The organism is uncultured Porphyromonas sp., assembly GCF_938023125.1.
Classification (GTDB): domain Bacteria; phylum Bacteroidota; class Bacteroidia; order Bacteroidales; family Porphyromonadaceae; genus Porphyromonas.
The window spans coordinates 287,127-344,797 of record NZ_CALHDW010000017.1 but is presented as its reverse complement, the minus strand read 5'-3'; the positions used below and the strand labels follow the sequence as shown (position 1 = coordinate 344,797).

Annotated in this window: 44 protein-coding genes and 1 tRNA gene (2 of these 45 cut by a window edge); 25 read left to right on the top strand and 20 right to left on the bottom strand. The window is 50.9% G+C overall.

Annotation, left to right across the window (positions count from 1 at the left end; all coding sequences use genetic code 11):
• From rpoC to Q0090_RS06160, 4 genes are all read left to right on the top strand, one after another.
• Positions 1-980, top strand: partial view of a DNA-directed RNA polymerase subunit beta' gene (rpoC, locus tag Q0090_RS06175; protein ID WP_297948763.1) — the 3' portion only. The gene continues 3,472 nt to the left of window position 1, outside the view; 980 of the gene's 4,452 nt are visible here — the last part of the coding sequence; its start codon lies off the left edge, out of view; it ends in the stop codon at positions 978-980.
• Between the two features lie 553 nt (positions 981-1,533).
• A complete protein-coding gene (locus Q0090_RS06170) occupies positions 1,534-4,281 on the top strand; it encodes a hypothetical protein (RefSeq protein WP_297948761.1) in 2,748 nt (915 codons plus the stop codon).
• Between the two features lie 1,055 nt (positions 4,282-5,336).
• Positions 5,337-7,670, top strand: a complete 2,334-nt coding sequence (locus Q0090_RS06165) for a hypothetical protein (protein ID WP_297948759.1) — start codon at positions 5,337-5,339, stop codon at positions 7,668-7,670.
• Positions 7,671-7,975: 305 nt separating this feature from the next.
• Positions 7,976-10,522: a hypothetical protein gene (locus Q0090_RS06160; RefSeq protein ID WP_297948757.1), complete on the top strand. Its 2,547-nt coding sequence runs from the start codon at positions 7,976-7,978 to the stop codon at positions 10,520-10,522.
• Between the two features lie 356 nt (positions 10,523-10,878).
• Here the strand turns inward: Q0090_RS06160 and Q0090_RS06155 are convergent, their stop codons facing one another.
• The 3 genes from Q0090_RS06155 to Q0090_RS06145 are packed head-to-tail and all read right to left on the bottom strand — an operon-like array spanning position 10,879 to position 14,100.
• Complete coding sequence (locus tag Q0090_RS06155) at positions 10,879-11,454, bottom strand: hypothetical protein (RefSeq protein WP_297948755.1); 576 nt, start codon at positions 11,452-11,454, stop codon at positions 10,879-10,881.
• A 5-nt stretch (positions 11,455-11,459) separates the two neighbouring features.
• The gene (locus Q0090_RS06150) at positions 11,460-13,268 is read right to left on the bottom strand and encodes an Ig-like domain-containing protein (protein ID WP_297948753.1); all 1,809 of its coding nucleotides are present in this window, start codon (positions 13,266-13,268) and stop codon (positions 11,460-11,462) included.
• 31 nt (positions 13,269-13,299) lie between these two features.
• On the bottom strand, positions 13,300-14,100 hold the full coding sequence (locus Q0090_RS06145; RefSeq protein ID WP_297948751.1) for an Ig-like domain-containing protein: 801 nt from the start codon (positions 14,098-14,100) through the stop codon (positions 13,300-13,302).
• A gap of 484 nt (positions 14,101-14,584) precedes the next feature.
• Here Q0090_RS06145 and Q0090_RS06140 point away from each other — a divergent pair, with 484 nt between their 5' ends.
• The 5 genes from Q0090_RS06140 (at position 14,585) to Q0090_RS06120 (ending at position 21,439) form a co-directional block, all read left to right on the top strand.
• Positions 14,585-16,336: an ABC transporter ATP-binding protein gene (locus tag Q0090_RS06140; RefSeq protein ID WP_297948749.1), complete on the top strand. Its 1,752-nt coding sequence runs from the start codon at positions 14,585-14,587 to the stop codon at positions 16,334-16,336.
• Between the two features lie 22 nt (positions 16,337-16,358).
• Complete coding sequence (locus tag Q0090_RS06135) at positions 16,359-18,086, top strand: ABC transporter ATP-binding protein (protein ID WP_297948747.1); 1,728 nt, start codon at positions 16,359-16,361, stop codon at positions 18,084-18,086.
• Between the two features lie 95 nt (positions 18,087-18,181).
• Complete coding sequence (locus Q0090_RS06130; RefSeq protein WP_297948745.1) at positions 18,182-19,003, top strand: class I SAM-dependent methyltransferase; 822 nt, start codon at positions 18,182-18,184, stop codon at positions 19,001-19,003.
• 43 nt (positions 19,004-19,046) lie between these two features.
• Positions 19,047-20,342: a tyrosine--tRNA ligase gene (gene tyrS / locus Q0090_RS06125; RefSeq protein ID WP_297948743.1), complete on the top strand. Its 1,296-nt coding sequence runs from the start codon at positions 19,047-19,049 to the stop codon at positions 20,340-20,342.
• Between the two features lie 23 nt (positions 20,343-20,365).
• Entirely contained in the window at positions 20,366-21,439 is a 1,074-nt protein-coding gene (locus Q0090_RS06120; RefSeq protein WP_297948741.1) for a glycosyltransferase family 2 protein, read from the top strand.
• A 68-nt stretch (positions 21,440-21,507) separates the two neighbouring features.
• Here the strand turns inward: Q0090_RS06120 and Q0090_RS06115 are convergent, their stop codons facing one another.
• Both Q0090_RS06115 and Q0090_RS06110 read right to left on the bottom strand, forming a co-directional pair.
• Complete coding sequence (locus Q0090_RS06115; protein ID WP_297948739.1) at positions 21,508-24,186, bottom strand: transglutaminase-like domain-containing protein; 2,679 nt, start codon at positions 24,184-24,186, stop codon at positions 21,508-21,510.
• Between the two features lie 29 nt (positions 24,187-24,215).
• Positions 24,216-25,085, bottom strand: a complete 870-nt coding sequence (locus Q0090_RS06110; RefSeq protein ID WP_297948737.1) for an NAD(+)/NADH kinase — start codon at positions 25,083-25,085, stop codon at positions 24,216-24,218.
• Positions 25,086-25,393: 308 nt separating this feature from the next.
• Between Q0090_RS06110 and Q0090_RS06105 the strand changes: the two genes are divergently transcribed.
• The 13 genes from Q0090_RS06105 (at position 25,394) to Q0090_RS06045 (ending at position 35,544) form a co-directional block, all read left to right on the top strand.
• A complete protein-coding gene (locus Q0090_RS06105) occupies positions 25,394-26,113 on the top strand; it encodes a pyridoxine 5'-phosphate synthase (protein ID WP_297948735.1) in 720 nt (239 codons plus the stop codon).
• A 166-nt stretch (positions 26,114-26,279) separates the two neighbouring features.
• Positions 26,280-26,879, top strand: coding sequence for a MotA/TolQ/ExbB proton channel family protein (locus Q0090_RS06100; protein ID WP_297948786.1), 600 nt, complete (start codon positions 26,280-26,282; stop codon positions 26,877-26,879).
• An 18-nt stretch (positions 26,880-26,897) separates the two neighbouring features.
• Positions 26,898-27,335: a biopolymer transporter ExbD gene (locus Q0090_RS06095; protein WP_297948733.1), complete on the top strand. Its 438-nt coding sequence runs from the start codon at positions 26,898-26,900 to the stop codon at positions 27,333-27,335.
• A gap of 11 nt (positions 27,336-27,346) precedes the next feature.
• On the top strand, positions 27,347-28,159 hold the full coding sequence (locus Q0090_RS06090; RefSeq protein ID WP_297948729.1) for a TonB family protein: 813 nt from the start codon (positions 27,347-27,349) through the stop codon (positions 28,157-28,159).
• 28 nt (positions 28,160-28,187) lie between these two features.
• Positions 28,188-28,742, top strand: a complete 555-nt coding sequence (locus tag Q0090_RS06085) for a DJ-1 family glyoxalase III (RefSeq protein WP_297948725.1) — start codon at positions 28,188-28,190, stop codon at positions 28,740-28,742.
• A 62-nt stretch (positions 28,743-28,804) separates the two neighbouring features.
• Positions 28,805-29,770 carry a biotin synthase BioB gene (bioB, locus tag Q0090_RS06080; RefSeq protein ID WP_297948720.1) on the top strand — a complete coding sequence of 322 codons (966 nt, stop codon included), beginning with the start codon at positions 28,805-28,807 and terminating at the stop codon, positions 29,768-29,770.
• Positions 29,771-29,912: 142 nt separating this feature from the next.
• Positions 29,913-30,245 (top strand): preprotein translocase subunit YajC, encoded by a 333-nt coding sequence (gene yajC, locus Q0090_RS06075; RefSeq protein ID WP_297948716.1) that lies wholly within the window; start codon positions 29,913-29,915, stop codon positions 30,243-30,245.
• 142 nt (positions 30,246-30,387) lie between these two features.
• Positions 30,388-31,446, top strand: a complete 1,059-nt coding sequence (locus Q0090_RS06070; protein WP_297948714.1) for a hypothetical protein — start codon at positions 30,388-30,390, stop codon at positions 31,444-31,446.
• Positions 31,443-32,036 (top strand): dephospho-CoA kinase, encoded by a 594-nt coding sequence (coaE, locus tag Q0090_RS06065; protein WP_297948712.1) that lies wholly within the window; start codon positions 31,443-31,445, stop codon positions 32,034-32,036. The genes Q0090_RS06070 and coaE overlap by 4 nt, the downstream gene beginning before the upstream one ends.
• A gap of 106 nt (positions 32,037-32,142) precedes the next feature.
• A complete protein-coding gene (locus Q0090_RS06060) occupies positions 32,143-33,228 on the top strand; it encodes a hypothetical protein (RefSeq protein WP_297948711.1) in 1,086 nt (361 codons plus the stop codon).
• Between the two features lie 14 nt (positions 33,229-33,242).
• On the top strand, positions 33,243-34,784 hold the full coding sequence (locus tag Q0090_RS06055) for a YifB family Mg chelatase-like AAA ATPase (protein WP_297948709.1): 1,542 nt from the start codon (positions 33,243-33,245) through the stop codon (positions 34,782-34,784).
• A 159-nt stretch (positions 34,785-34,943) separates the two neighbouring features.
• Positions 34,944-35,017: transfer RNA gene (locus Q0090_RS06050), tRNA-Asn, on the top strand.
• 173 nt (positions 35,018-35,190) lie between these two features.
• Positions 35,191-35,544: an NINE protein gene (locus tag Q0090_RS06045; protein WP_297948707.1), complete on the top strand. Its 354-nt coding sequence runs from the start codon at positions 35,191-35,193 to the stop codon at positions 35,542-35,544.
• Between the two features lie 202 nt (positions 35,545-35,746).
• Here Q0090_RS06045 and cbiB read toward each other — a convergent pair whose 3' ends face one another.
• From cbiB to dnaX, 15 genes are all read right to left on the bottom strand, one after another.
• Complete coding sequence (gene cbiB / locus Q0090_RS06040; protein ID WP_297948705.1) at positions 35,747-36,691, bottom strand: adenosylcobinamide-phosphate synthase CbiB; 945 nt, start codon at positions 36,689-36,691, stop codon at positions 35,747-35,749.
• A gap of 26 nt (positions 36,692-36,717) precedes the next feature.
• Positions 36,718-37,752, bottom strand: a complete 1,035-nt coding sequence (locus Q0090_RS06035) for an aminotransferase class I/II-fold pyridoxal phosphate-dependent enzyme (RefSeq protein ID WP_297948703.1) — start codon at positions 37,750-37,752, stop codon at positions 36,718-36,720.
• Positions 37,745-39,244 (bottom strand): cobyric acid synthase, encoded by a 1,500-nt coding sequence (locus tag Q0090_RS06030; protein WP_297948701.1) that lies wholly within the window; start codon positions 39,242-39,244, stop codon positions 37,745-37,747. The genes Q0090_RS06035 and Q0090_RS06030 overlap by 8 nt, the downstream gene beginning before the upstream one ends.
• Complete coding sequence (locus tag Q0090_RS06025) at positions 39,241-39,828, bottom strand: cob(I)yrinic acid a,c-diamide adenosyltransferase (RefSeq protein ID WP_297948699.1); 588 nt, start codon at positions 39,826-39,828, stop codon at positions 39,241-39,243. Before Q0090_RS06025 ends, Q0090_RS06030 begins: the two co-directional genes overlap by 4 nt.
• Positions 39,825-41,129: a cobyrinate a,c-diamide synthase gene (locus Q0090_RS06020; protein ID WP_297948697.1), complete on the bottom strand. Its 1,305-nt coding sequence runs from the start codon at positions 41,127-41,129 to the stop codon at positions 39,825-39,827. The genes Q0090_RS06025 and Q0090_RS06020 overlap by 4 nt, the downstream gene beginning before the upstream one ends.
• The gene (cbiE, locus tag Q0090_RS06015; RefSeq protein ID WP_297948695.1) at positions 41,126-42,313 is read right to left on the bottom strand and encodes a precorrin-6y C5,15-methyltransferase (decarboxylating) subunit CbiE; all 1,188 of its coding nucleotides are present in this window, start codon (positions 42,311-42,313) and stop codon (positions 41,126-41,128) included. The genes Q0090_RS06020 and cbiE overlap by 4 nt, the downstream gene beginning before the upstream one ends.
• A gap of 12 nt (positions 42,314-42,325) precedes the next feature.
• The gene (gene cobJ / locus Q0090_RS06010; protein WP_297948693.1) at positions 42,326-43,732 is read right to left on the bottom strand and encodes a precorrin-3B C(17)-methyltransferase; all 1,407 of its coding nucleotides are present in this window, start codon (positions 43,730-43,732) and stop codon (positions 42,326-42,328) included.
• A 15-nt stretch (positions 43,733-43,747) separates the two neighbouring features.
• Complete coding sequence (locus tag Q0090_RS06005; RefSeq protein ID WP_297948691.1) at positions 43,748-44,974, bottom strand: DUF1343 domain-containing protein; 1,227 nt, start codon at positions 44,972-44,974, stop codon at positions 43,748-43,750.
• Positions 44,971-45,636: a fructose-6-phosphate aldolase gene (gene fsa, locus Q0090_RS06000; protein ID WP_297948689.1), complete on the bottom strand. Its 666-nt coding sequence runs from the start codon at positions 45,634-45,636 to the stop codon at positions 44,971-44,973. The genes Q0090_RS06005 and fsa overlap by 4 nt, the downstream gene beginning before the upstream one ends.
• Positions 45,637-45,669: 33 nt before the next feature.
• Positions 45,670-46,224 (bottom strand): gamma carbonic anhydrase family protein, encoded by a 555-nt coding sequence (locus Q0090_RS05995; protein ID WP_297948687.1) that lies wholly within the window; start codon positions 46,222-46,224, stop codon positions 45,670-45,672.
• Positions 46,225-46,230: 6 nt separating this feature from the next.
• The gene (locus Q0090_RS05990) at positions 46,231-48,024 is read right to left on the bottom strand and encodes an aminopeptidase P family protein (RefSeq protein WP_297948685.1); all 1,794 of its coding nucleotides are present in this window, start codon (positions 48,022-48,024) and stop codon (positions 46,231-46,233) included.
• 30 nt (positions 48,025-48,054) lie between these two features.
• Positions 48,055-49,623, bottom strand: a complete 1,569-nt coding sequence (locus tag Q0090_RS05985; protein WP_297948683.1) for a DUF4301 family protein — start codon at positions 49,621-49,623, stop codon at positions 48,055-48,057.
• A gap of 538 nt (positions 49,624-50,161) precedes the next feature.
• The gene (locus Q0090_RS05980; protein ID WP_297948681.1) at positions 50,162-50,983 is read right to left on the bottom strand and encodes a VanW family protein; all 822 of its coding nucleotides are present in this window, start codon (positions 50,981-50,983) and stop codon (positions 50,162-50,164) included.
• A 95-nt stretch (positions 50,984-51,078) separates the two neighbouring features.
• A complete protein-coding gene (locus Q0090_RS05975; RefSeq protein WP_297948679.1) occupies positions 51,079-52,275 on the bottom strand; it encodes a C1 family peptidase in 1,197 nt (398 codons plus the stop codon).
• Positions 52,276-52,326: 51 nt separating this feature from the next.
• Complete coding sequence (gene dnaX, locus Q0090_RS05970) at positions 52,327-54,111, bottom strand: DNA polymerase III subunit gamma/tau (RefSeq protein ID WP_297948677.1); 1,785 nt, start codon at positions 54,109-54,111, stop codon at positions 52,327-52,329.
• A gap of 530 nt (positions 54,112-54,641) precedes the next feature.
• Here dnaX and Q0090_RS05965 point away from each other — a divergent pair.
• From Q0090_RS05965 to Q0090_RS05955, 3 genes are all read left to right on the top strand, one after another.
• Entirely contained in the window at positions 54,642-56,024 is a 1,383-nt protein-coding gene (locus Q0090_RS05965; RefSeq protein WP_297948675.1) for a tyrosine phenol-lyase, read from the top strand.
• 215 nt (positions 56,025-56,239) lie between these two features.
• A complete protein-coding gene (locus Q0090_RS05960; RefSeq protein WP_297948673.1) occupies positions 56,240-57,385 on the top strand; it encodes a DUF2027 domain-containing protein in 1,146 nt (381 codons plus the stop codon).
• Between the two features lie 21 nt (positions 57,386-57,406).
• Positions 57,407-57,671, top strand: the 5' portion of a protein-coding gene (locus Q0090_RS05955; RefSeq protein ID WP_297948671.1) for a CYTH domain-containing protein. The gene runs 245 nt beyond the window's last position; only the first 265 of its 510 coding nucleotides appear in the window; it begins with the start codon at positions 57,407-57,409; the stop codon falls past the right edge of the window.

Sequence of the window (57,671 nt, the reverse complement as noted above, 5' to 3'; positions counted from 1 at the left end):
ACAAGATCCCTCGTGTGCTGGCAAGTGCTGGCGACATCACGGGCGGTCTTCCCCGAGTAACGGAGCTATTCGAGGCCCGCAATCCGTCTAACCCTGCTATCCTTTCCGAAATTGATGGGGTAGTAGAGATCGGTAAGATCAAGCGTAATAATCGCGAAGTCTCAGTTACGAGCCGTTTGGGAGAAGTCCGTAAATATCTTATCCCTACAGCAAAGCATATCTTGGTACAGAATGGCGACGTAGTACGTGCCGGTACCCCTCTCTCCGATGGGGCGGTAACTCCGAGCGACATTCTAGCGATCAAGGGGCCGACGGCTCTCCAAGAGTATATTGTAAACGAGATCCAAGGCGTATATCGTAAGCAGAACGTAGGCATTAACGATAAGCACTTCGAAGTAATCGTGCGCCAGATGATGCGTAAGGTCGAAATCATGGAGCCGGGCGACTCTCTCTTCCTCGAGAAGCAGATGGTCGACAAGCAGGACGTCCAGGAAGAGAACGACCGCCTCTGGGGTATGAATGTGGTAGAAGATGCCGGCGATTCAGAAAAATATCGTGCAGGAGCTCTTATCCCCGCCTCTGCTGTTCGAGACGAAAATAGTTCGCTCCAACGCCGCGATTTGACGCCGATGAAGGTGCGTGAGGCTGTGCCTGCGACTAGTCGCCAAGTACTCCAAGGTATCACGCGTGCTGCCTTGCAGACTAAGAGCTTTATGTCCGCGGCTTCGTTCCAGGAGACCACAAAGGTGCTCAACGAGGCTGCCATCAATGCCAAGGTAGACGATTTGCTCGGTCTCAAAGAAAACGTAATCTGCGGTCATCTTATCCCTGCAGGTACCGGCTTACGGGCGTTTAATGGCATGGTGGTAATGCGCCGCGAAGACTATGAACGCGCTAAGGCTGCCCGAGAAGAAACCGGGCATGACCCAGAGTTCGTAGAAGAGGTAGCTGCTGAGGCTGCTACTGAGACGGCTGAGTAATCCGCTTTATCACTTCTTCTTGCCAGACCTTCTCTCATAAGCGAGAGGGGCCTACGGGAGAAGAAGATATATTTCCCCAGTAAAAAGAGGGGCATGGTTATACACTCCATACGAAGGAGGGTTGGCCGTGCCTCTTTTTCTGTTTCTCTCGATTAGAACGGGAGTCGGTAGGGAAATATCTGTATCAAGTCTCTTGTAAATAGGGGGTTGTAAGAGTACTTTGATCACCATCGCAAGGGCAAAGTGAACGATGGGTGCATAGTCTTGAGAGCCTTTCGACGGAATTTGCAAGACCTTATTCGGCAAAGTTCTCTATTTTTGTTGCGAAAAGGAAAGATAGGAGCTCTCACAGAGCTATCAGGGCTGAGACAGAAGAGAAAAAGCCCTCTTTCAGCTTATAACGGGATAAGGCGCCAAGGGGATCGAAAAAGAGAAGATATCCCCGATGTCGCCGGGTCGAGGGCTTTAGAGTCTATCTTGCGCACCCCTCTTTTTGGGGTTGGGGCGTATAACAAAAGAAAAACGGGAGATCAAGATAGGAAACCGAAATGGTATGAAGAGAACAATACACAGAGGATGGTTATATATAGTCTCTATTGCTCTATCCCTACTCGGGGTGTTAGGGGGAGGCTACACGTCATCGGCACAGGTACTTTGGGTGTTGGGTGTGAGGGTTGATAATCCTCTCCATAAGAATGCCTCGAATAGCCAGAGAGACAACGACCTCAGTGCGGTGGAGAGTTGGAATGGAGAATGGACTTGGGATTGTACCACCCATACGCTACTGATCAAGGATCTCAAAAGCAATAAACCGATACAAGGGATCCAGGTTAGAAGCATCCCCAATTTTACGATTCGGGTAGAGGGGGAGTGTTCGTTCGAGAATACCATACCGGGTAAGAGTGTGATAGAGGCCTCTGGCTGTCCTATCTCTATCGAAGGCGTAGGGGCCAAAGCCGCTTTATTTATTAAGACACCTCGAGACTACAGCTCCGGTATCCGTATTGCAAGAAAGCATTATCTCATGGTGAGCAATTGCTATGTCAATGTCTCTTCTCGCTTCACCTTTGGGATTGTAGGAGAAGGGAATGGAGATGGAGTAGGTATCCGATTAAGCAATGACGGTAGTATAGAGGCTAAGGGTAGACTGGGTGCTATTGAGGGAGTAAAAGAGTATATTCAGGTAAACGAAGGGGGCAATTGGGTAAATATTAACGAGAGCCAGACCTATGCTCGTACTACCGAAGGCGATGTCGATGTTGCGTATTTGTCCGGTCAGCTCGTTGATAAAGCTACCGGAGAGCCCCTCAGGGAGCAAAGGGTGCTGCTGGCACCCTATTTCCCTATCTCTATTGGGGAACTCAAGTTGCATAAGTACAGAACGAAATTAACCCCCGAAAGATACGGCTCCGTTGTCAAGTCCGGGGAGGTACTATATAATCCGGAGGCGCATGTACTCAGGCTCAATGCTGCTACCATTGCCTCTGAGGGGGAGGAGGGGATTGTCTCTCATCATTCTGATAAGCTTCTCAGGCTCGTATGTGCCGGATCGAATAAAATAACAACGAATCAGGGGCCCTGTATCAAAATAGAGGATGCCGGAGGTCTAGGTATTGAGGCATCTGGTAATGGAGCTGCCCTTGAGTTAGTACCCGCTGCAAGTGGTCGTTATCCCGGTATTTGGGATGATAGCCACGAGGGTGAGCTAAAGATCCGAGATATTGACCTTACGATAGCGAGTACAACCTCTTGTATCGGCACTTCGCAACAGAGTAAACGGCTAAGTCTTTCCAACTTGAATGCTTCGCTTACGACCACTTCCAACGATGCCCTGATTGATGGTTTTTCCCAACTAACCCTAGAGAAAGCCTACGTAAAGCAGCCTTTGGGGGCCGTGGTGGCCGGTGGAACTATCCGGCAGAGTGATGCAACGCTCCGGAAGGCTACGTGTGTGATCCAGAGAGGGAGTGCTCCAGCCTTCCATATTACGTTTGCTTCGAATATACGCCATGGTAGGGTAGAGGTTACGAACTATAGTGGCTCGCTCACGTCCGTACCTTTTGCTACCCATCTAAAGATTAAGGCCACCGCCGATGCAGGCTATCACCTAACGAAGATCTTTGCGGGCAGCGAAAATATTACCAATACCAAAGAGTTTGTCGTAACCCGCAATACCGAGATCTCTGCTCAGTTTGAGGCGAATAAGTATAACGTCTCCTCGGCTCCGAGTGAGGGTGGGAGCATCTCGCTCTCTCGGTCGGGTATCCTACCCTATGGTACGGAGGTGATGGTAACAGTTACTCCGAATCCCGGTTATAGGCTACTCAAGCTCTGGGCCAATGGGGTAGATATCACGGAGGCGAAGAGGTTTGTGGTGCAGGGGGCTACTACGGTAGAGGCGAGCTTCCAACCGGAGTCTTATGCCGTAAGTGCCAAGGTACCTCAGCATGGAGAGATCCTTCTCTCCCATAGTGGCCTGGTCTCTTATGGTACGGAAGTATCGGTGACGGTGCGTGCTAACGAAGGGTATAGCCTTGTCAAACTTATGGCCAATGGGGTAGATATTACGGCTACCAAAAAGTTTGTGGTAAAGGAAGCCACCATGGTAGAAGCCCTCTTTGATACCGAAGGCTTTACGGTAAGGGCCAAGGAGTCTAAGCATGGTAAGATCACGCTCTCGTATAGTGGACAGGTACCTCGTGGCACGGAGGTATTGGTAACGGCTTTCCCAGATCAAGGCTACGAGCTAGTACGCCTTACGGCCAATGGAGAGGTCATCACAGAGACGAAGTCGTTTATCGTTAAGACGAACACGGTAGTAGAGGCTACCTTCAGGGCAAGATCTTATATGGTAACAGTGGTCTCTCCTCAGCATGGGCATATCTATCTCTCGCATAATGGACTTCTCCCTTATGGTACGGAGGTGACGGTAACGGATCGACCGAATGCTAATTATGAGCTTGCTAAGCTTACCGCCAACGGCGTAGACATTACCAAAACGAAAAAGTTTCTGGTCTTGAGAGCTACTATGGTAGAGGCCTACTTTAAGAAGACCTCCGCTATCGAAGAGGTCGCCTCTTCAGAAGGCCGCCTTTACCCCAATCCTGCATCAAAAGCAACTACCCTCACGGGTGTAGAGCCCGGGACTATGGTACAGCTGCTCTCGATCGATGGCATAGAGCTGCTCCGCATGCTAGCCGATGAGGCCGGTGTAGCTCGTCTCGATCTTACAGGCCTGGCTGCCGGTAAGTACCTTGTAAGAAGTGGTAAGACAACGACCGTTCTACTGGTTGCGAAATAAGATAACGGCACGGGGGTGGGGCTGAGGGGCTCCTCTTCCTGCGTGGGAATACTTCTCTTAGCGTTTTCCCTCTCCTAGAGAGAGTCGGGGTTGTGGGTTCGCCTACAGCCCCTATTTTATTTTTTTTCTCCCCTCGGAGGGGAGAGATGCCTTCTTTGAAGGGGTCCCATAGAGGGGATTGAGCCCTCCTCGAATACACCCTCTTTTTCTCAAAAGGGGAGCCTTCGTGAAATGCTTGCCTGGATTCTTACTTTTTCTTGCCTAGAAAGTACTCCGCCCACTGCCCGAAACTTTTTTATTTTTCAGGTGAAAATGGGGTGCGATTCCGGGCAAGAAGGGAAATTTTTTTACCCGGAATACTTTTTCCTTTTTGTCAAGCCCTTCAAAGAAGGGACCCTCTCTCAGAGGTCCCCAGTGGGTCTCTTTGTGTCACTACTAAATTGCTGTATCTCATCTTGTTGCAGGGTTGTTGTGACCGATTTTGCAAGATTGGGCAAGATGAAGAATGCATGATTTTGCAAGAATTTTGACCGATTTTGCAAGATTTATTTTGTGAGGAGAGGGTACTTTTGCCCATAGAAAATAAAGCCCATGAGGGGCCTTGAGAGAGAAAGTTTAGTTGAAGTAGAAAAACAGGTCTTCTGCTTTTCCGGGAGAGGAGAGAGGAGACCACATGATAGCGAAAAACGAAAAACACAAATCGTTCCGGAGAGCGTCTGGCAACCATCCTTAGAATCCATGAAGTCCGCATAGATCTTCTCAGAATACTGTAAAGTAGAGAAGAGGGTTGCGGAGAGTTCGCCCCAGACGCAAGGAGGGGTAATGGGAGGCAAGCCACAAGTGAGAGTAGGACTCTTGGTGGCTTGCTCCCGATCCTCTCTCTTTTGGCCTCCCCCACCTCTCGAGTAGAGACTCGTTTTGAGGTCAACTTATTAAAAAGAAAAGCACGTTAGAATAATAGAATAATAACAGAAAAATAAGAATCCGTCCGGCTCGCTCCTCTTCTTGGCAAGCGCTAGGGAGAAGAGAGGGCAAGACACAAAAAGACAACAGGTATGAAAAACATGGTACACAAAGGATGGCTCTATGTAGCCTCCATGGCTCTAGCATTACTAGGGTTGGTAGGTGTTTCCTACACGGCGTCGGCACAAGTTCTTTGGGTGCTGGGCGAGAAGATCGAAGACCCCCTGAACAACGACTCCTCTAAGTCCCAATCTGGAAATGATTTGGAGCAAGGGGAAAACTGGAACGGCTATTGGTCTTGGAATCACAGTACGCAAACACTTACGATCAAAAAACTCGAAAGCAATATGCCGGTACAGGGCATCTATGCAAAGGATATTCCCGATTTTACCATAAAAGTAGAGGGAGCATGCACCTTCGGAACTAGTGCAAAAAACAAGAGTGTAGTAGAGAGTTCAGGAAATTCCATCAGAATCGAAGGCGTGGGAGAGAACGCTGAACTTTTCATTCGAACGAGGCGGGGAAGTAGCCACGGAATTCGCATTGCTAAAAAACGCGACCTCTATGTAACCAACTGCCTAGTAGATGTTTCATCGGAAAATTATGGGATTACGGGAGAAGGCGATGGTACCGGAGTAGGTATCAGAATAGGAGAAGGTGGTAGAATAGAGGCTAAAGGGACCTCAGGAGCTATCACAGATATTAGAGACTATATTCAGGTTTTTGAAAATGGAAATTGGGTAAGTCTCAATGATAGTTATTATGCTCGAGTGACTGCCAATGACGAACAAGTGAAGTACGATGGTAGTCGTATCGCATATGAGGACTCCGGGAACATTGTTAAGGGAGAGTGGGTTATGCTTGCACCTTATTATCCCATCAAGGTGGCAGGTGTTAAATTGCACAGATATAGGTGGAAATTGACTCCCGACCGATTCCCTTCTATCATTTCGACTGGGAGTGTGGAATATGATTCCAAAGACCATAGAATTACCCTCACAGATGCGACAATTGTGTCTGATGATTATTACGCAGCAATTAGATCAGATCATCCCTCTAAGTTCCTTCTGATTGGGTGCAAAGGCGCAAATAAAATCACTACTGTATCGACGGGTTCTGCGATTCGTGTCTCAGACAAAAGTAGTCCAACTATCTATGGAGTAGGAGATAATGCATCTCTTGAACTCTATCCCTCCACGGATGATCATTACCCCGGTATTTGGGATGAGACCGAAGAAAGTTATCTGGTGGTCAAAGACATCGATCTCAAGATAAGGAGTAAGGCAGCTTGTATCTATACCAAAAAGGACAATAAAGTTGTGTCCTTAGTGAATCTTAGTGCTATGCTTACCACCACAGTTCCTGAGTGGCCGTTGATCTCAGGATTTAAAACGCTGACGATTAAGGATGCCTATATTGCTTCACCCCTTGGTGCTGTTGTGGATGAGGGGACTATCAAACTCAATGGAACATTTCTCGGCAACACTACGTGTGAGATCAAGCGAGGTAATGCTCCTACCTACAACGTTACGATCGACTCCGGTATTAAGAATGGTCGTGTACGTGTGACCAACTACAGTGGATCGCTTTCTTCCGTACCTCTAGGAACCAAACTACAAGTAGAGGCTACCCCTGCTGAGGGCTATCACCTTGTAAAGATCCTTGCCGGTGGCGAAAATATCACCGAGTCTAAATCGTTTGTGGTCACCCGCAATGCCGAGATCTCAGCTCAGTTTGAAGCTAATACGTATGCGGTAACGGCTAACGTACCTCAGAATGGTAAGATTATGCTCTCTCACAGCGGCTCGGTAGCGTATGGTACAGAGGTTACGGTAACAGTTGAGCCGGACGAAGGTTATGAACTTGCCAAGCTGACGGCCAATGGCACAGACATCACAGCGACGAAGAAGTTCGTGGTGAAGAAGGCGACTACGGTAGAAGCTACCTTTGCAAAGCAAACCTTTGCGGTAACGGCTAAGGCTGCACAGAATGGTAAGATTACGATCAAGGGCTATAGTGACCTCAAGAAGGTACCCTATGGTACGGAACTCATGGTAGAGGTGACACCGAATGCCGGCTACAAGCTTTCGAAGCTGACGGCCAACGGCACCGATATTACGGCGACAAAGAAGTTTGTCGTGAAGGGCGCTACTACGGTAGAAGCCACCTTTGTGAAGGATACCGCTATCGAAGAGGTATCTGCCTCAGAGGTAGTTCTCTACCCCAATCCTGCGGTAGACGTAGCTACCCTCTCAGGCATTGAGGCCGGGGCTATGGTACAGCTCTTCTCACTTGATGGAGCAGAAGTACTTCGCACCATGGCTAATGAGGCAGGCATAGCTCGCCTCGACCTTACAGGCGTAGCTGCCGGTAAGTACCTTGTGAAGAGTGGTGAGACAATGGTAGCTCTACTTGTTACAAAATAAATTCTATTGACAAGGGTAGAGGGTGAGGGTAGACCTCCTTTGGGAAGTTGCCCTCACTGCTCTCTCCCCTCTCTCTCTAATGTAGAGTCGGGGTTGTGGGTTCGCCTGCAACCCCGACTCCTGTTTTTCTATACTTTCTTAGAGTACACTCAATATTCTTAACCGATTTTGCAAGACCTTTCTCGCAAGGTTTAGGTACTTTTGTTCGTGGAATATAAAGTCCATGAGGGCTTAGAATAGAGCGTTTAGAATAAAATAGACGTCCGCTGCTCAAGATAGTGGACGGAAGACACGAAACGATAGGAATGAGTAAGAGATACAAAGGATGGCTCTACATAGCCTCCGTGGCTCTAGCGTTACTAGGGCTGCTGGGAACCTCCTACACATCATGGGCCCAAGAGCTTTGGGTACTGGGCAAGAAAGTTGAAGACCCCCTGAGGGAGAATGCCTCGGGCTCCAGTAGCGGGCGTAATCTCCAGAATGAGAAGAGTTGGAATGGCGAGTGGTCTTGGGAGCACCAAACGAGAACGCTTCGGATCAACAACCTCACAAGCAATATGCCGGTACGGGGTATCTCTGTGGCCGATATTCCGAATTTTCGGATAGAAGTAGTGGGCACTTGCAGGTTCTTGAGTAGCGAAAGTGGCTATGCTGTAGTGCAATCTAAAGGATGCCCCATCCGTATTGAAGGGGAGGATGAGAATGCCACGCTTTACCTCCGAGACACCCGAATGAATGGCGTAGGTATCCTGGTTGAGGGGAATCATCCCCTCCTTATACAAGAGTGCTATCTGGATATTGAAGCCGGGAAGCACGGACTCAGAGGCGGAGGTAGTGGAGCAGGCGCTACGCTTTCTCTCTCAATGGGGGCTCGGCTAGAGGTCCGGGGTGGAACCGGTTCTATTGTGGACTTCAACGGCGGAATTGATGTGTTAGAAGATGAGAGTAGACGAGTAGATCTTAATGCCTCCTCTCTCGCTAGGGTCACTATAGAGAGCAATAAGTCTGTAAAGCACAGCAATGGAGCCATCGTCTATGAGGCGGATGGAGCGATCGTAAAAGAGTGGGTTATGCTTGCGCCCTACTACCCTGTAGAAGTAGGGGGGCTAAAACTCCGTAAGTACTTGACGCGATTGACCCACAACGACTTCCCCTCAGTGATTGCGACGGGGAGCGTGGAGTATGACGCAAACGAGAAGTCTCTGACGCTTGATGACGCCACAATTACCCCTCCGGGCAATGAGGATGGGATCGTCTCTAGCCACCCGGTTGGTTATCTTACCATTAAGTGTAAGGGTGCCAATAAGATCACGACCAAAATGGGGGCGGCAATCCATGCAAAAGACCAATATGCCCCAACCATTACAGGAGAGGGAGATCAGACATTGCTGGAGCTATACCCTTCTACAACGGATGATGCCCCGGGGATTTGGGAAGGATCGGCAGAAGGCGGCTTTACATGGATCGGGCATCTGGACCTCAAGATCAAGAGCAAGTCTTCTTGCTTCTATAGCGCCAAGAATGATAGTGAGCTTAGGCTGAAGAGCCTTAATGCGACCCTCTCCACCAAAGGGGATATGATCACGGGTTTTAAGACGTTGGTCATAGAGGATACTTATATTGTCTCGCCTAAGGGGGCCTATGTAGAGGGTGGGGCGATCTACCACAATGGCTCCCCTCTTTACAACACAACGTGCCAGATCAAGCGAGATACTACACCTACGTACAATATTACGATCGATCCCAACATAAAGTATGGTACACTACGGGTCGCCAACTATAGAGGTTCTCTCTCGTCTGTACCTATGGGTACTAATTTAATTGTAGAGGCTATCCCCGATGAGGGTTACCAAGCAGCGAGGGTCTTTGCCGGTGGCGAAGATATTACCGAGTCTAAATCCTTTGTGGTGAGACACGATGCCGTGATCACAGCTCAGTTTGCGCCGAGCTCGTATGAGGTAACCGCCAAGGAGTCTCCGAATGGAAGGGTCCTGGTTAAGGGATATGGCGACCTCAAGAGGGTGCCTTATGGCAAGGAACTGATCGTGGTGGTGAATCCCTATTTTGGCTACACATTCGCTAAGCTCACTGCCAATGGGGTAGACATTACGGCGACAAAGAGGTTTGTAGTAAGAGGGGCCACCACGGTAGAGGCCACCTTTGATGCTAAACCCTTTACCGTAAGGACCAAGACTCCCCAGCATGGTAAGCTCGAACTCTCGCACAGCGGTTCGGTAGCGTATGGTACGGAGGTGACGGTAACGGTGACGCCAGACGTCGGTTATAGGCTCTCCAGGCTCATAGCCAATGGGGTACAGATTACGGATACGAAGAAGTTTGTCGTGAAGGGGAACACCATGGTAGAGGCATTCTTTGTGTCAGCTACCTATCAGGTAACGGCCATGGCCGCTCAGCATGGTAAAATCGTGCTCAGGGGGTACGGCGACCTCAGGAATGTGCCCCAGGGTAAGGAGCTCTCCGTGTTGGTAATCCCCAACGTAGGCTACTCGCTTACGAAGCTTACGGCCAATGACGTAGACATTATGGCTACAAAGACGTTTGTAGTAGAGGGGCCCACGATTGTGGAGGCCACCTTTGCGAGGGGGACCGATATCGAAGAGGTTACCACCTCAGAAGTGCTTCTCTTTCCTAATCCTGCGGCAGACGCAGCTACCCTCTCAGGCCTTGCGGCCGGAGCTGTGGTGCAAGTCTTCTCGCTCGATGGTGTAGAGCTGCTCCGCACCCGAGCCGATGGGGATGGGGTGGCTCATCTCGACCTTGCAGGCCTGGCTGCCGGTAAGTACTTCGTAAGAAGTGCTAAGACAATGGCCGTTCTACTCGTCACGAAATAAGATTCGATTGACAATGCGGTGAGAGGCTGAGGGAGCGCATGATCAGCTCTCGCAGCCGCTTCTAGTTTCTTGTCCATTATGCTATCTTATAGTATGATACATAGTTCCTCGTAGCAAGGAGTACCCCCACCTAGCGCAGAACGTGTGCAAAGCTCCGACTTTTGCACCACTCAGAAAAAAGATCCCTCTAGAAGAATCTAGAGGGATCAAAAGAACGTACTGTGGATTTTTCGGCAACAGCCTCAAGCCACATTTTAGACAGTCAAGCAATTCATCTAGCGTACTTAGTCTAAGGTGGTGCTTTTATTCAATAGCCTTCAGTCGAGCTGTTGCCTTTATCGTCCTACTATGTAGTGTTAGGGCTTGCGGTGGTAAGTTACATAGGCTAACTGTTCCCCATCAAGCTCTACACGAGCTATACGGAGGACTTTACCCACTTTGGGGCTCGTATATTGAAAGAATCCCTCAGCAGCTAGTCCAGTGTACTCATAGCCGTTTTGTGTCAAGAGGTTATCTACGACAGGGTTAACTTTAGTTCCGTCATCACTAACCACGAGGGAGCAAGGCGCATAGTAGCCGATAGCCTGATCCATAGCCCCCTTGGCACGATTGACGTAATACCCTCTGACAGGGTTAGCTTTAGAGTCTACATCGTACCATAGGAATAGGTCTTGACTAGTTGAGTACTCCTCACTCTTCTTCTGATTAAGAGTACCTCCGTGGGCGTACTCCCAAGCCTCAATGTCCTCTTTACTAGCGCCCCACTCATTGCAAGGGTATGGAATGAGAGAGACGAAGACTTCACTATCTGGATAAGAGTTGTGAGGCTGGATAGGATCCACAGGATTTGTCGGAGGGGTAGTACCCTGACAAGCGACTAGCAGAAAGCTCAAGCATAGAGCTCCGCAAAATAGATTGACGTACTGCTTCATGGCTATTATCTTTTCTGTGAATAGGTTAGCTTAGCGGCCTGAGTGCCTTGTTCCATCTCTTCATATATTAGCACTTTGCTATGTAGCGTAGCATTGTCCGAAACAAATTGATTAGCGCTACGCTCTTGAGGAGTGGTGTAGCCGTTGGCCTTTAGAGAGTCTAAGAAGTTTTTATTCAGTCTCTGCTTGGCACCACTCTCCCGGACTAAGACGCGATCCAAAGGCTTGACAAAGACTTCAACCTGCACTAGTTTGCCCTCCTCTATAATATAGACTCGCTTGAAGACATCGCCACCAGCCTTCCCCTTGAAAGCTAGCTGTAGGTAGTCAGGGTCCTCGGTATCACTAGCCCCTGTATCGTAGGTAGCACCTTGAGCCATCTCCCAAGTAGTGATAGTCTCCTTAGATCCATTGCTCCAGTCCAAGTAAGCTACGTCCTTAATGTTCAGTCCCTGGGGATCCTTCTGGATCGCCTCTTCTTTGATCTCTACCTTACCGTCATAGAGAGCCCATCCTTTACTTCGAGCTAGAGGTATGACACTATTCTTATCCAATTGATTACCCTCGGGTGTAGGTAACTCAGTATTTAGGATGACACACTTGCCTCGCTGCCCAGTAAGCTTAGGCAGACTAGCCACAAGAGCTGTTGTCGCCTCCTTAGAGAGCTTGTTATGATGTACCTCTAGGAGCTTCAGATGGGACATCGTAGCTGGTAGCTCTAGAGCCGTTAGAGCTAGGTGATCAGCATAGAGAGACTCTAGTGCTGGCGTGTGTAGCTCTAGAGATGTCAACTTATTGTGATCTAGACGTAACATCTTAAGCTTCGGAAGGTTTATGCTCAGTTTACCCTCAAATGAATTACCACCTATTGATAGCTCTTCCAGAGCTGGAAAAGCAGAGAAATCTAAAGCCTTGAGCTTATTGTCCTGTAGGTTTAGCACCTTGAGCATGTCAGGCTGAGGGATAGAGATACGCTCTATCGCCTTATTGCTCGCGAGAGATAGATATGAGAGCGGAGCTCCATAGAGCTTGACGGTAGCTCCTCTCACGGGTATATCTAGCATCGTCGGATTGGACGCATTTCTTGACACTGCATACTCCTTTCTCTCCCCACTGCCATCATCAACGAGCAGTGATTCGCCCGAAGCAATTGCGGCAGAAAGTGTCAGGCTATAGCCCATCTTGAGTTTATGAGCTATCTCAGCCGTCAGCTGCACTTGCGCTTTCTGGCGTACCTCTATAAGACAGCTTGCGGTCACGCTAGAGCCTTTGAGGCGTGCGAGTACGATTGTCTCGCCTGGAGCCTTTGCAGTGACTAACCCGTGCTCATCAACAGTAGCTATATCAGGCTTCTCGGCAAGCCACTCTATAGTATGCTCCTCAGAGGCTGGATCGATGGTAGCTGCAAGCTGGATCTGCTCTCCTGGAGCGAGTAGAGCACTAGAAGGCGTAATCGTCACCGTTGGGTCTTGTCCTGAAGATGAGCTAGATACAGACACAAGGCAAGAGGCTTTAGCGTCTGTACCCTTGATTTGCACAGTTACGATCGTATTGCCCGCTTTGAGTCCTTTTGCCATACCTTTTTCAGATACGGTCACAATGGTTGGGTCTTGGCTCTTCCAGAGCAATTTTTGAGAGATCTGCTCGGGCTCTGTTTTGACAGCTAAGAGTACCTCTTGCCCCCTAGTGAGTGAGACTTTCTTCTGGACGAAGTCGATAGAGTAGCTCTGTGGAGCCTCTTGCTCCTTACCACAACTGGTAAAAAGGAGTAGCGTAGCGCATAGTACTGCTAAGTATACCTTAAGGTCTTTCATAATGAAACATGTTCTATGGTGAGTGAATTAGTTAGAGTCTCTTATAGTTAAATAGAGCTAGTCCTCCTATCTCAGGATGCTTCGCTGGTGAAATGATTACCCCCATTGATATAGTAGGATTGACATACGAAGCTCCCAGCGAGGTGACATGGCTGAGGATGTACCCCTCTCGAGTCATCAACTTGCGAAGTGCCCGATTTAGGCGTGCTCCTGAGCCTTTTATCTCAAAGGCATAGTCCATAGGTGAAGCATAGAGAGCTATCTCGCTGACTACAGGAGGTTTCTTTTCTGAAGGTGAGGATATAGTATATATACGTAGCCGTATAGTCTCGTCATTTACGTTGAAAGCTATAGTTTCCAGTCCCGTAGCCTCGTCCGTCTTGCTAAGGCGTGGCTCATGCGTCCCTCCGTGTGCTTCCTCCCAGGCGAAGACGTTAGCCTTGTTGGGATCACCTAGGAGGGTAAACTCAGGTATCGGCAACCTTGCAAATGTCTTACTCTGATCTGCTATGACGACAGAGACTTGACACTCTTTTTTGATAGCCCCAGAGGCAATCGTGATAACAGCTTTGCCTGGCTTGATAGCAAAGATAGTACCCCTATCCACATATGCTACTGACTCATCACTGCTACTGTACTGTACCGTAGCATTGCTAGGAAGGATAGTCACCGAGAGCTTGTATAGCTCTCCCTCGATGAGTTCTAGCTGAGCATCATCTAGTATGATACTTTCCGCAAGAGTGACTGTGGGAGAAGAGCTTGGCTCCTTATGACACCCGACAATGGATAGTATTGCCAGTAGGAGCATGAATAAGTGCGTTTGTCTTTTCATTTACGTATTAAAGTTGATTTAATGTTTTATAAAGATGTCTATAGCTAGTGTATCTATACCATACAGTACTGCTTGAGTCTAGACAAGGTAAAGCTTGTCTCGTACTTAACCCTCATCCGCAGGCAAAGCTAGAAAAAAAAACAACACAACACATCAATCGCATTATAAAACTTCTCTGAAAGGTTCCACTCAATGTGCTTTCCTTTGAGAGCTACTCCATCGCCATTGCATACTATCTTAAAGGGGATCTTCTTCCACTGGAAAACTTTTATCGGACAGCAATAATAGGAAATAGGGCTACTAATTGCTTTTTGTCCTCTCTCTTATGAGGAGACCGAGGAGGGATATTGCGCCATGAAATACTTTTAAGTAGGGAGTTCGTAGTAAAAAAATCCCCAATAGAGGGGATTGTGAACACTTTTCATCTGCTCTACCTTTGCTTGCGAATCGATATGTAAGTAAATCCTATTATAACTATAAATAAATGAATGTGTTACAGCGATTGGGGACCTATATGGGCAACCGTAAACCCCTGCTTCCCATTAGTTTAGTACTGTCGGGCTTGACAGGGCTCGTCTCCCTTCTTCCCTTTATCTTCGTTTGGCTTATCGTGCATCAGTTGCTTGTAGAGCCCGAGGGTGTGGAGCCGGATAGCGTTTTCTCTCTTGCATGGTGGGCTTTCGGGTCTGCCGTATTGGCTATTTTGCTTAGCTTTCTCTCTCTTATCTTCTCGCATGTTGCGGCATTTCGGGTTGAGTGCTCCATGCGGCGCTCTGCTTTGTCGCGGTTGATGCGGATGCCTCTGGGCTATTTCGATACCCACACCACGGGGCGTATACGCAAGATTATCGACGAAGACTCGTCTCAAACGCATACCTTTATTGCCCATCTTTTGCCCGACTTGGTGGGGAGTATCCTCTCGCCCATTGGGGTGCTTGTTTTGCTCTTTGTTGTGGATTGGCACTTAGGGCTGGCGTGTATGATCCCTATTTTGATGGTTTTTGTCACCCTCGGGGTCATGATGAACCCGAGGCAACAGAGCTTCCAAAGGGAGTATCTTGATGCTCAAGAGCGGATGAGTACCGAAGCGGTAGAGTATGTGCGAGGTGTGCCTGTTGTCAAGGTTTTTCAGCAGACCGTTTTCTCCTTCAAACGTTTCTATGATAGTATTATTTGCTATCGCGACCTTGTGACCAAGTGTACCCTTCGTTGGCAGTACCCCATGTCGTTTTATACCGCAGTGATCAATACGATTGCCTTCTTCTTAATCCCGATGGCGATAATCTTGATCCACAATACAGGCAACTATGGGGGTGTGATAGCCGATATGATACTATTCCTCCTTATTACGCCGGTTATTTCCGGCAATATCATGAAGATAATGTTTCTACAGCAGGGTATGTTTATGGCAGGGGAGGCAATCAGTCGCATGGAGGCTCTCACGGAGGATGCCCCTCTCCCCGAAGCTGAACACCCACAACCGATAACCTCTTATAGTATTGCCTTCAAAGGGGTTACCTTTTCCTACTCCGGAGCTAATACCCCTGCCGTGCAGGAGCTCTCTTTTACCCTACCTGAGGGGAAAACATATGCTTTGGTGGGACCCTCGGGAGGAGGAAAGAGTACGATTGCTCGCCTTATCCCTCGCTTCTATGATGTGGCGCAGGGGAGTATCTCTATTGGGGGTGTGGATGTACGCCAAGTGGCTACGCACGACCTTATGAATGCCGTATCTTTTGTTTTCCAGAATGGGAAACTCTTTCACTCTTCGTTGCGCCACAATGTGACGTATGGTTCCCCTAATGCTACCGAAGAACAGATCCGGCGCGCCCTCGATCTTGCCCAGTGTAGGGAGATTATAGAGCGTCTCCCCCAGGGGTTAGATACTCGGATTGGTGTAGAGGGTACCTATCTCTCCGGGGGAGAGCAACAGCGTATTATCCTTGCTCGTGCCCTCCTCAAAGATGCTCCCATCGTGGTTTTGGATGAAGCTACCGCTTTTGCCGACCCCGAAAACGAGCAATTGATTCGCCGTGCTTTGGCTGAGCTAACAAAGGGGAAGACTGTACTTCTCATAGCCCATCGCTTGACCAATGTGGTGGATGCTGATGCTATTTTAGTGGTTGACGAGGGGCGCCTTGTGCAGCAGGGTACGCACCAAGCTCTCGTGGAACAGGAGGGGTTGTACCGCTCAATGTGGGAAGAATATAACCGCTCTATCAACTGGACCATCTAACCTTTTAATCCTCAAAATCATTATGATCCACCTCATACAAAATCGTTTTGCCCTCACCCGTGATGGAGCTATCTCCTTTGTTAAGGCTGTAGTGTGGTCGTTGTTGCTCAACCTAGCCTTCATGCTCCCTGCAATTTATCTCTTTCTCTACCTTACGGATTACCTTGATCCGCTAATACACCCCGGGGCTACTCCCTCCCATGGCTTGGGCTACTATATCCTCATAGGTCTGCTTTGCTTCCTTGTAATCTTTGTTATTGCTTTTAGGCAGTATGCCTCTACCTATACAAAGATTTATACCGAGAGTGCCGAGCGTCGTATAGCCCTGGCCGAGAAACTTCGCAAGTTGCCTTTGGCGTTCTTTGGCGAGCGAAATCTCTCGGATCTTACCTCTACCATTATGGAAGATTGCTCCGAGATAGAGCATGTTTTCTCGCATGCTGTACCTCAACTCTTCGCTGCTGCCGGGAGTATCCTCCTCATTACCATAGGATTGTTTTTCTACAATTGGCAACTCTCTTTGGCTCTCTTTTGGGTTGTGCCTCTGGCGCTACTTGTACTGATCCTCTCTAAGCGAGCTTTGGAGCGTGGGTTCAAAAGGGGACATTGTACGAAACTCTCGATTGCGCAGCAGATACAAGAGGGGTTGGAGAGTGTGCAGGAGATTAAGGCGTATAACGGCGAAGAGGAGTACCTCAAGACCTTCGACGAGACAATTACAACCTACGAACGACAGTTGATGCGAGGCGAAACTTTGGCCGGGAGTACTCTCAATCTTTCCCATATACTACTTAAATTGGGGATTGCATCCGTTATCTTGGTCGGGGCTTATCTACTGGCAGATGGTACAATTCCCATGCTTACCTATCTTATCTTTCTGATTGTTTCTGCCTCTATCTACAACCCTATTATGGAGGTGATGAATAACTTTGCCGCTCTTCTCTACTTGGATGTGCGTATCAATCGTTTCCGCGAAATGGATCAAATGCCTATCCAGACGGGAGTGCAAGAGTGCCACCCCAAGGGTTTTGATATAGCCTTTGATGGGGTCGAATTTTCCTACGAAACCGGAAAACAGGTGCTTCGGGGCGTCTCCTTTGTGGCTCGCCAAGGTGAGGTTGCGGCTCTTGTTGGCCCCTCGGGAGGCGGTAAGAGCACCACGGCTAAGTTGGCTGCTCGCTTTTGGGATGTAGACCAAGGGCGCATTACTCTAGGCGGGGAAGACATTAGCAAAATAGACCCTGAGACTCTGTTGCAATACTACTCTGTGGTGTTCCAAGATGTGCTTCTATTCAATGCCTCTATTGCCGATAATATCCGCGTCGGGCGTAAAGATGCTTCCGACGAAGAGGTACGCCGCGTGGCGCGATTGGCGCAGTGCGAAGAGTTTATACAGCGCATGCCCCAAGGCTACGATACGCAGATAGGAGAAAATGGCGAGACCCTCTCGGGTGGAGAGCGTCAGCGCATCTCTATTGCACGTGCTTTGCTAAAAGATGCTCCCATCGTACTGCTGGACGAGGCAACCGCCAGTCTTGACGTAGAGAACGAATCGAAGATACAGACGGCGATTTCTGCCCTTATCAAAGATAAAACAGTGCTGATTATTGCCCATCGTATGCGCACAGTGGCTCATGCTCATAAGATAGTGGTAATAAAGGAGGGGCAGGTAGTGGAGATGGGGGCTCCGGAGGAGCTCCTAGCACAGGGTGGAGAGTTCACGCGTATGGTAGCTGCTCAGAATGCCTAATCTCTAGCCCTAGAACTAAAAAGATACTGGCTAGCCTCTTGCTGGCCGGTGAGCAAGAGGTTAAGCTCAGACCGGACGAGATACAAATAAAGTATATGAATGGTGCGATACAAAACAACCTAACCAAGGTACCCGAGACGATGCTTATACCGCTTCGTGCTCGCTACAACGAAACCAAGCGACCCCATGGTATTATTCGAGATCCTAAGTCGGTGGAGATATTAGATCGTATTGAACCCTTTTTTGAGGGTAGGCGAGAGGTCTCAATTCTCTCGCAAATGGGAGTAGCTGTGCGCACGGATATTCTAGATCGCCTCACCCTGCAATTTCTGGAAAAGCACCCCGATGGACTCGTGGTTAACCTCGGTTGTGGATTGGATACTCGCTTTCACCGTTTGGATAATGGTAAGGTTACTTGGTTTGATTTGGATCTGCCCGAGGGTATAGACTTGCGCAGAAACTTCTTTGAAGAGAGTGAGCGATTCCATTTTATAGCCGCCTCAATACTCGACCCCTCTTGGCTCGATCTCCTCCCCAAAGATGCCCCAAAACTCTTTATTGCTGAGGGGCTTTTGATGTATTTTACAGAGGAAGAGGTGCACTCTCTCCTCGCTACCTTGGCAGAGCGTTGCCCTCGGTCGGAATTTATTTTTGAGGCCATGTTTCCCCGTATGGCACGTCGTACCGAGCAGCATCCTGATATGAAAGGGTACGAGGCGCAGTTCAAATGGGGTATCAAGTCGGGGCGAGATTTGCTCAATTGGGGCATAAAACTCCGCTTTGAGCAAGAGTACTTCTACAATATCCACCTCAAGAAAATGCCTTGGTATGCAGCTCTCTTTTACCAGACTGTAGCTCGCCGTGTGATGAAGATTGTACACCTAACATTGGGAGAGGAGCAGTTGAGAGTCGCTTGAGAAGTCGTACCTTTGCAGTTGGTATTTAGTAACCTGATAGACGATGAACGACTTTGTAGAAGAACTTAGGTGGCGCGGGATGCTCCACAATATCATGCCCGGGACAGAGGAGCAACTCTCTAAAGAACTCTCTACGGCATACGTGGGGATCGACCCGACAGCAGACTCGCTACACATAGGGCACCTTGTGGGAGTGATGATGCTTCGTCACTTTCAGAGGTTTGGGCACCGCCCCATAGCTCTCTTAGGTGGAGCCACGGGTATGATTGGGGACCCCTCGATGAAAAGTGCCGAGCGCAACCTTCTCTCTCTAGAGACCTTGCGCCATAATCAAGAGGCGATTGGTAAGCAACTTGCCAAATTCCTCGACTTCGATAGCGAGCAACCCAACGCCGCAAAGTTGGTCAATAATTACGACTGGATGAGCGAATGGCGCTTCCTGGACTTTATCCGCGAGGTGGGTAAGCACATCACCGTTAACTATATGATGGCCAAAGACTCCGTGAAGAAGCGTCTCGAAGGGACGGCAGGTTCGGGGCTTTCGTTTACAGAGTTTTCGTATCAGTTGCTCCAGGGCTACGACTATTTATACCTCTACCGCCATGAGAATTGCCGCCTACAGATGGGCGGATCCGATCAGTGGGGGAATATCACTACAGGTACGGAACTAATTCGCCGTATAGAGGGGGGCGAGGCTTTCGCTCTCACATGTCCCCTCATCACCAAGGCAGATGGAGGAAAGTTTGGCAAGACCGAGAAAGGGAATGTTTGGCTCGATCGTCGCTACACTTCGCCTTACGCTTTCTACCAATTCTGGTTGAATGTGAGTGACGAAGATGCCGCCCGTTACATTAAGATTTTCACTTTCTTGGGAAAAGAAGAGATCGAAGATCTTGTAGCACAGCAGGCTGCGGCTGCACATCTCCGCCCCTTGCAACGACGTCTTGCCGAGGAGCTTACGGTACTCGTACACAGTCGCGAAGATTGCGAAGCTGCAGTATCTGCCAGCGAGATTCTCTTTGGTAATGGTACGGCAGATGCTCTCCGCTCGTTGGATGAGGAGATGCTTCTCTCTGTGATGGAGGGGGTACCTCACTTCTCTATTGCTCGCGATACACTGGCTACTCAGCCCAAAGCGGTCGATCTCTTTACCGAGGGAGCTGCTATTTTCCCTTCAAAGGGAGAACTTCGCAAGCTCATCAAATCGGGAGGCGTGAGCCTGAATAAGGCGAAGCTTACAGATACAGAAGCTACGGTTAGTGCCAGTGATTTAATTGCCGGTCGCTATCTATTGGTACAGCGCGGCAAGAAGCAATACTACCTCGTAACGGCTGAGTAAAGAATTGCCAATAGGTACTTGTAATGAAGCAGTTAGCCATTGTAATTGTCAATTACAAGGTACCGCATTTTGTAGCTCAGTGCCTCGACTCTGTTTTACAAGCCACACGCAATATAGATGCTGAGGTATGGGTCGTAGACAATGCCTCGGGAGATGGCTCTCTGGAGATGCTCTCTCCGCAATATCCGAGCGTTCACTTCATTGCCAATAGCGAGAATGTGGGTTTTGCACGGGCTAATAATCAAGCCCTCAGGCAGGTTGATGCCGAGTACTCTTTGTTGCTTAACCCCGATACGCTTATTGGTGAATCGACGTTGGAGGCATGCCTCCGCTTTATGCAGGAGCACCCCGAGGCTGGAGCTTTGGGCGTGCGCATGATGAATGCTCAGGGCGAGTTCCTTGCCGAGAGTAAGCGAGGTCTTGTTACTCCCTTTGTGGCATTTTGTAAGATTGCGCAGCTAGGGCGATTATTCCCTAAAAGTGCAGTTTTTAATCGATACTACCTAGGGCATCTCTCCAAAGAGGAGGTGCAGGAGGCTCCCATCCTATCGGGAGCATTCTTTTTTGCACGTAGTGAAGCTCTTCGCAAGGTGGGATACCTTGACGAACGGTACTTTATGTATGGCGAGGATATAGACCTATCGTATAGTATCTTACAGGCCGGCTATCGCAATTATTATCTGCCTATCCCTATGCTTCACTACAAGGGCGAGAGCGAGAGTGCAGCCCAAGGTGAGGGGCGTTATTTGGATGCCTTTTACGGTGCCATGGAGCTATTTTACGATAAGTATCATACGGGGCAGGCATGGCTCCGACGGCTGATGCACGGGGCTATTCGCCTAAAGAAGTCGCTGGATAAGCGCAGCCGAAAGAAGACGCTCCCTCTTACAAACCGACCCATCGCGGTGGATCTCAGGCAGCCTGATGCCCTAGAGGGTGTCCCCTCGGGGAGTGCCGTTGTTGTGGATTTGAGCCTTATCTCCTACGACCTTTTGTTGCAAACCATGTGTGGAGCCGAGGGGCGTGGCATTACCTTTCTCTTGCACGACCCAAAACGGAAAGTAACCTTGGGCCCCGGTGGTATAGTACCGGAATAAAATCCCCCTTTCCTCAGGAAGAAAAGGGGGATTCGCCTGTGGTAAGTCGAACTCGACGTATCGAGCGTCTACTCTAGCTTAGGGAGTGTAGCTACAATTTGGTCTCCAATGCCAATTGTATAGCCCTCGTGGATAAACACAACTCGACCAAACGAATCAGCAATGACCACCAGGGGCAAACTCCCACGTTCTCTATTAGTCGCCTTATAAATCATCTGACGAATAGTGCCGTCTTGATCTACGCCGTAGTGGCTTGCCTTGGGTAGGCGGGGAAACTCCGAAGCCTTGAAGCTCTTGGCCGCAGCTGACGATGGGAAGAGGAAGACGAAGGGGCGTCCCCAAATGTTGAGTTTCTCTTCTACTCGCTCAAGGTCTTTGAGTACGTGGTTGGTTGGCTCCGTTCCTGGTTCGAGTATTGCCAGAATGAAGAATCCGCGCCCTGTGGTGCTGATTAGGCTTTGGGAAGCCATCTTCTCCTCTTTGGTCGGTTCGCCTTGTAGGGTGCAGTAGGGTTGCTCTACGTTGATAGAGCCTAGTACCGAGAGTTCGTCTGCATCTTGGGGGAGGGTTAGGCTCAGCGTGGTTGTGGAGTCCCTCTCTATTTGGAATCGTTGCATCCGCACTTTTACAGCTCCTGAGGCCATACGCGTGCCTGTGATGAGGTAATAGCGTCCTATGGCAAGGGGCATGGGCTTGGCAAATAGGGCAGAGACCTCTAGGGGCCCCTCCTCATCAAAGTAGAGCGTTTGGGGGAGAGCGGAACCTTTGAGCTGGGCAAGGGAGAAATGGCTATAGTATTTGGGTATAATAGCGTTGCCGTTGTCGCTCTGAGACAAGAAGGCAACTTCGCCCTTCGGTTGCTCCTTATGCGGAGTGTCCATAGGGTAGGCCTCCCAAGTTTTTCCCCTATCAAAAGATATTTCTACCACTTGCAGAGTCGCATTATATCGAGAGAAAAGTCCTCGGGTGCGGGCAAGTTGCACGAGGGCAATCTCCATACTTCGCTTATCTCCTCGGTTGTATTTCAGGAGAGGGCCTAGGGAGAGGGGAGAGGGATAAGCCTCGTCTCTTTGGCAGTCGGCAAGTATTTGCAGGGTGTTGGCAAGCCACAATTCATCCTCCACCAAGGCACCTACAAAGGGTTGCTCCTCAGCTACCGAGCGCCAATCACGTAGAGGCTCGTTGGCAACGCGTGGAGAGTATTGGTAGAGTAGCTCCTCTTGTGTAGCACCGGTGGGGACTTGCGCAAAGAGTTTTTCGAGGAGAGGGAGGGGAATGTCTGTCCAATCCTTTTCGCTAAGCACGTGTAAGAAATCGAAGGCGAGCTTTCTACGTCCCGAGGGTTGTGCGTCGAGGAATTTGTAGAGATCTCGAGCATTGGCACGAGCGGTGGTGAAGAGATGGTCTACGGCAGCGGGGTTAAGAGCCCATTTCTTGGCTGCTTCGTTGGCAGATGTGGGGGTGGCGAAAGTGGCTTCGTAGGCGTGGCGGATCGAGTCGTCGACGGCAATACGCTTGTCGCATTGGGCAATCTCCTCTTCTGTTGCTCGTATGGGAAGAGCATCCTCGTGAGGTGGGGTTAGCTTAAACTCCATGCTGTCGGGGATGTCCCCCTCGGGCGTGAGGCGGAGGATAGCGGGCTTGGATAGATCTGCCGGTAGGATGTCGAAGGTTTGTTCTCGGCGTTTTTCGTCTTCTGCCCACACGAAAAGATCTCCGTGCCCTGTGGAAATCCCGGCATAGCCGCTACCGTTGGTGCGAACGGTTGCTACGGGGTAAAACTCGGCATAGTTGTAGATGCAGAAGTGTACCAAGGCGCCCTCGCTGGGCGAGCCATCGGCATTTTTTACCACTACTTCGGCCTTGTGTGTGGGGGTGTAGTGCGCTGTGCAATTGATGGTTGTGCTGTTTCGCTCGGTAGAAATGATCTCTTCGTTCCCTTCGTAGCGGCCAAAAACCTTGGCGAGAACAAACATGGCACGAGAGGCTGCTCCGTTAAACCAGGCAATATCTAGGTTAGCGGCCGGTTCGGATCCTCCTAAGAAGTGCCATTCGCCATCCACCCATACCTCTACCCATGCATGGTTGTCGTCGGTATGTGCCCAGCGTGGGGTGTAGACTTGTCGGGCGGGAATGCCCATGGCTCGTAGGGCTGCTACGGCAAAGGTTGATTGCTCCCCGCAACGCCCCAGTGCGTTGTAGACGGTCTCCAGCGGTGAGTGTGTACGGCCGTCACTTGGGGCATAAGTTACTTTTTCTCTACACCAGTGGTTAATCTCGAGTACGGCATCGCGCATCGAGAGCCCGGCTACACGATCTCGTAGTTCGTTGTAGAAAATTGCCCTGCTACTATCGAGAGGTTCGTTGTTGACTCTCGGGGGGAGCACAAAGTGGAGGAACTCACGATCGGGGATGCGCTTGCCCCAAGGCATCTCTTTTCGGGCCTGGAGGGCAGTGCGCACATTGGTCAAGTGGAAATCTACTGAGTAGTCTGCCACATCCGAAAAAGGCATGTAGGCGTAGAGGAATTGCAGCCCTTCGCGCTCTTCGGTCGTGAGGTCGTCTCGGAAAATGGCATCGTAGAGTTCGCCGCCATTTTGGGCGCGTGCCGAGTCGAAGTCCTCTTGAACGCGTTGGCGCATGGCAGAGTCTTTTATTAGATGCCCCTCACCGCAAGAGGTGAGCAAAAAGCTCGAGATAGCAAAAAAGACTACCACGAGAAGGGGGGAGAGTTTGTGAGATTTCATATCGTATAGTAGTGTGTTTATGATTCTCTTTATCGTAGGTTTTGTCCCCAATGGAGTTTCTCCCTCAGGGTCTCTGCAAAGGTGTGATTGCTTAGGCGGATAAGGCGCACGGGATGCTTGGCTCGGGCAATGGTAAGAGGGGTTCCGGTGGGGAATACAGCCACGTTGCCGTCTGTTACCAGCATGAATGTGCTACTGCGAGAGAAAACCTTGAGGTGTAGGGTTACGGTGTCGGGTAGTACAATTGGGCGCATACTTAGGCTGTGGGGTGCAATGGGGGTGATGAGCAGCACGGGGCAATCCGGAGAGACGAGAGGTCCATTCAAGCTGAGCGAATAGGCCGTGGAGCCCGTAGGGGTTGCAACAATGAGTCCGTCGGCTGCATAGTCTGCCAAGAAATGGTCGTTGATGTGGGTCTCTACGTTGATGATTGACCCTGTTTCTCTTTTTTGTATCGCAATCTCGTTGAGGGCATAGGCTTGGTATCCCTCTACTTCTACCGAGAGCAATCTCCGTTCCTCTATAAGGTAATCGCCTGAGATGAGGCGGTCTATGTACTGGGCCGCATCGTGTATGTCGAGGTCGGTAAGGAAGCCGAGGTGGCCGCTATTAATCGCAAGAATAGGAGTGGTAGGGCTAGCGATGCGGTGTAGAGTGCGTAGGAATGTGCCATCCCCCCCAAAGCAGATAATGTAATCGATCTCCCCCGGGGTGCCGCCGGCAAATCGTTCTATTTGGTCTAAGTAAGACCTGGTCCCCGGGTGCTGTGTCAGCTCCGAAAAAAAAGTCTCTTCGAGGAGCACCCTTTCGCCTTTTTGAGCTAAGGCGGAGAGGAATGCAGCTACATCTACCACTGCCTCTACTACGTGTCCGGAGCCAAATACTGCTACTGTGTTCATAGTCTATGGAACGAAAGTGGGGAGGGGAGAGTGAGTGCGGTATTTTTGCAGGGTAATTTCATTTCCTTTTCTGCCCTATTTCCAAAAAGTTTTAGCCCTAAAAGTAGTCTCACTTTTGCCTGAAAAATAAAACTTTTTTGCCCAGAAGAGGAGAGCAAAACCAGCCAAGGAGAAACAGCTCCAAAGCCTACCTTCTCCGTCGTGGTGAGACTAGCTTGGAAGTCTGTTTTGCCCATTCGTTGCACCTCTTTCTCCGCCATCTCCGCAAGTTGTACTAAATTTGCTACCGACAAAGATAGTATTTACCAATGACTAAGCTAAGTGTAAATATCAACAAAGTAGCTACAATACGCAATGCACGCGGTGGCAATACGCCCAATGTAGTGCAAGTAGCTTTGGATTGCGAACGGTTTGGAGCGCAAGGAATTACTGTGCATCCTCGCCCCGATGAGCGGCATATACGCTATGCGGATGTGCGGGCTCTCAAGCAGGTGCTCTCTACCGAGTTTAATATAGAAGGGAACCCTATTCCTTCGTTTGTGGACCTCGTGTTGGAGGTGCAGCCCGCCCAAGTAACCCTCGTGCCGGACGCTCCCGATGCCCTTACATCCGATTCCGGTTGGGAGGTGGAGCAGCACTTCGACTTCTTACGAGATACTATTCGCCGATTTGAGGCTGAGGGTATTCGCACGTCAATATTCGTTGGCACGGACCTCGATAACATTGCCCGAGCTGCGGATGCCGGATGCCGTAGAGTGGAGCTCTACACAGAGCCGTACGCCTCCGCTTTTCTCGAAGGAGAAGTGGAGCCGGTGATCGAGCGTTTTGCCCGAGCTGCAGAGCATGCTGCCGCTTGCGGGCTGGAAGTAAATGCGGGGCACGACCTCAATCTTGATAACCTCAACTATTTCGTTCGTCGGGTACAGCCCCTTGCCGAGGTGTCTATTGGTCATGCTCTTATCTCCGATGCTCTCTATTTGGGGCTCGAAGAGACGATCCGCCGCTATCGTCACGAACTTATTCTCTAGCATTTTATCCTAACAAGAAAACATTAATAATAGTGATATGTACATACCCTTGATGCAAGTAAATGCCGTAGTGGCAGATACTACTGCCTCCCTCGTTGAGGCTGGTACGGCTACCCCAGTTGCTACACTCTCTGTGTGGGATCTCGCCCTCAAAGGGGGGTGGATTATGCTTGTACTCCTTTTGCTCTCCCTCTTGGCAATCTACATCTTTGTTAAGAAACTCTTACAGGTGAAGGCGGCCCACAAGTCCGACTCCTCCTTTATGGATCGTATTAAAGACTACATCAATACACAGCGGATCGATGCTGCACACAACCTCTGTATCTCGGTTAATACTCCGGAGTCTCGCATGATTGACAAGGGTCTTATGCGCCTGGGTCGCCCCATGAGCGACATCTCGGTAGCCGTAGAGAATGCCGGTAACGTAGAGGCCGGTAAGTTGCAAAGCTCTATGCCTTTGATGGCTACTATTGCAGCTTCTGCGCCTATGATCGGCTTCTTGGGTACCGTTACGGGTATGGTTCGGGCCTTCTTCGACATGGCCAATGCCGGCTCTTCGGTAGATATCTCGCTCCTCTCCGGGGGAATTTACGAGGCTCTCGTTACTACGGTAGGGGGGCTTATCGTAGGGATTATCACCCTTTTTGCATACAACTATTTAGTGGCTCGTATTGACAAGGCCCTCAATGTGTTGGAGGCGCGCAGCATAGAGTTTATGGACGCCCTCAACGAGCATAGTGCGGGCAATGAGGGTGGCAACCAATAATCAGAGGGGAAAGTAGCCATGGCACTCAAGCGAAAACTTAAGGTTTCCGAGGCTTTTAGCATGGCTTCGATGACCGATGTTATTTTCCTTCTCTTGATCTTCTTTATGGTCGTGAGTACTCTAGTGGTGCCCAATGCCATCAAGGTTAATCTTCCCTCTTCGCAGTCTACCGCTCCGAGCGATATGCCTATGGCGAGAGTTACGATTACAGCCGAAGGAAGTTGCTATTTTGCCCTAGAGGGAGAAGAGCCCTTCCTTGTAGATGAGACTCAGCTGCTAGAGCAACTCGCTGTGGCTCACGAGGTAGACCCCGATATGTACGTGGCACTCTATGCCGACGAAGAGGTGCCCTACCGAGAGATTATAAAGGTGCTCAACGCAACGGCTCAGCTAGATATCAGGCTGGTACTTGCCACCAAGGCGTTGCCCTCCGCACCCCAAAACACCCTAGAATAAAGGGCTAAGCAATGACACGAGACAGACTTATCGCTCTTGGGATCACCATTGCCTTTCATGGGCTTATTGTAGCACTTCTCTTTTTGCTGCAACTCACCACTATGGCTCGCTCGCATCCTAAGGAGATTACGTTAGTCCCCGTAGGTGTATTGGGCGAAGAGTTGGCACGGGGAGGCGCCGGCAGTGAGGCTGCCCCTGCTCCCTCTAGCTATACGCCTTCGATGCCTACGACACCACCCGCAACCCCCATGCGGCATAAGGAGCCTCTTATCACGCAAAAGACTCCCGACCAACCCGCCGTGGCTGCTCCAAAGACCAAGCCCACGCCCAAGACCAATGACGCAGCTCTTGCGGCAGAGCGACGCGCCCAAGAGGAGGCTCGTCGCGCGCAAGAGGCAGAGAGAGAGAGGCAGCGTGCCATTAGCAACAAGGTTTCTAATGCATTTGGCAAAAGTGCTTCTCAGGGTACCCAAGGCAAAGAGTCTACCGGTACCGGAGGGGCTCAAGGGCAAGGCGAAGGCTCTGCCACGGGTAGTAGTGTAGGGGGAGGCGCATCTCTTGCCGGCCGTAATGTGGTGGGCAATGGAGGGCATCCTGCTCGACCTACGGGCTTCTCGCCCACACGTGGAACCGTGGTTGTACGCATCGTGGTGAATGCAGATGGTAAGGTGATAGAGGCTACTCAGCGACTGAGAGGTACCAATGTGACGGATAGTCGCACGGTGCAAGCCGCCATCCGAGCTGCCCTGGCTACCCGCTTTAATGCACAGCCCGGAGCCGCCGATCAGGAGGGTACGATCACCTATCACTTCGATATTCAATAGATTTTCAGACCTAAATAGCTATCATCGTATGGAACAAAAAGTTTATGTCTTCCTTGCAGAAGGTTTTGAAGAAATAGAGGCAGTGACCCCTATCGATTTATTGCGTCGTGCCGGTCTTAACGTGGAGACCGTCTCTATAACGGCAGAACGCCTTGTGACAGGGGCGCATGGAGTGCCCTATACGGCAGACCGAGTTCTTGCCGATGTAGAGGGGCAGTCTCCCCTTGCCATTGTATTGCCGGGCGGTCTACCCGGAGCGCAAAATCTGCATGATACGCCTGCTTTGCTCTCTATGATTCGCCGTCAATTAGAGGCTTCTAAGGTGGTGGCTGCTATTTGTGCCTCTCCTGCCTTTATTTTGGGAGAAGAGGGCTTATTGCAAGGGAAAAAAGCCACTTGCTACCCCGGTTGTGAGCCCAAAATGAAGGGCGCTACCGTGTCTACGGAGTTGGTAGAGGTGGATGGAAATATCATCACAGGTAAAGGCCCCGCAGCCTCTATCCCCTTTGGGCTTGCCATTGTAGAGAAGCTTGCCGGGGCTGCCGCTGCCAAAGAAGTAGCCGAAGGCATCCTATATAACTGATTTTGCCACGAAGAGACCTCCTTTCGGTGCGTCTCTTTGCAGGGCGTTGCTGACTTTTAGTTTTGGACTTTTCATACGATCCGAATCGTCCTCTCAGTCGGGAGGAGGCTCTCTATCTTGCCTTAGAGATCGATCGGGAGGCGCTGTACGAATTGGCGCACCGCACCACGGTGGCCCTCGGTCCTGCCTTCGATACCTGCTCCATTATCAACGTAAAGAGCGGGAATTGCCCCGAAGACTGCAAGTGGTGTGCCCAAAGTCGCCATTATACCACGGGGGCCGGGGTTTACCCTTTGCTCTCGCCGTACGAATGTACTCGCCAAGCCAGCTACAACCGCCGGCAAGGAATTCGCCGATTCTCGCTCGTGGCGGGAGGGCGCTCTGTCTCCCTAAGTGAGACGCGCCAACTGGCGGAGATATATCGGGAGATCCGCTCGGAGACCGATATAGATTGCTGTGCCTCGCTTGGCTTGCTCGACGAGGAACGGCTACAGATACTCTACGATGCCGGCGTCTCTACCTACCATTGCAATATGGAGACGGCCCCCAACTTTTTCTCCACGCTCTGCACAACCCATACTCAAGCGGATAAAATTGCGACCATCCGTGCCGCACGCAAGGTGGGTATGCGCATCTGCTCGGGGGGAATTATTGGCATGGGAGAGTCCTTAGAAGATCGTATAGACTTTGCGCTCTTTCTCCGTGACTTGGAGGTGCAATCCATCCCTATAAACCTATTGCAACCCATCCCCGGTACCCCTCTTGATCGCCAAGCCCCCCTTAGCGAGGAGGAGTATCTCACTACGGTAGCCCTCTTCCGTCTTATAAACCCCAAGGCCTACCTGCGATTTAGTGGAGGGCGCATACAGCTTCCTCTGCCGGTAGTGCGCAAAGCAATGTATATTGGCATCAATGCAGCCATAACGGGGGATCTGCTCACTACGGTGGGGGCACGTGCCGAGGAGGATATGGATCTGATCCGAGAGATGGGCTACACGACCGATCTGCCTACCGATTGGGAGCGATAGTAGGGCGCCCTATAGAGGCTCTCCCGATTATACAATAGAGGAGCCCAGATAGACCCCTAGTGGATTTGATACTGCTCTCTGCCGATTTATTTGTAAGTTTGTAGACAGAAATTGCAAGAGATAAACGACTAATAAAACAACGATGAATCTATTCTTATTACAAGCAGCTGCTCCCGAAGCTGCAAAGGGCGGTCTAATGGGAGGTAGCTGGGGTACTATCATTATGATGGTGGTACTAATCCTAATTTTCTGGCTCTTCTTTATTCGCCCTCAGTCTAAGCGTCAAAAAGAATTGCAACGCAAGCGCGAAGCAATGACAGAGGGAGATAAGGTGATTACTGCCGGAGGAATACACGGCAAAATCTCTAAAGTACTTGACAAGGAGTTCGTGATAGAGATTGCCAAAGATGTACAGATCCGTGTAGACAAATCTTCTGTTTACGCTGCCGGCGAAGACGTCTCAGCTCAGAAGTAATAGCCCCATATGGGGTGTATTCTCTAGAAGAGGGTAAAACACTTGCGCCGCGGGAGTTTTTAAACCGTGTACTTGCAAGTGTTTCTCTCCACTAGAGAAGAAAAAGATATCCTCCCCTTTTTTCAAAGAAAAAGCTTGCTGCATGGATCTTAAGCTCTTTACTAAACGTGTACTTTCGGTAGGAGAAAAAGTTCCTCGCTCTACCCCTTTGAGCGCACAAACGCTACGGGGGCGTAAGTTTTTTTCTTTCCTTATTTTCTTACTTCTTTCTTTGGCTTGGTGGTTGGTAACGAGTCTGCAAGAGCGTTATCAAACCTCTATTGTTATACCCGTAGAGTACCCGGACTTGCTAGAGTTCGCACCCGATGGAGAGTTGCCCAAAGAGCTAAAGGTAAAGATCGAAGATACTGGCTTTTCGCTTCTTTTTAATTATACCTTCCGCACCTATAGCCCCATAAGGCTGGATGTGGATATGGCTCGTGCTAGGAGTGATAGGCGGTTGCTCATATCCTCCGCACTACTAAACCAGAGTGTGCAGGCTCGATTGGAGTCGAGCTCCACGCGTATTGTCTCGATCTCTCCCGGTGAGATTGACTTCAAACTCTCTCGTTTGGAGTCGAAAGTGGTGCCGGTAGAGAGCCGTGTGGCTGTAGAGTTTAATGATGGGCATCTTCTCAAAGAGCTTACCATAGAACCCGATCATATTACCATCTACGGTAGTAGAGATCAGTTGCGCAAGATAAAGGCTGTCTATACGGATAGCACGCTTTTGCATCAGGAGGGCGAGTCTCTTGTGCAGACAAAGATGGTGCCGCTCATGAAGCATGAAGGAGTGCGCCTCAGCATTCCGCAGGTGCAGGTGCGTGCCGAGTTTGTTAAGTTTACAGAGAAAGTCTTGGAAGTCCCTATCGGGGTAGAGCATAAACCCGAAGGCGTCTCTCTCACATTGCTTCCCTCTCGTGCGCAACTGCGGGTGGCTATCCCCATGTCGATGTATAATACCGTGCAGCCCGAAGATTTTACCCTTATGATTGATTATCGGGAAATCTTTGCTCCCAGTGGTGCCGATACTACCTCTCGGAGCGGAAGTACCCAAGGGCAACTCTTTACGGTCTATTTGGTAACTCCGCCGGAGTGGCTCATCAACTATAGCATTACCCCGGCTCGCATTCAATTCATCAGGGAGGGTGTAGCCGAGTGAACCGACTTGCTACAAGAGTCCTAGGGATTAGCGGAGGTATTGGGAGTGGTAAGAGTGTTGTCTCTCGCCTTTTGTGTCTCTTGGGAATACCCGTTTTCGATTGCGACAGAGAGGCAAAGGCGCTGTACGACAGCGATAAACAACTCAAAAGGGCGCTCATCGAGCGCTTTGGCGAAGGTCTATATCCCGAGGGGCGATTTGCTTCTCGCGCTTTAGCTCAGATTGTTTTTGAGGACCCTCAGGCAAGGCGAGAGGTGGAGCAGATGGTGCATCCTGCCGTATTAAGGCGTTTCGATCAGTGGAAAGAGGAGCAGGAGCGCCCGCTGGTTGCCCTAGAGAGCGCCATCCTTTATCCGAGCGGATTCGACAAGTTTTGTACCGATATTCTATGGATTGATGCTCCGGAAGACGAGCGTTTGCAGCGCATCATACAACGTGACGGATCCACCCGAGAGGAGGCAATGCGTCGCATCGATGCTCAGCGCAATAATTCGCCCCACGAGGGAAGTCCGGTTTATCGGATCGATAATAGTGCAGATCAAGCCCTCTTGCCGGCCGTTCGTGCCCTGGTAGAGGCTCTTCTACCTTAGCTACTATCATTTTCTCTTTTCTCCCTCTCCGATATTGTAGAAGAGGGGGGCGAAGACTCCTTTTTTATCGTTACTTTTGTGTGGTCTTATCAAAGATTAGGAATATATGTTTAGGCGATATCTCGCATTCTTAGGCCTTGTGCTTTTTGCATTGGGTACTGTGGCTTGTAACAAGATCCCCGACGATCATTGCCGCCTTGTACTGCGCTGGGAGGGCGCAGCTACGGATTCCCTTTCTCCTCGTCTCTATCTAATTCACAACGATACCCTAGGGGAGAGTGTGGTCGATACGGTAGAGATAACCGAAAGAAAGGGGAAGCAAGTGCTGGATATATACGTGGACACCACCTATTCTCACCTCACAATTCGTTCCGAAAATCCCTCTCGGGAGTTGGCTTTTGAGATGCCTAGAGCAACGAAAGTGACGGTAGACATAGACTGGGAGCATCCCCATCTTTTGAGAGTCTCGGGCTATCCCGAAGCCGATGTTCGCAGCAAGTTTATTCATGGAGAGCGCAAGTTGCTCCGCCGTTACGACGAGGCTTTGGCCCAAGGGAATATGCCGGAGGCAGACAGCCTTTGGTCTCTTGTGCGTCATCGTCTTGCGGAGTATATTGTGGATAACAAAGAGAAACCTGGAGCCGATCTTCTCATGATGGAGTTCCTCCCCGGGCGAGAAGGAATGCTCTTTTTTCAGCAGCAATATCCCACGGAGTCGCTACCTGAACAGTTCCGTTACTTCCATCACGAAAAAAATCGATGGTCTGCCATAGGAGAGAAAGGAAGGTGGATTGATTGGTCTCTTTTGCCCATGCCGGACTCTCTCCGGAGCCGCTTCACCTCCCGACCGGACTCGGCATTCCGCTACGCCGTTGTGGAGCTCTTGTCAACGGCAGGCCCATCGCCCTATGCAAAAGAGATCAGAGAGGTACAGAAGAAAAAGGCGAATCGATTTATTTTCCTGAGCTATAGCCTCGCTCCCAAGGCGCAAGGCGCTTCCCTCGCTTCGGGGCAGGGCGCTTTACCCAATTACTATGCGATTAAATCCTCGGCAGGTAGTATTCTCTATTTTTCGGATCAAATGGGGATTACCGCCTTCCCCTACTATCTGGTGGTGGATGAGCGTGATATAGTCGTGGCTTGGGGAGAGGATTTTTCTGTTTTGCTGAAAACTCTGAGTTCTTTGCCTTGAGATAAGAGATTGCCATGCTTGTCAAAACCTATACCGCAGCCCTTGTTAGTGTAGATGCTCACCTCGTAACGGTGGAGGTGAATGTAGAGCCGGGGGCAGCTGTTACCCTTGTAGGACTGCCCGATACCTCCGTAAAGGAGAGTTACCAACGCATTGAGACGGCTGCCGAGTACTCGGGCTACCGACTGCATGGCTTCCGAAGTGTAATCAATTTAAGTCCCGGAGATCTCAAAAAAGAGGGCACTGCCTATGACCTCCCCATTGCGATAGGTTTGATAGGGGCGTGCCAATATTTCTCGAGTACTTGCCTCGATCGCTACGTGATGGTGGGTGAGTTGTCTCTTGATGGTGCCATTCGTCCGGTAAAGGGTGCCCTACCCATTGCCATAAAAGCACGGGAATTGGGCTTCGAAGGTCTTATTGTGCCGCGGGAGAATGCACGCGAAGCAGCCGTGGTGAATAATCTGAAAGTCTTTGCCGCTGATACCCTTATAGATGTGGTACACTTCCTCGAGGGGACGGGCGAATTGGATCTTGTACAGGTGGATACAAGGGCAGAGTTTGAGGCGCATCGAGAGTATTATGTACACGACTTTGCCGATGTAAAAGGGCAAGAGAACGTAAAACGAGCCATGGAGGTGGCGGCTGCCGGCGGGCATAATATCCTGATGGTGGGGGCGCCCGGCTCGGGGAAGTCCATGATGGCAAAGCGAGTGCCCGGCATTTTGCCCCCATTCACGTTGGGAGAGTCGCTCGAGACCACCAAGATTTATTCGGTGGCAGGCAAGTTGGCTCACAATACAACCCTTATGACGGCTCGCCCTTTCCGAGCCCCACACCACAGTATCTCGATGCCTGCTCTTGTGGGCGGCGGCACTTCGCCTCGCCCCGGAGAGATTAGTTTGGCGCATAATGGTGTTTTATTTCTAGATGAGCTGGCCGAGTTTAATCGGAGTGTTTTAGAGCTCATGAGGCAGCCCATGGAGGAGCGAACTATCACGGTCTCCAGAGCTAAGGCCACGGTGGATTATCCCGCCTCTTTTATGCTGGTTGCAGCAATGAATCCCTGCCCTTGTGGCTACTATAATCATCCTACAAGAGAGTGTGTTTGTCCTCCGGGTTCGGTGCAAAAATACTTGTCGAAGGTATCGGGTCCCCTGATGGATCGTATTGACATTCAGATAGAAATTGCCCCTGTTCCTTTTGAAGAAATTTCCAAATCCACCCCGGCAGAGCCCTCTTCTCTTATCCGTTCGCGTGTAATAGCTGCGCGTGCGAGACAGACGGCTCGCTTTGCCGACTTCCCCCATGTGCACTGCAATGCTCAGATGACCGCCCCCTTGACGCAGCGTTTTGCTCGCCCCGACGAGGAGGGAATGCAGCTTCTTAAAAAGGCAATGGAGCGTTTTGGACTCTCGGCACGTGCCTATGATCGTATTCTTAAGGTGGCGCGTACTATTGCGGACTTGGCAGGAAGTGAAACCATTGCTGCGGAGCATATCCGAGAGGCAATCCTCTATCGCAATCTAGATCGTGCCTCGTGGGGAGCGGTGTGAAAAGCCTACTTCCCTTTTTCTCTTTAGCTTTGATTAAACTCTTCTTTCTCAGTTTGATAGCAAATCTAGATTACCCTCTTCGCAAGATGTAGGTAAATTATTTAGGGCAAAGTGTTGTTAGTTTGGGATTTTATACTACCTTTGCAGTCGGAAAAGAGAGCTTCCTTAGCTCAGTTGGTTAGAGCATCTGACTGTTAATCAGGGGGTCCTTGGTTCAAGCCCAAGAGGGAGCGCATTTCTTAAAGATAGTCCTCGATACCTATTCGGTTCGGGGACTTTTTTTGTCCATTCACCCTAAATATTTTTGAAGATGTAGTACATTTGTACCAAGAAATGCCTGTTCTCTCCGTCGAGGAATAGAGAGGTCAAGAGGGTGTTTAAGGTTGGGTAAAAACAAATAAAAACTATGACAGAGCAAACTATTAACAACTTCCTCCTTATTAATTCGAAGTATTTTGATATGAGCATGATGCCCGAGATCAAACTTCTCTTGCAGAATGCCGATGAGAGCATGGCTCAAAGTATTTTCGCTATTGAGTTCAAAGATCCTACGACCCTCCTGGTTATCTCTATATTGTTGGGGGCCTATGGGATCGACCGCTTCATGTTAGGAGATGTTGGTATGGGGCTACTCAAACTCTTTACAGGGGGAGTGTGTGGTATTCTTTGGATTATAGACGCTGTGAATATTCAGCAGAAAACGAAAGAATACAACTTCAATAGACTTCGTTCTGCGCTTTCCGGCTATCCAATGTACTAAGAGAAACATTGCACGATAGTATTGCTATCCCTCCCATCATTGCTTCCCCTAGTGGCAGTAGTGATGGGAGGAGTCTTTTTTAGGGGGTGGCTCAGTCTTTATTCTCTTCTTGGCAGTGTCGTTTCCTTTTTCACCCAATATAGAGGCGATTTTTTGCCTGAGAAATAAATATTTTCAGGCTGATTTTCCCAGAGAAATTAGCCTAAAGTAGGAGAGGTCTTAGGGCAAGAACCAGAAAAATAATAGCCAGCTCCACCGATTGATTGATGCGAATCCCCTTTTTGGCGTCCTGCAGTGTTAGTTCACGTGGGTGGCTACCAATGTAGGGTTTGTCAAATAGTTCGCCAAAATAGTAGTGAGGGCCTCCAAATTGGCACTCGAGGATTCCGGCCAAAGTGGCTTCCGGATAACCGGAATTAGGGCTGGCGTGGTTTTTTCCCTCTCTCCAGACAAAGCCTAATAAGTCTAGCCTTCCGCTAACCAAGAGCATAAGTAGGGCTGTAAGCCTAGCCGGTATGTAGTTGGCTACGTCGTCAATGCGTGCTGCCCAGCGTCCAAAGAGAATGTAACGGGCAGAGTGGTACCCAATCATGGAGTCGAGGGTGTTAATCATCTTATAGGTTAGGATGCCCGGCAACCCAAAAAGCAGGTAGTAGAAGAGGGGCGCTACCACGCCGTCGCTGAGGTTTTCGGCCAGCGTCTCAAGAGCAGCGGTGCGAATTTCTTGTGCGGAGAGGGTAGATGTATCCCGACCTACGATGCGAGCTACCTGTTGTCTGCCCTCTTCTTCTGATCTCTCTACCGCATCAAATACCATTCGCACTTCACGGCATAGCGTTGTACCGGCAAGCGAGTAGAATAGGAAAATAAGGTCTAGGGGGACAATTGCCCAAGGGGAAAAATGGGATAGCCCCCTCTCTATGCCCCAGGTCGCGAGGGCGGTCGCACTGATGAGCCCTAGGGCTAGCAAAGCACCTTTGGCAAGTCGGTGGTTGCCTCGATTGAGACGCTTCTCGCCCCAGCTGATCGCCTTTCCAAAAAACACAATAGGGTGAGGGAGCTGTGGAGGATCGCCTAGTAGACGATCGAGTAACCATGCCGGAATTAGGCTCGAGGCAATGAGGAGTAGGGCGGAGAGGTAGGTCATGTTGGGGAGGCTGAGGAGTGATAAGGCTATTTAGAACTCTGCTGTTGATACCAATCTCTGAGCGCATCTACGAGGGCTTGATCGGCCTCTTCGCCTTGGCTCGCCACCCGAATGCAGGCAGAGCCTAGCGCCCCCATGTTGGTAGCATCACGTACTAGAATCCCCCGCTCTCGGGCTAGCCACTCTTTGAGGTCGGCACTGGTTGCGCCCGATACCTCGAAATGAAAAATAAAGAAATGGGTATCTGTGGGTACGATGGATAACCACGGAAAGGCGGATAGTTTGGCTCTTAGCGTGCGGCTACTCTCGAGGAGTTGTGCCTCAATGCCCTCGTATAGGGCTCTGTTTTGGAGTAACCATTTCCCTGCTTCTATGGCTAATGTATTTACAGACCACGGATGGCTGAGCGCTCGGATCCCCTCGAGTGTTGTAGCATTTGAGACAAGATACCCCAGCCGCAGCCCCGGTATGGCAAAACTTTTGGTGAGAGACTGTACGAGTATTACGTTGCCCAAACTAATCGCTTCGCGTGCGCTTAGCACCTCTTGGGGGGAGAATGAAGCGTAGGATTGATCAAAGACAAATACCTGCTCGGGGTGTTTTTGGATGTACTCTACCAGTTCCTTTTTGGGGATGACTTGCCCCGTAGGGTTATTGGGATTCCCACACCAGATAACTTGCGCGCCTTGGGGAGCATCCGGCCATTGGCAAAAGGAGGATAGAGTATGGTGGTAGAGCTGTGCGGCATCTGCGTATTCGCTAAAAGAGGGCGAGAAGATGGCAGAATGCTTGCCCTCTAAGCTGTGGGCAACGAGGTAGATAGCCTCCGTAGCTCCGTTGGTTACCATTACCTCCTCCGGTGCTATGCCAAGCTGCTCTGCAAGGCTAACCTCTAGGCTGCGAGGGGAGGGCTCGGGATAGGAGGTGATGAGGGGCAACTGCTCCGAGAGGTACCGATACAATGCCGTGTGGTCGATGATAGTGGGAACATTACTGCTGAAGTTGTAGCGGATGGCTACCCCCTGGTAGTGATGAAGATCGTCTCCGTGCCCTTCAATCATAGTCTTGCATGATTTGGTAGATGCGCTCTACATCAACGTATTGCCGCACGTGATCGGCTAGTTTGTCGTACTGTTCTTCTTTGTAACTCGCGTAGTCCAGTGCTTTCTCTTGCGTTAGTTTGTGGCTGAATGGGGCGAGTAGGCGATCCACTACTGCCGGATTGTCAAGGATGCCATGGATGTAAGTGCCCCAGCATCGCTCGGAGAGTCGGGTACCCTCCGCACTGCCGTCTGAGAACTGATTGGTAGGCGAGCAACTAGCTCCCTCGAGTAGCGTGGTTTGTCCCATGTGTATTTCGTACCCTCGGCAGAGAGTGGGGTCGCCAAGGTGTGTGAACTCAACTTGACGGGTGACTTTCTCTTGAGTTATGGTGGTTTCTGTGGGGAGCAATCCAAGTCCCGGTAGGTGTTGATAGTCGCTTCCCTCTAGGTTGTCGGGGTCGTGCAGCATTTGCCCCATCATTTGGTACCCTCCGCATATGCCCACAAGGGTGGTGCCTTTGCGGTGAGCTCGTACCAAACACTGCGCCACGCCGTTGTTTCTTAGTTCGGCCAGGTCGCCAAGGGTGTTTTTACTCCCAGGCAGAATGATAATGTCGGCCTTCTCTAGTTCTTTTAGATTGTTGGTGTAGTAGAGATGGATTCGAGGGTCCTGCTCAAGTGTGGAAAAGTCTGTGAAGTTGGAGATATGCCCCGTCCGTACAACGGCTATATTGACTTTTCCTACTTGCGATGTTCGGTTCTTATTGGCAAGGGCTACCGAGTCTTCTTCTTCTATTGTGATGTCTTGGAAGTAGGGGACGACACCCAAAACGGGTACGCCTGTTAGCTCTTCGAGCAGTTTACGCCCTTCGGTGAAGAGGGCCAGATCTCCACGAAATTTATTGATGATAACGCCCTTAATGAGCCGTCTATCTTCGGGCGATTGTAGCATGATGGAGCCGTACACGCTGGCGAACACACCGCCACGGTCGATATCCGCCACGAGCAATACCGCTGCGTGGGCGTGGCGAGCCATGGGCATATTCACAAGGTCGCTATCCTTTAGGTTTAACTCCGATATGCTCCCGGCACCCTCCATTACGATGGGATTGAATCGGCTGCTAAGTCGGTCGAAGGCTCCGTGTACCTCGGCTCGTAGCTCCTCGCGCCCCTCACGTCGGAAGTAGTCGTAAGCATGGGTATTGCCAATCGGTTTTCCGTGGAGTACAACTTGGGAAGTTTGGTCGCTACTCGGTTTTAGGAGCAACGGATTCATATCGGTGTGGCAGGGGATGCCGGCTGCTTCGGCTTGTACGGCTTGCGCTCGGCCTATCTCAAACCCTTCGGGTGTAGCGTAGGAGTTGAGGGCCATATTCTGAGCTTTGAAAGGGGCAGGGTGGTAGCCGTCTTGCTTAAAAATGCGGCAGAGAGCCGTTGCCAAAACACTTTTCCCTACGTCACTACCCGTACCGGCTAGCATAATAGGGCGGAGAGACTGAGGGTGTTTCATACTTCTTTCCCTTTCAGTTTTCGTTTGTAGGCAAAGGCTCGCCAGCGATCTTCTTGGAGCTGTTTTTGCCAAACTTCGTAGCGTGCCATAACAAAGAGGAGGTCGGAGAGTCTGTTGATCAAGACGAGGATTTGTGCGGGCACGGGGTCTATATGGTGGAGGGTGACAAGCCTTCTCTCGGCTCGGCGAGCCACTACTCTTGCTTGGTGTAGGTGGGCAGCAAGGGGAGTCCCCCCAGGGAGGATAAAGTAGCCCTCTCGCTCATTGATCTCGGCATTCATGCGATCCATACACTCCTCTAGGTGCCCAACGAGAGTGGGAGAGAGGCTGTTGGGGTTATGATCTCTAAGGGTAGAGGGGGTGGCAACGAGGCTCATTACGGCCATCAGTTCGAGTTGTATTTCTCGGAGATCCTCTTGCCAAGGATGCTCAGTTTCGAGGAGAGAGCGTACAAGACCAAGGGCGCAGTTTAGTTCGTCTAGGGTGCCGTTGGCTTCAATGCGAGGGTCGTCTTTCGCCACTCGTGCGCCTCCGTGTATGGCAGTTGTGCCTAGGTCTCCGGTTCGTGTGTATACTTTACTCATGCATTCCAGAGGTCAAGGATATTTCGTTCACCCCAGTAGAGGTGCGTGTATCCGGCGATACAGTTTTTTATTCGGTAGAGAGGCGTCTCTACGTCGTTGCCCCGAGCATCTTTTACGCTGGAGGCATAGTTGAAAATCGGTTCGTGGGGCGTGACAATGCTACTATAGTGAAATTCGTGTCCCTGCCACGGCTCCTGCCCTTGGATTGTGAGGGTTCGGTAGCCTAGGTGTAGGCGCATATTTTGCATTGTTGCCTCTTGGGGCAGGATGCCTACCATGGGGTAGCTTTCGCCTTTTTCGTCCGTAATAGAGCGACAGAGATACATCATTCCGCCACACTCGGCAAGTAGCTTCCCTCCTTGGGCTACGTAGTCTCGGATCTCCTCTTGGAGCTGTCGGTTTTGCGCCAATTGGGGCAAAAAGAACTCAGGGTAGCCCCCGGGGATATAGACGAGGTCGCTAAGGGGGAGCGAGGGGTCGGTGAGAGGACTAAAGTAGGAGACGCTACCGAGCTGTTGCAGTTGGTCTAAGTTGGCTTGATAGGTGAAGTTGAAAGCTTCGTCCTTAGCTACGCTGATGCGGAGTGTCCCTTTAGGTGTGTCGGGGGTGAGTGTAGGGGCAGGGGCTTGGGTGGCGCACAGCTCCAGTAGGCGATCTACCTCTACATATTTCTCGAGTGTCTCGGCAATGCGATCGGCATATGCATCGAAGTCGAGTTGGGCATCTAGGGTAAGCCCTAGGTGACGAGAGGGTACCGATAGCTCCTCCATTCGGGGGATGTATCCAAGGCAGGGTACCTTGGCTTCCGACGCCGCTTCTTGTAAAAAAGCATAGTGTCGGGGGCTGGCTACCTTGTTAAAGATAACGCCAATGAGACGGATTTTGGGGTAAAACCGAGAGAAACCAAACAGCGTGGCAGCTACCGAATAGGCGGTGCTTTGTGCATTAACTACCAAGAGGATGGGGAGATCTAATAGCTCAGCAATTCGGGCACTGCTCCCTTCCATTCCCTTATAACCATCGAACAATCCCATTACCCCTTCGGTCACGGAGATATCGGCTTCTTGCGAGTGGCGTGTGTAGAGATTATGCAGATGTTCTCCGCTTGCGAGCCAATTATCCAGGTTGATAGAGACTCGCCCCGAAGCCATTTTGTGGTATTGAGGATCGATGTAGTCGGGGCCACATTTGAAGGGTTGCACTCTATAACCCCTATTGCGAAGAAGGCGCAAAAGCCCTGTGGTGAGGGTGGTTTTCCCTCCTCCCGAAGAGGTGCCTCCGATTAGGAATTGGGCTATCATGGCTTTACGGCTTTTAGAATGGTAATGGGGTTGTGCTCGTCTAGTGTGATGCGTTGCGAGGAGACAATATGCCACTTGCAGCTCTCGGCGCCTTCGTAGAACGCCTCTCGGCTCTCGGGGCTTACGCTGTTGAAGACAATAACGCCTCCCTCAGTGAGATAGCTATCTATACGTTGAATCATGGAGACGAGCTGCCCTCCATGCCCCCCGATAAAAACGGCATCGGGGCGAGGATATTCTGCTAAATCCATCTCCATAAAATCGCCAATGACGGCGGTGATGCCGGGGGTGCCAAAGCGCCGAGTGTTGGTCTCCATGAGGGCGCGTCCTGCCTCTCGTTGCTCAAAAGAGACAATCTCTAGATGGGGAAATTGCAGTTTGGCTTCGATGGAGACGGAGCCTGTGCAGAACCCAACATCCCAGAGCGTTTGATGCGAACGCAGGTCTAGAGCGGCAAGGGAGAGTAGCCGAATGGGCATTTTGGTAATCATCTTGGCTCTGCCGTCGAGGAGGGCAAAGTCGCTCTCGGGTATGCCTAGAGGTCGATGTCGGGGGTGCGTCTGTTTGAGTATAAGACAGTTGGGCATAGAGAACGAGCGTTGGGCTACCTCCTCTATGGAGTACTCCGCCACTCTCTCTAGGGCATTCCCTAGGTTTTCTCCCACAATCATACGATAGTTGTTGTAGCCATAGTCCAGCATTCGTTGGGCAATGGCATTGGGGGTTTTATTCCTATCGGTCAGCACTCCCATGAGGGGCTCCCCTTCTATTAGGGCTTGTTCGAAGCGTTTCAAAGGTCGCCCCGTGAGTGAGAGAGTTCGCATCCCTTCGTAGGGGAGTAGGCTGCGATGGGCGAGTAGTTGTAGCGAATTGAAGGTGGGAAATACCTCAATAATAGCCTCCGGGTCGCGCCTTTGTACCGTGCCGGCAAACCCAAAAAATAGGGGGTCGCCCGAAGCAAAAACAACGATCTCTTGATGCTCTTTGTAGGCATCGAAAACGCCATCTAGAGGTACCGTTATATCAATCCAAGTAGCCCCTAGGGGGAGGAACTTTTCCACCAATTGGTGATGACGAAGTCCTCCGGAGAACACCTTGTTCTCGGCTATTATTTTGAGGACTGCCGAGGTGGGTTCTAATTCGGCGTCGTCGGTAATACCAATGATGTAGTACTTGCGTGCCATACTTTTGTGGGGCTATACGTCTCGCCCGGGATAGAGGGCGGCGGCATCGTCGTAGCAGAGAATGGCGTTGATAAGGGTGGCGGCAAGGTTGCTACCTCCTCGTCTGCCTTCTACGATGATCTTAGGGATATGGGGGAAAGTATGCACTCTATGCTTCGACTCGCAGACGTGTACAAAGCCTACGGGAGCGGCTATAATGCCGGAGGGAGTGGCTTTACCCAGCCGTATTTGTCGGCATAGCTCGATAAGGGCCGTAGGAGCATTACCAAAGGCAAATAGAGCGTTGGGGTCTTCTTCTACGGCTAGGCGAATAGCTTCTTCTGCCCTTGTAGTGCCTCGCGTCTTGGAGAGTTCCACCACACGAGGATCGGTGATATAGCATTTGACCGAGAGCCCAAGTCGCTCCACAGCTCCCTTGCGGATGCCTGCTGCCACCATGGATACATCGGTTACAATAGTCTTGATTTCACCCTTCTTGATGGCTTCGTGCATGCGTGCCACAGCGTTGGGATCTGTATAGAGAATATCCTCCATGGAGAAGTCTGCCGTGGTGTGGATGGCATGGAAGAGAGCCCATCGCCTATCGATAGGCACCTCGGGGTGGCGCATCTCACGCTCTATCGTGCGGAATGATTCCATCATGATTTGCTGCCCCTTGCCCTCAGCTCCTTCGATGCGCTCTCGGTAGTAACCTCGAGGTGTGATGATGGCATCTTGAGTTTGGTAAGACTGAGAGTTGCCGATAAGTACCACGGTAAACATATCAATCTCTTCGGGGTCGAATTGTGCCAACGTGGTGCGTACAACGCGTTCCCCCGGGCGACCTGCTTCTCGCACATACCCTACAGGTGTGGTAGAAGCACGCCGCTCCAAAAAGAGCGCTTTGAGCCGATGGAGCTGCCAATACCGCCCTTCGCTTTTGGGGTTGTAGACTGCAGTTACAAAGTCGGCCTCGGCAGCTGCTATGATGCGTTTCTCTATCTTCTCCCATGGGGTCATGAGGTCGGAGAGGGAGATAATGCAGAGGTCATGCCCAATGGGAGCACCCAAGAGCGAAGCCGCTTTTTGGAAGGCACTGATACCGGGGAGTACCTGGATTTCTATCGCACTATCCCGATCTTTTTTCATCTCGTAGATGAGGGGAGCCATACCGTAGATGCCGGCATCGCCCGAACTGATCACCGTAACGCGCTGCCCCTTCTCTGCCTCTTCGAAGGCAATAGCGGCACGCTCTCTCTCTTTTTTCATCCCGGTGTCGATACAACGAGCCGTGGAGGAGAGCCAGGGTTCAATGAATTGGAAATAGTATTTATAGCCTATTACTACGTCGCTTTGGGCAATGGCTTCGCACACCGCCGGGGTGATGTCTTGAGGGCTGCCGGGGCCTATGCCTGCGACTATGATACTGCCTTTGTTCATAATTAAGGGGAGAGGTTAAGGTTTTGTCTCGGGTCTATTGTCTTTGTATATGAGGTATTGCTGGCGCAACGCTCGGTATTTGCGGAGGTCTTCTTGCCAGCTTTTGCGTATTGCCTCCTCGCTCCATCCCTCTCGGAGTTGCTTGCGGAGTGAGGGAGAGCCTGCGAGAAGGTCGAAAGTGCGCTCGCGGTCAATGAGTTGCTTACCCACCTTTTGGGTGCGCTTCTGCCAATCAATGAGAGGGGCAATACTTAGCCCCCCTTGGGGGAGAGAATCCGTATAATTCGTTCCATAGCAGCGCTGCCCCTTGTACTTTGCGTTGGTGGCGCCCTGCATGGATTTGGGGGTGAAGAGATATTCTCCCAACTCTTTATTAGGATACCCCAGTGCCGTAAAAGGATTGGGGGTGCCCCTGCCTACACTTAGGATGGTGGCTTCGAAAAAGCACAACGAGGGGTAAAGGCGAATGGCTTCGGGCGTCTTGAGATTGGGGCTTGGGGCTACGGGGAGCGTGTAACTATCGCCATGTTGCCAACCCTTGATGGGTATCACACGGAGATCGCACTGTATGCCTCCTGCCAGCCAACGCTCGCCGTTGATCATAAGGGCTAGCTCGCCTACGGTAAGTCCGTGCAGTACGGGGATGGGGTGCATCCCGATAAAAGATTGGCACGAGGGCGTGAGGAGGGGGCCGTCTATGTAGTCGTTGGGGTTGGGGCGGTCGAGTATAACTACTGTGATATGGGCTTCGGCAGCGGCTTCCATTACATAGTGCATGGTGCTGATATAGGTGTAGAAGCGGGTGCCAACGTCTTGTAGGTCGAAGAGAATAAGGTCTAAATCGGCAGTTTGGTTGCGCTTGGGCTTTTTGTTATTGCCGTAGAGAGAAATAATGGGTAAGCCGGTGAGGGCGTCTTTCCCACTTGCCACGGAGGCGCCTGCATTGGCAGTCCCTCGGAATCCGTGCTCGGGAGAGAAAAGGCGACGGACCTCTATATTGAGGGCAAGAAGGCTATCGACAAGGGGGCGTTGGTTTGTGCCGATAACGCCTGTATGGTTACTCACAAGCCCCACTCGCTTGCCACGGAGTAGGGGGAGTAGTTGATCCATCCGTTCCGCTCCCACTTGTATAGAGGAGGGGGGGAGCGTAGGGGCAGCAAAGAGCTTAGGAGCCCCCACCAAGAGGACTCCTAAGACAAAGGGTATAACCCTGAGTAAAAACTTATGGGCTAGGTTGCTCATTTTTTTGCATCGGCTACACGCTTCTGGTCGGCAATGAAGGCGGCCAACCCATTGTCCGTAAGGGGGTGCTTGAGCAATCCCTTGATGGCACCCAAGGGGCAAGTAGCCACATCTGCTCCCACTTCTAGGCATTCGATAACGTGGCGTGTGTGGCGGATACTTGCTGCCAAGACCTCCGTTTCAAAACCATAGTAGCGGAAAACCTCTACGATCTGACGGATAAGCCCTACGCCATCGCCCGAAATATCGTCGATACGTCCCACAAAAGGCGATACATAGGTAGCCCCGGCTTTGGCTGCAAGGAGTGCTTGACCGAGATTGAAGATGAGCGTACAATTGGTGCGAATCCCCTCACGAGAGAACTGGCGAACCGCCTTGATACCCTCTTCGGTAGCGGGCACTTTTACCACGATGTTGGGGTGGAGTGCTGCTAGTTCGCGCCCTTCGCGGAGCATGCCATCGAGGTCGGTGCTCATCACTTCGGCACTGACATCGCCATCTACTATCTCGCAGATTTTTAAGTAGTGTGCCTTGCAGTCTTCTTCGCCGCTGATGCCCTCTTTGGCCATCAAGGAGGGGTTGGTTGTAACGCCATCTAGTACGCCTAAATCGTTTGCTTCTCGGATGCTTGCCAGATTGGCTGTGTCGATAAAAAATTTCATTGTTACTTCCTCACTGTTTATTTGGGTGGTAGATTATTTTTCTTCTTTGTTGAGAGATTCTTCTTGCTCGGGGTACATAAACCACGATGCATACATAGAATAGTTGTGGGCGATGCGTTGGTTTATCTCGGCACTTTGGGTCGGATCCACTTCTTTGATGAAGCGAGCCGGACAACCACCCCAGAGGGTATGGGGCTCAATCTTGGTGCCCTTGAGCACGACCGAACCTGCCGCTACGATAGCTCCTTCGCCCACTTCTACGTGGTCAAGCAGTACCGACCCCATGCCGATAAGAGCGTAGTTGTGTATCGTAGCTCCATGGATGGTTACGTTGTGCCCGATGGAAACGTAGTCTCCCATCTCTATAGTGGAGAGCCCATATAGGGTATGCAGTACCGATCCATCTTGGATATTGACATGGTTGCCAATGCGGATACTATTAACGTCGCCACGCAGTACCGCATTGAACCACACGCTACAATGGTGCCCCATTACAACGTCGCCAATGATGCAGGCCCCCTCGGCAAGGAAACACTCCTCGCCAATTTGGGGGGTAATCCCACGTACAGGGATGATATGCGCTGCCATCGTGGGTTAGAGCTTTTGGGCCTTCTTGCGAAGCCAAGCCGCCTCTTCCGGGGTGAGTAGAGGGCTGATCTCTTGGTATACCTTCTCTTGATAGGCATTGTACCAAGCGATCTCTTCGGCGGTGAGTAGGCTCTTCTCTACAAGACGATTGTCGAGATAGCAGAGGGTAACAGTCTCAAAGCCGAGGAAAGTCCCGAACTCGCTGCGGCAATTCTCCTTGGTGACGATTAGGTTCTCAATACGGATACCCCATTTGCCAGCGCGGTAAAGCCCCGGTTCGTTGCTTGTAAATGTACCCACGGCCATGGGGGTGGGGTTATTGTCTGTACGGATATTCTGAGGCCCTTCGTGTACGTTGAGGGCAATCCCTACGCCGTGCCCTGTGCCGTGTCCGTAGGAGAGCGCTCTATCCCAAAGGGCTTTGCGTGCCAAAATATCAAGCTGATTGCCACGGGTCCCTTCGGGGAATTGTGCCGTAGCAATGGCGATATGACCTTTGAGTACAAGCGTGTAGTCTACTTTGAGATCGGCTTGAGGTTCTGCCTCGCCAAGGGCAATGGTACGGGTAATGTCGGTCGTACCGTCTTTGTATTGAGCTCCGCTATCGAGGAGCAATACGCCTTCGTTGCGGAGGGTGTAGGCACTCTCGGGAGTAGCTCGGTAGTGTACAATGGCGCCGTGATCTTGGTATCCGCAGATGGTGTCGAAGCTATCCCCGATGTACATATCGCTCTGGGCGCGATGCTCGGCAAGGATGCGATCGATCTCCACTTCTGTTGGAGTTTCTCCTCGTTTGAGGGCAGCCTCTAGCCACATAAAGAAGCGTGTGAGGGCCACTCCGTCGCGGTGCATGGAGCGGTGGACGCCTGCCAGCTCGGCCTCGTTCTTATAGGATTTGAGCATGGTTACCACCGATACTCCCTCTATTTGTCGGCAATGGGGAGCGAGAGCGTTGTAGACAGCGTTGGAGATGCGGCTTTTGTCCACATACACCGTAACGCTAGCAGGGAGGGCAGAGAGGTAGCCAAAAATCTCTTGATAGCCCATGACGCGTACCCCTTGAGCTTGTAGTTCGCTTTGGAGGGCGGCATTTACTTTCTCTGCAAAGGTGAAGAGTACCGATTCTTTCTCCCCGATAAAGCCGAAGCCTACGCCTACGGGGTTACACTCTACGTCGCAGTTGCGGATGTTGAATGCCCAGGCAAGTTCGTCTAGGGTAGTCAAGACGGTGGCATTTGCGCCTTTCTTCTTGAGGTGCTCTAGGATGCGTTGTGTGCGAGCTTTGGTCTCTTCGCCCGAGTATTCTACGGGCTGAGGGCGGAACTCGTTCTTGGGGATGGCGGGGCGGTCAGCCCAGATGCCGTCGATAAGATCGTAGTCGCTATTGATCGTGAGTCCAAAAGCGGATAGGGCACGCTCCATTCTCTCTACTTCGGCTTGGCTTACGCAGGTGCCGTCACACCCTACTACCGCACCCTCGGGTAGCTCCGAAGTTAGGAATTCTTCGATGGTAGGTACACCGGATACACCCTCTTTGTATAGCTCAATGGTGCTGCCTTCTAGCTGATCTCCAGCCTGAAGGAAGTAGCGTGAGTCGGTCCATAAACCGGCTTTGTCTAGCGTTACTACTACGCTCCCTGCCGAGCCATTAAAGCCCGAGATCCAGGCGCGGCTTTTCCAGTGCTGAGGGGTGTATTCGCCAAGATGTCCGTCGTTGCTAACAACAAGGTAGGCTTGGATATTCTTTGCACGCATGGCACTCCGGAGTGCTTCGAGGCGTGAGGGAATGTTACTGCTCATAGCGTTTATCGTGTTTAAAGAGTTTGAGATTCAATCTAAGTCGTCTACCTCTCTGTGCTCTTGGCGCAGGAGGTCGGTTACCGTCTTGACGGGGGTAAAGGTGTCGCCGGGGACCTCCACAAAAATCGTGTTCCAGTGGTGCATGGCTCCGTTCCACAGCCCCGGCCGCTCAAGCGCTTGCAGTTGCTTGCCGTTTTGGCTCTTTGTGGTAACAAAGGCTGTGCGTTTATTCACGTAGTCTTGTAGGTGGAAGTGCTGTCCCTTGAAGTCGTAGGGGGAGCAAACAATATCGACGGGATTGAAGTAGCCGCTGGAGGCAAGGATAGAGGCGTCTCGCTCGCTACTTTTGTCGATTTGGGATGCTTCCACGATTTGTAGCGAGGTACTACCATCCGCCTCGCGCACTATATAAGGGCCTCCCCCCGGCTCGCCGTCGTTGCGTACCATGCCGCACACACGTATCGGTCGGTTGAGCTTTTGTTGGATGCGTTCTGCTAGTTCTTTGTCGCCTAAGAGGTCTATTTGGGGGAGCTGGATGCAGAGTACCTTGTGCAAGAAGTCTACCATCTCCTCTAGTTGGGAGTGGTTGCACTTGCCCCTCTCTAGCTGACGAAGATACCCGAAGATGCGTTCTTGCACGGCCAAAAGAACCCCTCCCAAGAGCTTTTTGTAGAGTATCGTATTACTCTTGAGGTGCTCCATGGTAACGTTGTCTATGTTCTTGATAAAGATGACATCGCTCTCCAAGTCTGCTAGATTGTCGATGAGGGCTCCGTGCCCCCCGGGTCGGAATAGTAAATCGCCCTCCTCGGTACGGAAGGGCATCCCCTCCTCGTCGAGGGCGAGTGTGTCGCTACTGCAGCTTTGCGTGCTGAACGAACTCTCGATGATGACGCCGTAGTCGCCCTCAATACGAGGGGTGGCACGCTCGATGTGCTGGCGGAAGAATTCGATATGCTCGGGCGAAACCGTGTAATGAAGACGCACTACACCGTTGCTGTTTTTGGTGTAGAGGGCTCCCTCGGCTAGGTGCTCGGTAGCGGCCGTACGGATGTATTTCCCGGGGTATTTGTGGAAGGGAACAAGTCCTTTGGGTAGGTGTCCGTAATTCAATCCTCGCTCTGTGAGGAGCGACTTTGCCACTAGGTCGTAACGCCCCCCCTCCAGCAGTTTGGCTACGGTACTCCACTCGTTGCGTAGACAGCTCTCGCTAAGTTCGCCAAAGAAAGCGAACTCTTCGATATGCTCGAAGAAGTAATGCTGCTCTTCACTTAGCTCTTCTTTGCTCTTTGCTCCTGCGTCAAGTAACTCGTAGAGGTGCTGAAACATGCGCGTAGCGGCACCCGAAGCCGGTACGAATTTGGTGATTCGGTGTTGGGGATCATAGCGGTAGCGATCCCAGAGATCGAGGTAGTAGGGCATCTCGTCTCGCTTGATGCGCATGATGCCGTACTCTATGCTGCCGCTTCCCTCTAGTTGCAGGTAGTTTCTACCGTCTCGCAAATAGGCAATTTGGGAAGAGGCTTCCTCTTGAGAAATTCCGTGCTCGGCGAGCTGCTCTAGGTCTTTATCCGTGAAGATTGATCCCGTTTCGTCCATTCTGTTTTACTTTGTTTTCCTCAAGTGAGGGGGGAAAGATCCCTATACTTGCCCAAAGTTACGGATTCTTTGTGGCTTACTCACCCCCTCCCTCTATAATGATTGTACGGGGAGGGCGTAGGGCAAACGAGCCGTTGGATTTTACCTGATTCTTTTCTACAAAGATAGGGGATCTTTCGCTATCGGCAGGGGGTATCAAGGGGTGATTATTGGGGATGGACGTCTTGAGAGGAGAGGGGAAGGTGGAGAGCTTTTTCCGAGTCGCTTTTCTCTGCTTGCTCTAGGTGGATTTTCTCTTTAGGGAGGAGGGCTGGAGAGTACAGGGTGAAATATTTTTTGTTCTTGCCCAAAATGTTCTCCCATTTTTGGGTGGAAAACAAAAAAGTTTTGGGCAGAAAGGGGGCAGGGTTTTGCCTGAGAAAAAGTAAGATTCTAGGCAGGGTTTTGTCGCCTCTCCGCTTGACTGGAAAGGTAGGTGCCTTTTAATGGAGGGGTTATTCGGAAACGGGACGGGGGGAGAGGGGGCGAATGGGGTGTGTTATTTCCCTTGCTCGAGATAGGGATTGTACATCATGATGGCGTGGTTTTCGGCAATAAGTTCGGTTCTTTCCTCTTTGGTCGCTTTGTGTCGTACCTTACGCCAAATCTTATTGTGGCGCGTGTAGCCGCCCCACCACTGCTGACGTATGCAAGCGTCTGTCTCAAATACCTCGTACTCCCAAGGGAGAGGAACATCGCACGAGAGGGTACCATGTAGGAATTCCTCATCGAGCCAAAGATGCAGAGAGAAGGTGTGCTCCGTATTGTTACGTACCACGAGGTCTATATAATTATAGGAGAGGGTTGCCCCGCAGGCAAAGGGGATGGTGCGTTGCACATCGGGGAAGACATCGAAGCTGTGCCGCCAGCGTTCTTGTACGGTCAGGGGGCTGTGGAGCGTGATCCAATAGAGTAGATTGCCCAGCTGACATAGGCCTCCGCCTACCCCTCGCTGTACTTTGCCATTGTGTAAAACCATGCCTTCTAGATACCCTTTGCGAGCCGATGGGCGACCCACCAAGCGCCAAATGGAAAAGGTCTCTCCAGGTCGGATGACCACGCCATCTAGTTTGGCAACAGCAAGGCGTAGGTTGGTTATTTTGTTGTATTGCAGCTCCATGTCCACATCTTTGAGCCTACGGAGCAGGGTAGACTGATGCTCAAAGAGGAGGTGCGAAGTCTCAATCCCGGAGCGGACGCGTGCGTAATGCTCGGAGCCGAAGAGCCAGCGAAGTTTTCTTTTGAGGATATAAAACTCTCGGCCTAGGTAGTGCCGCAACTTCCCTCGTTTGATGGGGCTTTCGACTTCTTGGGGTATCATGGGAATTGGTACTAAAAAGGGGGGATACTCTGCCGAGCGAACTCGTCTAGTATTCCCCCCTGCTATTCTTTGGTTTAGCGTGTGGTAATCATTGTTTAGAGCTTGATACCCAATTTTTGGGCAATTGCCTTAGGAAGCGCATTCTTGTGTACTACGATATTCATCGTGCGGCCGGCAGCGTAGTTTTCGCTAACGTACCAAATGCCCTTGTAGGCTCCGGCTTCTCCCCATGAGTTCTTGATCATGAAGAAGGGGCGACCAGCTTGGTTCTTAGCCATACCGTAGATAACCATTCCGTGGTCATCGGTTAGGGTATAGTTGTCGAAGCACTTTTGGCGATATTCTTGAGTAGGATTGATCTCGGGGCAGTTGGGCGTATTGATCTGATTGAGGATCTCTGCACGGCGAGCAGCGGTGCTTAGACCGATCCATCGAGCTTGATCCGAACCGGCAGTTTCGATAGCTTCTACGTCGGCAAGTACACCGATACCATCACGGTTGAAGCCAACTTCGCTCACGTCGGCACCCCAAGCGATGGGATAACCCGTCTGGATAGCGTTACGCATTACCTGCATAAGTTCGTCGATGGGGAGGTTGTAGCTTTCGCTCCAGCGCCAGTTGTCTTCGATTTCGAGACCGAACTTTGTGTAGAAGGGGTGGTGCGTATAGCTTGTAAGAGATACGTAGTCATCTGCATTGATGCCGAGGCTCTTAGCAAAGGTCATGGGCGTGTAGCTCTTGCCTTTGTAGGTGAAGTTCTGAGGAAGTTCTCCCAAGTAACCATCGATCATGGCACCGAAAGCCTTACGCCAGATGGGAGAGAGCTTTTCGTTTGAGTTCTTAACGATAGCATCGAGGTAGCCCTTAGCCGCATCTGCCATTTCGTTGTGAGCATTGCGCTTTGTGCCGTAGTTAAGCCCGGTCATTACCTCTTCGGGTACAGCACCATAGTGCTTGAATACGTAGAGTACATCGTAGAATGAACCACCTTGGCCGAAGTTGAGTTTGCCGTGGAGACGTACGTACTTGTCGGCTTTGTCACGGTAGCTGTGGCTTACCACGAACATGTCGGAGAGGTCGTATTCGGGCTTGCCCATACGGAGGAGTTCGGCTTCGAGGAAGCCAATCGTAGAGTAAGACCAGCACGTTCCTGAGTTCCCCTGATCCTTAATAGAGGTGATGGGGAGTTCTTTTACGACCGTGAATTGGTTGGTTTCTACCTTAGCGTCTTGTGCGTTGAGGCATCCCAACGACAAAAGTCCGGCTAAGAGTGCAATCGAAATCTTTCGCATGATTCTTTTTGTTTTGTACTTATATAATTTCTATTCTGAATATCTTTTTCGCTAGAGAGGGCGCAACTTGAGCGTTTGGATAAACTGATGAAGAGGTGTTTGGGGCTCGGCAGCCAGGGAGCGGAAGATCTCTAGTGGCGTAATGCTTCGTTGGCTGCGCTCCTCTTCTATGGTCTCGATCTGCCGCACTTGTAGCGTGATGTCGCTATTGTGTAGCGCCCCTCGGAGGTAGCCCAAGAGGGAACCCTTGATGCGTTCTACGGCGTTCACTTGCAGCATATTAAACATGATGGCCTCTATCTCTGTGCCGTTGTGGAGCTTGGGTAGTACCTCATTGAAGGCGTTCTTGAGAAAGAGGTTCTTTTGCAAATGTTCCTCTGCATAGGCGTTCCAGGCAATCTGCATTTCGGTCTCTGTAAAGGTCTGTTTCTCTTGAGTGGGAGCCTTTGGGGCAGCTGCAGAAGTCGTAGTGGGAGAAGGAGCTGCCGCGGGACGAGGCGCCGGAGCTACAGGGCGAGGCGCTGCCATGGTAGTGGGTCTTGTCGGCTTGGGCAGGTCAATGGGTTGTGGCGCCTCAGCGGGAGCCTCGGTAGAGCGAGGGGCGGGCGGCGTATTGGGGCGTGCGGGAGCCGGAGCCGTAATGGGTTGCGGTCTGGGAGCGGCAATAGGGCTTGGTGCAGAGGGTGGAGCCGCTACCGGTGTTGGACGTTGATTGGGAGTGTGGCTTGTTGCACCTCCTTCTTGAGCCAGCGAGGTGAGGGAGAGGAGGGTCATTTCTACCAAAAGTCGCTTAGCATTGCTATTGCGATACTCTTTGAGACACTCCATCAGTTTTGCGATCGCTTGGTACAAAAATCCGCGTCCGGAAGCTTGAGCCAATTGATTATATGAGGCCTCTGTCTCTTTGGTTAGGTGCAAAAGAGGCAGCGTCTGTGGGTCGAATGCTAAGAGAAGGTTGCGCAAGAAGTCGGTCAACCCCAAGACAATCGTCCTAGGGTCGAAGCCTCGCATGATGAGTTCGTCTAGGAGAAGGAGGGTCGAGGCATAGTCGTTGTGTACGAGATGCTCCACGAAGCGGAAGTAGTAATCGTCGTCTAGGATGTTGAGGCTCTCTAGGGTGCGACTATAAGAGACTTCGCCATCGGTATAGCTCGCAATTCGGTCGAATACGGAGAGGGCGTCGCGCATCCCCCCATCGGCTTTACGGGCAATTAGCTCTAGAGCCTTTTCCTCTACTTGGATCTCTTCTAGCTGGGCAATATGCCGCAACTGCCCTATGATAACATCGCTAGGGATGGGTTTGAAGTCGAATACTTGGCAGCGAGAGAGGATGGTGGGAAGTATCTTTTGCTTCTCGGTGGTAGCCATGATGAAGACAACATACTCGGGCGGCTCCTCCAGCGTTTTGAGGAAGGCGTTAAACGCTGCCGTCGAGAGCATGTGCACCTCGTCAATGATATAGATTTTGTAACGCCCTACCTGGGGAGGAATGTTTACCTCCTCGATGAGCTGTCGTATGTCGTTGGCCGAGTTGTTGGAGGCTGCGTCCATCTCAAAAACGTTGAACGAACGCTGCTCTGCAAAGGCTCGGCAACTATCACACTCGCCGCACGCCTCGCCGCTGGCAAGGGGTGAGGCGCAATTGATGGCTCTAGCAAAAATACGGGCTGCGGAGGTCTTCCCGACCCCTCTTGGTCCACAAAAAAGATAGGCGTGCGCCGTCTTTTGCTGTAAAATAGCCCTTCGGAGAGTTTCGCTTACAGCCTCTTGACCGAGCAAGCTCTCGAAGGAGTCCGGACGAAATTTCCGGGCTGATACTACAAACTTTTCACTCATAATGATTGCAACGCACTGGGTAGACTCCTAAAGTCTATCTTGCTACAAATGTACGTATTGTTGCGAGAATACCCAACTAATATTACCCCAAGGCGGAGAGGATGGAGGGTAGAAAAGGAATTGCCACGTGCCCTTTCCCGGGGGCTTGTGGGGGTATACCTATATATATGGAGTGGCCATTCTCTCCCACCCTGCGTCCCTAAGAGCCTCGAGAGGGCTCGGCCTGCGCTCCCCTCTTTCCTCTCAAGCATTTGCTCCGGAAAAGCCCCCTCGGCCTAAAGGTGGCGGGAGGAGCCTCCTTCCGATTTAAGAGTAAATGTAAAAAATAGTACGTCTGTATTATATCCACTGTTGCGTGTTGATTATTCATTTATTGTTTGATTTTCTATCATTTTGTTGCCGTTTTGATGTATATTTTGCCTAATTGTGCTGATGGAAAATAATTCGCCTATATTTGCGTCGTGGGTGATTTCAGGAGTGAAAATCTCCCGATATAGTAGGAAGTAATAACCCTTAATTGATAAAGACATATGATTGATTTTAGCAAGTATCCCGCAGAGCCGTTTCGCATCAAGAGCGTAGAACCGGTTGCCATGATCGACCGTGAAGAGAGATTGAGAGTAGTAAAGGAAGCCGGTTACAACACCTTCCTAATCAACTCTAAAGACGTGTATATCGACCTTCTTACCGATAGTGGTACGAACGCAATGAGCGATCGCCAGTGGGGTGGTATCATGGTGGGCGATGAGGCGTATGCCGGTAGTCGTAACTTCCATCGCCTACAAGACACGGTGCGTCGCCTCTTCGGGTTCAAATATATTGTGCCTACCCATCAAGGGCGTGGGGCAGAAAATATTTTGAGTCAGATTGCCATCAAGCCGGGGCAGTACGTACCCGGTAATATGTACTTTACCACCACTCGCTATCACCAAGAGCGCAATGGCGGTGTGTTTGTGGATATAATCCGCGACGAAGCCCACGATGCCACGCTCGACATCCCCTTCAAAGGGAATATCGACCTCAATAAGTTGCAGCGCCTTATTGACGAGAAGGGGGCAGAAAACATTGCCTACGTTTGCCTTGCCGTTACGGTGAATCTCGCCGGCGGTCAGCCCGTCTCCATGGCCAACATGAGGGCAGTGCGTGAGCTGACCAATAAGTATGGTATTAAAGTATTCTACGATGCTACTCGCTGTGTAGAGAACGCCTACTTCATCAAAGAACAGGAAGAGGGGTTTGCCGATAAGACCATTACCGAAATCGTTCTCGAGATGTTTAGCTATGCCGATGGCTGCACGATGAGCGGTAAAAAAGACTGTTTGGTAAACATTGGTGGCTTCCTTTGTATGAATGATGAGCACCTATTCCAAGATGCCAAAGAGATGGTGGTTGTCTATGAAGGTATGCCTTCGTATGGAGGTATGGCAGGTCGCGATATGGAAGCGATGGCCATTGGTTTGGAAGAGTCGATGCAGTACGAGTATATCCGTCATAGAGTGTTGCAAGTACGCTATTTGGGCGATTTGCTCAAAGATGCCGGAGTGCCCATCATTGAGCCGGTAGGGGGGCATGCTGTCTTCCTTGATGCTCGCCGCTTCTGTCCGCATCTCACACAAGAGCAATTCCCAGCCCAGAGTTTGGCCGCAAACCTCTATGTGGAGAGTGGCGTGCGCAGTATGGAGCGTGGTATTGTATCGGCAGGTCGTGATAATAAAACGGGTGAGAATCATACTCCCAAACTAGAGACGGTACGTCTTACCATCCCTCGCCGTGTCTACACCTATAAGCATATGGACGTTGTGGCAGACGGGGTGATTCGCCTCTTTAAGCACAAAGAAACCATTCGAGGATTACGCTTTGTGTATGAGCCTAAGCAGCTCCGCTTCTTTACGGCTCGCTTCGAAGAGATCTAATTCATTGCGTTAGTTTACTTCTTCAGGATTCGATACTAGCCCTCGCCCTTTGTTGTGGAGTAAAATCCCAATAAGGGCGGGGGTATGTCGTTTATTATCTGGGAAAGCCGTAACTTCGCTGAGGAGAAAGGTGGTTCGTTATGTCCTAAGATCTCCCTAGAGGGAGGGCTACGGGCTTCTCTTTCTCGCTGTACCACTAGAGCGTGTTAGAAGTAATGGCAAAAGCATCTGTAGGAGATCGAGTGCGTTTTTTGAATGCCCAAGGAGGTGGCATTGTGCGCCGTATTGAAGGAAAAGTAGCTTGGGTGGAGGGTGACGATGGCTTTGAATTGCCCACCCCGTTGCATGAGTGTGTCGTGGTTAATGAGCGAGACACCTTTGTCCCCGCCTATCGTACTCCCCGAGAGATTCAGGAGGAAAAAGAGGCAAAGCGAGAGCGTCGTGCCGGGTCTTCGCAGGCATCCCAAAAGGTCGTGCCTACCCCTTCTCATACCATATCCCAACATAAAAAAGAGGAACTTCCACCTCCCCAGACCTTCCTCCCGGAGCGACCCGAGGGCGAACAGCTCTCTATTTATATTGCTTGGCTGCCGGAGGATTTTGTTACATTTGGTAATTCTCCGCTTGAGTGCTACCTGATCAATGATAGCAATTACCACGGATATTACACGTTGTCTGCCCAGCAGAGCAATGGCTATTACCGCCTTGTCTCTACAGGGATAATAGAGCGCGATACTAAACTGTTGGTCGATACCATTCCCCTTGCAGAGCTCAATGATCGGGAGTGTTTACACCTTTCTTTCCTTCCCTATAAGCCCCACAAAGCCTATAAGCATAAGGAGCCGGTCTCAATCGATTTCAAGCCCGATGGAGTCAAGTTCTTTAAGCGTCACTGCTACGTAGATAACCCGTTTTTTGATGAAGATGCCCTTGTGCTCCCTCTTGTGGAGCAGGACAAATCGCGTCACGCCACGGTAGCTCCTGCCGATCTCGAAGCCTTGGCGGAGTCGATCAGGCTGCCTAGAGCGCAAAAAGAGGTGGCTCGCCCCCAGCGCGAGGAGAAGCGAAAAGCGCATAAAGAGCCGCTGGTAGTGGATTTGCACGCAGCGGAATTGCTCCCCACGTTGCAGGGTATGTCTCACCACGACATCTTGCAGCATCAGTTGTCGGTTTTTAGGGAAACAATGGATAAGCACCTTAGGAATAAGGGAATGGAAATCATCTTTATTCATGGTAAGGGTGAGGGTATCCTGCGCAAAGCAGTTCTTGATGATTTGCGTAAGCGTTACCCAAAGGCTTCGGCTCAAGATGCCTCGTTCCAAGAGTATGGCTTTGGCGCCACTAAGGTGACAATTCACTAGCATTTAATTATAGTGTAGGGTATGGCTCTAGAGATCGAACGCAAGTTTCTCGTTAAGGATAGGGCTTTTTTGGAGGCCGCAGAGAGGCATGTCTCTATATGCCAGTACTATCTACATCAAGATGAATCGGGGAGTGTGCGCCGTGTTCGCTTCCTAGATGATAAAGTATATCTCACGATCAAAGGACTTTCTTCTCCCGATGGATTGGTGCGAGAAGAGGTGGAACGTGAGATTTCTCTGGAGGAGGGGCACGCTCTCCTTGTAGAGGGGTATGAAGGTAGGGTGT

Excerpts from the sequence above, each read along its gene's own strand:
- Q0090_RS05985 (WP_297948683.1), bottom strand. The coding sequence starts at position 49,623 with ATGGACGAAACGGGATCAATCTTCACGGATAAAGACCTAGAGCAGCTC.
- Q0090_RS05960 (WP_297948673.1), top strand. The coding sequence starts at position 56,240 with ATGGCAAAAGCATCTGTAGGAGATCGAGTGCGTTTTTTGAATGCCCAA.
- fsa (WP_297948689.1), bottom strand. The coding sequence starts at position 45,636 with ATGAAATTTTTTATCGACACAGCCAATCTGGCAAGCATCCGAGAAGCA.
- Q0090_RS06145 (WP_297948751.1), bottom strand. The coding sequence starts at position 14,100 with ATGAAAAGACAAACGCACTTATTCATGCTCCTACTGGCAATACTATCC.
- Q0090_RS06170 (WP_297948761.1), top strand. The coding sequence starts at position 1,534 with ATGAAGAGAACAATACACAGAGGATGGTTATATATAGTCTCTATTGCT.
- Q0090_RS06090 (WP_297948729.1), top strand. The coding sequence starts at position 27,347 with ATGACACGAGACAGACTTATCGCTCTTGGGATCACCATTGCCTTTCAT.
- Q0090_RS06085 (WP_297948725.1), top strand. The coding sequence starts at position 28,188 with ATGGAACAAAAAGTTTATGTCTTCCTTGCAGAAGGTTTTGAAGAAATA.
- Q0090_RS06055 (WP_297948709.1), top strand. The coding sequence starts at position 33,243 with ATGCTTGTCAAAACCTATACCGCAGCCCTTGTTAGTGTAGATGCTCAC.
- Q0090_RS06110 (WP_297948737.1), bottom strand. The coding sequence starts at position 25,085 with ATGAACACAGTAGCAGTATTTGGCTCCGGACACGTAGTAGAGGCAGTG.
- Q0090_RS06070 (WP_297948714.1), top strand. The coding sequence starts at position 30,388 with ATGGATCTTAAGCTCTTTACTAAACGTGTACTTTCGGTAGGAGAAAAA.
- Q0090_RS06095 (WP_297948733.1), top strand. The coding sequence starts at position 26,898 with ATGGCACTCAAGCGAAAACTTAAGGTTTCCGAGGCTTTTAGCATGGCT.
- Q0090_RS06045 (WP_297948707.1), top strand. The coding sequence starts at position 35,191 with ATGACAGAGCAAACTATTAACAACTTCCTCCTTATTAATTCGAAGTAT.
- tyrS (WP_297948743.1), top strand. The coding sequence starts at position 19,047 with ATGAACGACTTTGTAGAAGAACTTAGGTGGCGCGGGATGCTCCACAAT.
- Q0090_RS06130 (WP_297948745.1), top strand. The coding sequence starts at position 18,182 with ATGAATGGTGCGATACAAAACAACCTAACCAAGGTACCCGAGACGATG.
- Q0090_RS05975 (WP_297948679.1), bottom strand. The coding sequence starts at position 52,275 with ATGCGAAAGATTTCGATTGCACTCTTAGCCGGACTTTTGTCGTTGGGA.
- Q0090_RS06100 (WP_297948786.1), top strand. The coding sequence starts at position 26,280 with ATGCTTGTACTCCTTTTGCTCTCCCTCTTGGCAATCTACATCTTTGTT.
- Q0090_RS05980 (WP_297948681.1), bottom strand. The coding sequence starts at position 50,983 with ATGATACCCCAAGAAGTCGAAAGCCCCATCAAACGAGGGAAGTTGCGG.
- Q0090_RS06005 (WP_297948691.1), bottom strand. The coding sequence starts at position 44,974 with ATGAGCAACCTAGCCCATAAGTTTTTACTCAGGGTTATACCCTTTGTC.
- Q0090_RS06155 (WP_297948755.1), bottom strand. The coding sequence starts at position 11,454 with ATGAAGCAGTACGTCAATCTATTTTGCGGAGCTCTATGCTTGAGCTTT.
- Q0090_RS06140 (WP_297948749.1), top strand. The coding sequence starts at position 14,585 with ATGAATGTGTTACAGCGATTGGGGACCTATATGGGCAACCGTAAACCC.
- cbiB (WP_297948705.1), bottom strand. The coding sequence starts at position 36,691 with ATGACCTACCTCTCCGCCCTACTCCTCATTGCCTCGAGCCTAATTCCG.
- Q0090_RS06120 (WP_297948741.1), top strand. The coding sequence starts at position 20,366 with ATGAAGCAGTTAGCCATTGTAATTGTCAATTACAAGGTACCGCATTTT.
- Q0090_RS05995 (WP_297948687.1), bottom strand. The coding sequence starts at position 46,224 with ATGGCAGCGCATATCATCCCTGTACGTGGGATTACCCCCCAAATTGGC.
- Q0090_RS06165 (WP_297948759.1), top strand. The coding sequence starts at position 5,337 with ATGAAAAACATGGTACACAAAGGATGGCTCTATGTAGCCTCCATGGCT.
- cbiE (WP_297948695.1), bottom strand. The coding sequence starts at position 42,313 with ATGGCACGCAAGTACTACATCATTGGTATTACCGACGACGCCGAATTA.
- Q0090_RS06025 (WP_297948699.1), bottom strand. The coding sequence starts at position 39,828 with ATGAGTAAAGTATACACACGAACCGGAGACCTAGGCACAACTGCCATA.
- Q0090_RS06115 (WP_297948739.1), bottom strand. The coding sequence starts at position 24,186 with ATGAAATCTCACAAACTCTCCCCCCTTCTCGTGGTAGTCTTTTTTGCT.
- Q0090_RS06020 (WP_297948697.1), bottom strand. The coding sequence starts at position 41,129 with ATGATAGCCCAATTCCTAATCGGAGGCACCTCTTCGGGAGGAGGGAAA.
- yajC (WP_297948716.1), top strand. The coding sequence starts at position 29,913 with ATGAATCTATTCTTATTACAAGCAGCTGCTCCCGAAGCTGCAAAGGGC.
- Q0090_RS06150 (WP_297948753.1), bottom strand. The coding sequence starts at position 13,268 with ATGAAAGACCTTAAGGTATACTTAGCAGTACTATGCGCTACGCTACTC.
- Q0090_RS05965 (WP_297948675.1), top strand. The coding sequence starts at position 54,642 with ATGATTGATTTTAGCAAGTATCCCGCAGAGCCGTTTCGCATCAAGAGC.
- Q0090_RS06135 (WP_297948747.1), top strand. The coding sequence starts at position 16,359 with ATGATCCACCTCATACAAAATCGTTTTGCCCTCACCCGTGATGGAGCT.
- Q0090_RS06030 (WP_297948701.1), bottom strand. The coding sequence starts at position 39,244 with ATGAAACACCCTCAGTCTCTCCGCCCTATTATGCTAGCCGGTACGGGT.
- dnaX (WP_297948677.1), bottom strand. The coding sequence starts at position 54,111 with ATGAGTGAAAAGTTTGTAGTATCAGCCCGGAAATTTCGTCCGGACTCC.
- cobJ (WP_297948693.1), bottom strand. The coding sequence starts at position 43,732 with ATGAACAAAGGCAGTATCATAGTCGCAGGCATAGGCCCCGGCAGCCCT.
- Q0090_RS06035 (WP_297948703.1), bottom strand. The coding sequence starts at position 37,752 with ATGATTGAAGGGCACGGAGACGATCTTCATCACTACCAGGGGGTAGCC.
- Q0090_RS06060 (WP_297948711.1), top strand. The coding sequence starts at position 32,143 with ATGTTTAGGCGATATCTCGCATTCTTAGGCCTTGTGCTTTTTGCATTG.
- Q0090_RS06160 (WP_297948757.1), top strand. The coding sequence starts at position 7,976 with ATGAGTAAGAGATACAAAGGATGGCTCTACATAGCCTCCGTGGCTCTA.
- Q0090_RS05990 (WP_297948685.1), bottom strand. The coding sequence starts at position 48,024 with ATGAGCAGTAACATTCCCTCACGCCTCGAAGCACTCCGGAGTGCCATG.
- Q0090_RS06105 (WP_297948735.1), top strand. The coding sequence starts at position 25,394 with ATGACTAAGCTAAGTGTAAATATCAACAAAGTAGCTACAATACGCAAT.